This window comes from Allorhizobium ampelinum S4 (assembly GCF_000016285.1).
Classification (GTDB): domain Bacteria; phylum Pseudomonadota; class Alphaproteobacteria; order Rhizobiales; family Rhizobiaceae; genus Allorhizobium; species Allorhizobium ampelinum.
On record NC_011989.1, the window covers coordinates 3668213 to 3725883 of the forward strand.

At 56.9% G+C, this 57671-nt stretch carries 37 protein-coding genes (2 of these 37 running past the window's edge); 18 read left to right on the forward strand and 19 right to left on the reverse strand.

Features of this window, described 5'->3' with window-relative positions; genetic code table 11:
• Positions 1-82: the 3' end of a ferredoxin FdxA gene (fdxA, locus tag AVI_RS17210; protein WP_041697276.1), read on the forward strand. It extends 257 nt beyond the left edge of the window; only the last 82 of its 339 coding nucleotides appear in the window; its start codon lies off the left edge, out of view; its stop codon occupies positions 80-82.
• 733 nt (positions 83-815) lie between these two features.
• The gene (locus AVI_RS17215) at positions 816-1385 is read left to right on the forward strand and encodes a CarD family transcriptional regulator (protein ID WP_041697279.1); all 570 of its coding nucleotides are present in this window, start codon (positions 816-818) and stop codon (positions 1383-1385) included.
• A gap of 236 nt (positions 1386-1621) precedes the next feature.
• Here AVI_RS17215 and AVI_RS17220 read toward each other — a convergent pair whose 3' ends face one another.
• The 3 genes from AVI_RS17220 to AVI_RS17230 all read right to left on the reverse strand — a co-directional run bounded on the left by AVI_RS17220 (position 1622) and on the right by AVI_RS17230 (position 4621).
• Positions 1622-3349 (reverse strand): methyl-accepting chemotaxis protein, encoded by a 1728-nt coding sequence (locus tag AVI_RS17220; RefSeq protein ID WP_015917570.1) that lies wholly within the window; start codon positions 3347-3349, stop codon positions 1622-1624.
• Positions 3350-3509: 160 nt separating this feature from the next.
• A complete protein-coding gene (locus AVI_RS17225; RefSeq protein WP_041697281.1) occupies positions 3510-3716 on the reverse strand; it encodes a DUF1737 domain-containing protein in 207 nt (68 codons plus the stop codon).
• Between the two features lie 5 nt (positions 3717-3721).
• Positions 3722-4621 (reverse strand): HpcH/HpaI aldolase/citrate lyase family protein, encoded by a 900-nt coding sequence (locus AVI_RS17230; protein WP_015917572.1) that lies wholly within the window; start codon positions 4619-4621, stop codon positions 3722-3724.
• A gap of 114 nt (positions 4622-4735) precedes the next feature.
• On the opposite strand from AVI_RS17230, the gene AVI_RS17235 reads away from it, so the two are divergent.
• The 4 genes from AVI_RS17235 (at position 4736) to AVI_RS17250 (ending at position 8077) form a co-directional block, all read left to right on the forward strand.
• Positions 4736-4984: a hypothetical protein gene (locus AVI_RS17235; protein WP_041698289.1), complete on the forward strand. Its 249-nt coding sequence runs from the start codon at positions 4736-4738 to the stop codon at positions 4982-4984.
• A 128-nt stretch (positions 4985-5112) separates the two neighbouring features.
• On the forward strand, positions 5113-5718 hold the full coding sequence (gene leuD / locus AVI_RS17240; protein ID WP_015917574.1) for a 3-isopropylmalate dehydratase small subunit: 606 nt from the start codon (positions 5113-5115) through the stop codon (positions 5716-5718).
• A 305-nt stretch (positions 5719-6023) separates the two neighbouring features.
• On the forward strand, positions 6024-7136 hold the full coding sequence (leuB, locus tag AVI_RS17245; protein WP_015917575.1) for a 3-isopropylmalate dehydrogenase: 1113 nt from the start codon (positions 6024-6026) through the stop codon (positions 7134-7136).
• A gap of 134 nt (positions 7137-7270) precedes the next feature.
• Positions 7271-8077 (forward strand): phosphatase PAP2 family protein, encoded by an 807-nt coding sequence (locus AVI_RS17250; protein WP_015917576.1) that lies wholly within the window; start codon positions 7271-7273, stop codon positions 8075-8077.
• A gap of 68 nt (positions 8078-8145) precedes the next feature.
• Here AVI_RS17250 and AVI_RS17255 read toward each other — a convergent pair whose 3' ends face one another.
• The gene (locus AVI_RS17255) at positions 8146-10029 is read right to left on the reverse strand and encodes an MFS transporter (protein ID WP_015917577.1); all 1884 of its coding nucleotides are present in this window, start codon (positions 10027-10029) and stop codon (positions 8146-8148) included.
• Between the two features lie 498 nt (positions 10030-10527).
• Here AVI_RS17255 and AVI_RS17260 point away from each other — a divergent pair, with 498 nt between their 5' ends.
• The 3 genes from AVI_RS17260 (at position 10528) to AVI_RS17270 (ending at position 14583) form a co-directional block, all read left to right on the forward strand.
• Positions 10528-11562 (forward strand): aspartate-semialdehyde dehydrogenase, encoded by a 1035-nt coding sequence (locus tag AVI_RS17260; protein ID WP_015917578.1) that lies wholly within the window; start codon positions 10528-10530, stop codon positions 11560-11562.
• A gap of 128 nt (positions 11563-11690) precedes the next feature.
• Positions 11691-12509 (forward strand): lytic murein transglycosylase, encoded by an 819-nt coding sequence (locus AVI_RS17265; protein WP_041697284.1) that lies wholly within the window; start codon positions 11691-11693, stop codon positions 12507-12509.
• A gap of 217 nt (positions 12510-12726) precedes the next feature.
• Complete coding sequence (locus AVI_RS17270; protein ID WP_244427784.1) at positions 12727-14583, forward strand: di-heme-cytochrome C peroxidase; 1857 nt, start codon at positions 12727-12729, stop codon at positions 14581-14583.
• A gap of 113 nt (positions 14584-14696) precedes the next feature.
• Here AVI_RS17270 and AVI_RS17275 read toward each other — a convergent pair whose 3' ends face one another.
• Both AVI_RS17275 and pdxY read right to left on the reverse strand, forming a co-directional pair.
• Positions 14697-15338, reverse strand: a complete 642-nt coding sequence (locus tag AVI_RS17275; RefSeq protein WP_015917581.1) for a carbonic anhydrase — start codon at positions 15336-15338, stop codon at positions 14697-14699.
• A gap of 71 nt (positions 15339-15409) precedes the next feature.
• Positions 15410-16288, reverse strand: a complete 879-nt coding sequence (pdxY, locus tag AVI_RS17280) for a pyridoxal kinase PdxY (protein WP_015917582.1) — start codon at positions 16286-16288, stop codon at positions 15410-15412.
• Between the two features lie 237 nt (positions 16289-16525).
• Here pdxY and AVI_RS17285 point away from each other — a divergent pair, with 237 nt between their 5' ends.
• Together AVI_RS17285 and AVI_RS17290 are read left to right on the forward strand one after the other, a co-directional pair.
• Positions 16526-21331: an NAD-glutamate dehydrogenase gene (locus AVI_RS17285; RefSeq protein ID WP_015917583.1), complete on the forward strand. Its 4806-nt coding sequence runs from the start codon at positions 16526-16528 to the stop codon at positions 21329-21331.
• Positions 21332-21433: 102 nt separating this feature from the next.
• Positions 21434-22810 carry an MFS transporter gene (locus AVI_RS17290; protein WP_041697287.1) on the forward strand — a complete coding sequence of 459 codons (1377 nt, stop codon included), beginning with the start codon at positions 21434-21436 and terminating at the stop codon, positions 22808-22810.
• Positions 22811-22897: 87 nt separating this feature from the next.
• On the opposite strand, the gene AVI_RS17295 is transcribed toward AVI_RS17290, so the two are convergent.
• Entirely contained in the window at positions 22898-31399 is an 8502-nt protein-coding gene (locus tag AVI_RS17295) for a glycoside hydrolase family 94 protein (protein WP_015917585.1), read from the reverse strand.
• A gap of 598 nt (positions 31400-31997) precedes the next feature.
• Between AVI_RS17295 and AVI_RS17300 the strand changes: the two genes are divergently transcribed.
• A complete protein-coding gene (locus AVI_RS17300; protein ID WP_015917586.1) occupies positions 31998-33137 on the forward strand; it encodes a M20 aminoacylase family protein in 1140 nt (379 codons plus the stop codon).
• A gap of 113 nt (positions 33138-33250) precedes the next feature.
• Here the strand turns inward: AVI_RS17300 and AVI_RS17305 are convergent, their stop codons facing one another.
• Positions 33251-35002 (reverse strand): glucan ABC transporter ATP-binding protein/ permease, encoded by a 1752-nt coding sequence (locus tag AVI_RS17305; RefSeq protein ID WP_015917587.1) that lies wholly within the window; start codon positions 35000-35002, stop codon positions 33251-33253.
• Between the two features lie 275 nt (positions 35003-35277).
• Here AVI_RS17305 and AVI_RS17310 point away from each other — a divergent pair, with 275 nt between their 5' ends.
• Together AVI_RS17310 and pyc are read left to right on the forward strand one after the other, a co-directional pair.
• Positions 35278-36018 carry a helix-turn-helix transcriptional regulator gene (locus AVI_RS17310; RefSeq protein WP_015917588.1) on the forward strand — a complete coding sequence of 247 codons (741 nt, stop codon included), beginning with the start codon at positions 35278-35280 and terminating at the stop codon, positions 36016-36018.
• 106 nt (positions 36019-36124) lie between these two features.
• Complete coding sequence (pyc, locus tag AVI_RS17315; protein ID WP_015917589.1) at positions 36125-39586, forward strand: pyruvate carboxylase; 3462 nt, start codon at positions 36125-36127, stop codon at positions 39584-39586.
• Between the two features lie 181 nt (positions 39587-39767).
• Here pyc and AVI_RS17320 read toward each other — a convergent pair whose 3' ends face one another.
• Positions 39768-40211: a metallopeptidase family protein gene (locus tag AVI_RS17320; RefSeq protein WP_015917590.1), complete on the reverse strand. Its 444-nt coding sequence runs from the start codon at positions 40209-40211 to the stop codon at positions 39768-39770.
• Between the two features lie 323 nt (positions 40212-40534).
• Entirely contained in the window at positions 40535-42490 is a 1956-nt protein-coding gene (gene acs, locus AVI_RS17325) for an acetate--CoA ligase (RefSeq protein WP_015917591.1), read from the reverse strand.
• Positions 42491-42779: 289 nt separating this feature from the next.
• On the opposite strand from acs, the gene AVI_RS17330 reads away from it, so the two are divergent.
• Positions 42780-43475, forward strand: coding sequence for a DUF1013 domain-containing protein (locus AVI_RS17330; RefSeq protein WP_015917592.1), 696 nt, complete (start codon positions 42780-42782; stop codon positions 43473-43475).
• Positions 43476-43707: 232 nt separating this feature from the next.
• On the opposite strand, the gene AVI_RS17335 is transcribed toward AVI_RS17330, so the two are convergent.
• On the reverse strand, positions 43708-44367 hold the full coding sequence (locus AVI_RS17335; RefSeq protein WP_015917593.1) for a YggS family pyridoxal phosphate-dependent enzyme: 660 nt from the start codon (positions 44365-44367) through the stop codon (positions 43708-43710).
• Between the two features lie 200 nt (positions 44368-44567).
• On the opposite strand from AVI_RS17335, the gene leuS reads away from it, so the two are divergent.
• From leuS to holA, 3 genes are all read left to right on the forward strand, one after another.
• The gene (leuS, locus tag AVI_RS17340; protein ID WP_015917594.1) at positions 44568-47198 is read left to right on the forward strand and encodes a leucine--tRNA ligase; all 2631 of its coding nucleotides are present in this window, start codon (positions 44568-44570) and stop codon (positions 47196-47198) included.
• Positions 47188-47712 carry an LPS assembly lipoprotein LptE gene (lptE, locus tag AVI_RS17345; RefSeq protein WP_015917595.1) on the forward strand — a complete coding sequence of 175 codons (525 nt, stop codon included), beginning with the start codon at positions 47188-47190 and terminating at the stop codon, positions 47710-47712. The genes leuS and lptE overlap by 11 nt, the downstream gene beginning before the upstream one ends.
• 273 nt (positions 47713-47985) lie before the next feature.
• Complete coding sequence (gene holA / locus AVI_RS17350; protein WP_015917596.1) at positions 47986-49029, forward strand: DNA polymerase III subunit delta; 1044 nt, start codon at positions 47986-47988, stop codon at positions 49027-49029.
• A 98-nt stretch (positions 49030-49127) separates the two neighbouring features.
• Here the strand turns inward: holA and AVI_RS17355 are convergent, their stop codons facing one another.
• The 8 genes from AVI_RS17355 to hemE all read right to left on the reverse strand — a co-directional run.
• The gene (locus AVI_RS17355; RefSeq protein ID WP_015917597.1) at positions 49128-50006 is read right to left on the reverse strand and encodes a ParB/RepB/Spo0J family partition protein; all 879 of its coding nucleotides are present in this window, start codon (positions 50004-50006) and stop codon (positions 49128-49130) included.
• Positions 50007-50110: 104 nt separating this feature from the next.
• Entirely contained in the window at positions 50111-50905 is a 795-nt protein-coding gene (locus AVI_RS17360; protein ID WP_015917598.1) for a ParA family protein, read from the reverse strand.
• 18 nt (positions 50906-50923) lie between these two features.
• A complete protein-coding gene (rsmG, locus tag AVI_RS17365; protein WP_015917599.1) occupies positions 50924-51559 on the reverse strand; it encodes a 16S rRNA (guanine(527)-N(7))-methyltransferase RsmG in 636 nt (211 codons plus the stop codon).
• 4 nt (positions 51560-51563) lie between these two features.
• Complete coding sequence (gene mnmG / locus AVI_RS17370) at positions 51564-53429, reverse strand: tRNA uridine-5-carboxymethylaminomethyl(34) synthesis enzyme MnmG (protein WP_015917600.1); 1866 nt, start codon at positions 53427-53429, stop codon at positions 51564-51566.
• A gap of 34 nt (positions 53430-53463) precedes the next feature.
• A complete protein-coding gene (gene mnmE / locus AVI_RS17375) occupies positions 53464-54774 on the reverse strand; it encodes a tRNA uridine-5-carboxymethylaminomethyl(34) synthesis GTPase MnmE (protein WP_015917601.1) in 1311 nt (436 codons plus the stop codon).
• Positions 54775-54922: 148 nt separating this feature from the next.
• A complete protein-coding gene (rho, locus tag AVI_RS17380) occupies positions 54923-56188 on the reverse strand; it encodes a transcription termination factor Rho (RefSeq protein ID WP_015917602.1) in 1266 nt (421 codons plus the stop codon).
• Between the two features lie 195 nt (positions 56189-56383).
• Positions 56384-56923, reverse strand: a complete 540-nt coding sequence (gene hemJ / locus AVI_RS17385; protein ID WP_015917603.1) for a protoporphyrinogen oxidase HemJ — start codon at positions 56921-56923, stop codon at positions 56384-56386.
• Position 56924: 1 nt separating this feature from the next.
• Positions 56925-57671 carry the 3' portion of a uroporphyrinogen decarboxylase gene (gene hemE / locus AVI_RS17390; protein WP_015917604.1) on the reverse strand. It continues 294 nt past the right edge of the window, so the window shows 747 of its 1041 coding nt (coding positions 295-1041); its start codon lies beyond the right edge, outside the window — the gene reads right to left on this strand; the stop codon is at positions 56925-56927.

Sequence of the window (57671 nt, forward strand, 5' to 3'; positions counted from 1 at the left end):
TTTGCCCGAAGCCAAGGAAATGGATGGCGTCGAAGGCAAGTTCGAGCTTTATTTCTCGGAAAAGCCTGGCACAGGCGACTGATTGGCGAATTGCGACGCGGTCTCACCCGATACCGGATGTCGCCCCCTGGTGCCGCCGCCCCCTGGTGCCGCCCATTGGGCGGCAATGGACGATGAGCTGCAAATTGAAGATCGCCTCGTCCTATTCCTTTTCAAATGTCTCAAGCCCTTGCCGCATTTGAGATATTTGAAACGCCTTCCGCTTCACCTGTTTAAGACTTGGGATAAAACTGCATAGCAGCTTCTGTTTTTTATGACAGCAGCCATGCAATTGCGTGTCATTGTGAACGAATTGGCGAGACCTGGGCGGCGTCAACGCGCAAAAAGAATCGGTACCGCAGCTTGACGATTTTCTGAATTTCTAAAAAAATCAATAGGTTAAAAGATATTTTATTTTACCTTGGCGAGGCTGACCAATGACAGGTCAAACCGCACCCTTAAAGAAGAACAGTTTCCGCCGTCAAGCTGTCGCAAGGCAGCAAAATATTGATTTCCTCACTTTTTTATGTTAAGCCTATTGAACTGATCCACACGTGAGGGCATTTGTGTGCCCAAACCTACCGCGAAAGCCGAAAAATCCACGAAAGTTATGTTTGTGACATGTAAACCTCGCCGGTTCTGTCGCTGATGTGCTTTTATTCGTTTGATCGTAACTGGATCAGCATGGAGTCACCCGACGGTTCCCCCGTCTCATCCGGGTCTTTCGGCCTGGGGTCGGCTGTCGCCGATACAGTAACAGGGAGTTTTTAGAGCGAATGACGACCCAGCAGAAAAAATCCTCGACGCGTCAGGGCTTCAAGACAGGTGAGGCGATCGTTTATCCGGCCCATGGCGTCGGTACGATTACCGCCATTGAAGAGCAGGAAGTCGCGGGCATGAAGCTTGAGCTTTTTGTAATCGATTTCGATAAAGATAAAATGCGTTTGAAAGTGCCGGTCACCAAGGCTGTCACCATCGGAATGCGCAAGCTTTCGGAAACCGATTTTGTTGATCGGGCTTTGAAAGTCGTTCAGGGCAAGGCACGTGTCAAGCGGACCATGTGGTCACGCCGGGCACAGGAATATGATGCGAAAATCAATTCCGGCGACCTGATTTCCATTGCCGAAGTGGTGCGCGACCTTTTCCGTGCCGAACACCAGCCGGAACAGTCCTATTCCGAGCGTCAGCTCTATGAAGCCGCACTGGATCGCATGGCGCGTGAAATCGCCGCCGTCAACAAGATGTCTGAAACCGAAGCCGTCCGGCTGGTGGAAGTCAATCTTGCCAAAGGCCCGAAGCGCGGCAAGTCCGTGGAAGAAGACGAAACTCAGGAAGAAGCAGCGTAAGCTTGCTCACTCCAACATAAAAAAGCCCGGCATTGCCGGGTTTTTTTATGTCTTCTGCACATCCATGGATGCTTTGGCTTTGGTTTTTACAGCAGATTTTCCGAAAATCGATGTCCAGATCCCGATGCGATGCTTTAGCGTCTGCCAGGTTCATATTGAACCAGACAGACGCTAAACTCTCTTGTTTTTATTTGTCTTTTCGGGAAAACTAGGTTCCACTTTTCCTCTGGAAGACTCTAAAACAATGCTCCGGCAAACAACTGTTCGTCGTCTTCAAAAACCTCGGCCTGATCTACGACCATGTCAAAGCCAGCCTGCAAGGGCAGGAAACGCTGATGAATATCGCGCTCCTGCGCCATCGTGTAGATGGCGAAGATTTTCTGGCTGAGCGGCAGCGCAGCAGCGGGAATAGCCGATAGCGACGGCATATGCCCGCGGGCGCGGTCGGCGATTGCCAGGCAATCCAGCAGCAGGCCACCCAATTCGCCATCGAAATCAAGCTTGGTCACCGCCGCGCTGATCCGGCTGAACACCAGCTGACCTTCAGCCCCAAAGGCCTCAAGACCCTTTTCCATATCCGTCGCAACAACGCGGATCTTATCCAGCGCGAGGTTCAGCGGCTCATGAATATGGTTGATGTCGTCATTGTCGTCGCGGGTCAGCGACGCCGTCGCCTCTTCGACGCAGCGCATGTCCTCGACAATAGCATCGGCTGGGGTTTCCAGCTTGGCGGCAAAGGTGCGCAATTCTCCACTGACGACATTGACGGACCGGCCGGCATCACCAAGACGGGAGCAGCGAAGATTGGAATTCAGCGCCATATAGTGAATATCGGTCTTGATCGACCGGATCGTCTCAATGCCTTCCTGGAGCGCCTGAGCGGACTGGGTAACGGAACTGACGACAGCATCCGATTCATGGCTGCGGTCCTGTACGCGCGCCGAAAGCGCGCAGGCATGGCTGATATCGCTTTCCATCTTGCGCAGCAGGCTGCGGTCATTGTCACCGCCCGATTGATTCAATTCGTCACGCAGCGCCAGAACGCGGGCAGCATCACTGGTAAAGCTCGACATATTGGCGGCGATCGATGTGCATTTCTGCCGGAAATCATCCAGGGATTCCTGCAATTGCGCGTGGGCAAGATGCAGGACAGCCTGACGAAGCGCCTCTTTTTCAGCCGGGTCACGCAATCCGCCAGCCGCAAAAAATTCCTCCAGATAATCCAGGCTACTCTGGATATGCTCAATGCGCTGACGGGTAATGTCACCAATTTGCAAGGCCGAGAGCACGTTGGCGATCTTGCCCTGAATGGCGCGGGTGAGCCCTTTCACATCATTGGCAATGCCAGCCATCGTCTTGTGCTGGGTTGCCAACTGGTCGGAGCTTAGGGTCAGCGAGCTGACAATGGTGGGAATGGTGTTGCTGAAATCCGACAAGATGCCATCGGAAAACGCCCGTGCCGTGTCCAACTGGCCGCGCATACCCGCCAATTGCTCGGCAAACCGGTCGATTTCCTCGGCACCGGACTGGATACGCTCACGGATTTCATCGGCAAAGCCCGAAAATTCGGCAAGCCCCGCCCCGGTTATCTTCACGGTGATGGCGAATGTGCGCAGGTAGCGAATGGTCTCACGCATTTCCTCGACATGGGAATAGGTCGAGGCACATTGATCGGAGATCTGGCTGAAGGAGTCCTGGCGCGCCGATGCCCGTGCGGGCAGCAAGGCGAGATCGGAAACCGTCTTGCGAAGACCCTGGACGGTATCCGTCGTCGTCTTGCCATCCAAAACGCCGGTCAACTGGTCGAGGCTATCCACCAGACTGCCGAGATTATCCATCACCGATACCAGTACGGCGCCGCCATCGAGAAAGGACTTCTCGATCCGCGAATGGGCGGAGGCAAGCTTCACCTCAAAATCGGAGTGGGAATTGCCGGTCGAATGGGCCTTGAAAACTGGTCGCACGAATACACCTCACAAGAGCGATATTTCGGCACATTAGCTCCAATTCAAGAATGACAGGTAAATTCTGCAAAACATTCGTATCGAATTCGAGATAACGACAATCCTTCAAGGCAGCCTTCCAGCCGGATGCATTTTCGCACCCGGCCAGCGACTTAAAGGCTTATTGTTCACCCAGTTTCATGGACGGATCATAGATCTTGCCCTCGACGGTCTTCACCACCGCCTGGCCGCAAAAGGTCTGGTTGACGGCAGGGTTGAATGTCAGGCTGGGCGAGCCGTGCAGTTCCCAGCCCTTGTTAAGGGCATCGGTCACCCGGTGACAGAAGGTGGCGTCGTCGGGACCGGTGAGAAAACGATAGACTTTCATGGGGATCATCCTTTCTGGATTGAAGATGATGGTCGTGGTTCAAGAAGAGACAGCTTGGACAGAAGATGCTCGGCTTCGGCGACATGCAGCCGCTCGATCATCCGGCCATCCAGATTGATGACATTGAGATGCGCCGCCTCCGGCGCCGCAAAAGCCGCGACAATCTCCCGCGCCTCGGCGATGTCGGATTCAGATGGCCCGAAATACCGGTTGGCCGCATCGATCTGGGCCGGGTGGATCAGCATCTTTCCATCAAAGCCCATCGAACGGCCCTGGCTGCATTCGGCTGCAAAACCGTCAAGATCGCGAAAATCATTGGAAACTGCATCGATAACCTCAAGTCCGTAAGCACGGGCAGCCAAGACCACCTGCATCAGCCACGGAACCAGATATTGACGGCCAAGGCCCGGTGGCACCCGGGTTTCCTTGCGCAAGTCGTTCAGCCCGACCACAAGGCATTCCAGCCCCAGTGCCGCACCCGCACTGGCAAGCTCCGCCGCCGCCAGGACGGCCTTCGGTGTCTCGATCATCGCCCAGAGGGCAGGCCCCACCCCGGCTGCACTGCGAAGCCGGTGCAGGTCTTCCACCCGTTCAGCCTTGGGCAGCAACACCGCATCCGGCTTGATCGCCTCGACAAGGGCTAAATCCTCGGCAAACCAGAGAGTATCATTGCTATTGACGCGGATAATGGCTTCACGACCGTTCAAATCCGCGTGTTGCAAAAACCGCCGCAGGATGTCGCGTGCCTCGGCCTTGCTAGCATCTGCAACCGAATCCTCCAGATCGAAAATCATTCCATCGCAAGGCAGCGACAGGGATTTTTCCAATGCACGAAGGTTGATAGCGGGAACGCTGATCAACGAGCGACGAAAACGCGGCCTGCGATTGGGCGGATTGGTCTGCATGGCAGTTCGCCTTTCGGTTGTTTGACATTCATTGCGACAAGGGTTGCGACCTCAATAACTCTTGTAAAGCGTCAGGAGAAGCCCCACCTTCAAACCATTGAAAGGAACACTATGATGCAGAACCTTCGTGCTCTTGGATTGCTCGGCCTTGGGGTCATCGCCTTGACTGCGGCAGCTTTATTGACTTTCTCGCTGACGCTTGTGCTCGGTGCCGTTTTGACGGGAACGCTGGCATGGCGCGCTTTGACGCTCAAGCCGAAGCCGGTTGCCGTCCACGCCCGCAAACGCCAACCAGGTCAGTCCGAAGAGCAGCAGCCAGTGCGGATTTGGAATGACGGGCGCGGCACCATCATCGATATGTAATAGGTCGCCGTATACGCGTGAGACCATGCGTCGATGAAGCAAGTGGCTCCAAGATTCTCCTTCAAATCGACAGGCTTTTCGGTTATGCGAAGAGCCAATCTCATTCAGGTCCAGTGAAGGTAACGTCTATGGAAAAGTTCACGAAGCTCACCGGGGTCGCGGCACCGCTGCCGGTCGTCAATATCGATACGGATATGATCATTCCGAAGGATTACCTGAAGACGATCAAGCGCACTGGCCTTGGAACAGGCCTGTTTGCCGAAGCCCGCTATCATCAGGATGGCTCGATCAATCAGGATTTCGTGCTCAACAAACCAGCCTATCAAAACGCCAAGATCCTGGTCGCTGGCGATAATTTTGGCTGCGGCTCCTCGCGTGAACATGCGCCTTGGGCTTTGCTGGATTTCGGCATCCGTTGCGTGATCTCCACCAGCTTTGCCGATATTTTCTACAATAACTGTTTCAAGAACGGCATTCTGCCGATCGTCGTCAGCCAGGAAAACCTGGAAAAGCTGATGGACGACGCGCAGCGCGGCTCCAACGCTGTGGTGACCGTGGATCTGGAAACCCAGGAAATCACCGGCCCGGATGGTGGCAGCATCAGCTTCGAAATCGATGAATTCAAGCGCCATTGCATGTTGAACGGCCTCGATGACATCGGCCTCACCATGGAAAAATCCAGCGCGATTGCTTCGTTCGAGACGGCCAACGCCGCATCGCGCCCCTGGGCCTGATCCCTAAAGCGTGTTGCGGCTTATCAGCCTCAAGCAACACGCTTTAAGTTTTTGTTTTTACGCATGTCGTTACCGCAAAACCGCTGCACACTTTTGCGCGACATGCTCTAGCCCTGGTCCTTGGGCCTGATCTGAAGTAATTCGCCACAACCCGTGGCAGTCATCGCTAAGGCGGAACGCAGGTTCCGCCTTTTTCTTTGCCATGTCGCATGGCCAAACCGTACCGTTAGCAGCGCTGGCGTCCTTGAATTGCCCTTGATCGCCCGATAAAACCGCCGCACTCCTGTTTCAAACGAGGTCGGCTCATGACAGTTCGCACACTCTTCCTTCTTCCTGGCGATGGCATTGGGCCTGAAGCCATGAACGAAGTTCGCAAGATCGTTTCCTATATGAATTCCGCGCTGGGTGCCGGCTTCGAGACCGATGAAGGTCTGGTCGGCGGTTGCGCCTACGACGCTCATGGGGCAGCAATTTCCGAGGCTGACATGGCCAAGGCGATGGCAGCAGATGCCGTGCTGTTCGGTGCCGTCGGTGGCCCGAAATGGGATGCCGTCGAGTACGACGTTCGCCCGGAAGCCGGTCTTCTGCGGCTGCGCAAGGACCTCGAACTGTTCGCCAACCTGCGTCCGGCGATCTGCTATCCGGCGCTGGCTTCTGCTTCCTCGCTGAAGCCAGAGCTGGTCGAAGGCCTCGACATCCTGATCATCCGCGAACTGACCGGCGGCGTGTATTTCGGTGAGCCGAAGACCATTACCGACATCGGCAATGGCCAGAAGCGCGCCATCGACACCCAGGTCTACGACACCTATGAAATCGAGCGGATTTCTGCCGTGGCCTTCGAACTGGCCCGCACCCGCCGCAATGCGGTCTGCTCGATGGAAAAGCGCAATGTGATGAAATCAGGCGTGCTGTGGAACCAGGTGGTAACAGCGCTGCACAAGGCCAAGTTCTCCGACGTCAAGCTGGAGCATATGCTGGCCGATGCTGGCGGCATGCAGCTGGTACGCGCGCCAAAGCAATTCGACGTCATCGTCACCGACAACCTGTTCGGCGACATGCTGTCGGACGTGGCCGCCATGCTGACGGGGTCGCTCGGCATGCTGCCTTCCGCTTCGCTTGGCGCACCGGATGCCAAGACCGGCAAGCGCAAGGCCCTGTATGAGCCCGTCCATGGCTCAGCACCGGATATCGCTGGCCGCGGCATTGCAAACCCGATTGCAATGATCGCCTCGTTTGCCATGTGCCTTCGCTATTCCTTCGCCATGGTTGATGAAGCCGACAAGCTGGAAAAGGCCATTGCCAACGTGCTCGACAAGGGAATTCGCACCGGCGACATCATGGCGGACGGCTGCAAGCAGGTCGGCACTGTCGAAATGGGCGATGCAATCCTCGCCGAATTCCAGTCCCTGATGAACTGATCGACGGGATTGATAAGGATTTCCAGCGCAAGACACAGGCTTGCGCTGGAACAGGATTACAGTGTCACATAGTTGAAGACATCCGCCTGTATGTGCTGGTTCTCTGATAAGGGACGCAGCGCACGGGGGTCGCGATGACAATTCTTGCCAGGATCAAGAGCGGGCGGCGACGTGTGCCGGATTGCCGGACGCGCCTGTGTCTGTTGGCGGGGTCGAGTTTGGTTGTGTTGATGGCGCTGCTGTTCGATACCGCCATCGGCAATGCGGGCCGCCTGACCTGCCCGGTCTTTTACCGGATTGCCACCGTTCTGACCCGCATCGGCCAATCGGACTGGTGTCTTTTGGCGAGTTTTGTGATCGCCGTCCAGGCTGCGGCCAAATCGCGATTGGCCAATACGGTGGAGGAGCGCTTCCGGGCGCTGTTTATCGCCATGCTTGGCTGCTACGCCTTTGTGACCATCGCGGGTTCAGGTCTTGCGGCAAATCTGTTGAAACGCGCCCTCGGTCGCGCCCGGCCAGATCAATTCACCGATGCCGGCGCCTTCGACTTCCTGCCTTTTGCCAATTCAGCGCGCTTTGAAAGCTTTCCTTCCGGCCATGCCACCACCATCGGAGCGCTGATGATGATTGCCGCCCTGATCGCCCCCCGCTACCGGCTGGGTTTTGCCATCGCCGCCCTCTGGCTCGGCATGACAAGGGTGATGGTCGGTGCGCATTACCCGAGCGACGTGGTGGCCGGCCTGGGGTTCGGGGCCTGGTTCGCCTGGATCGCAGCGCTCGGCTTTGCCCGTCGCGGACTGGTTTTCCGCCTCTCCTCCGACGGCAGTCTCGTTCTGCGGCAAAGACTGATCCAGGATAGTGGCCAACGGTATGACATGCCGCAGAGGGCCCAGACACCCCAACAGGAACCGGACCCGTCCTTGTCTGCGGCTGCGGCGTGATTTTGCAGCAATAAGAAAGGCGCCCGGAAAGTGATTTCCGGGCGCCTTGACGTGTGACGGGAAGAGGATCAGCCGTCGATATCGTTGTTCTTGGTTTCCTTCAGGAAGATCATGCCGATGATGAAGGACATCCCGGCGATGATGATCGGATACCAGAGGCCGTAATAGATATCGCCCTTGGCTGCGCTCATCGCGAAGGCCGTTGCTGGCAGCAGGCCGCCGAACCAGCCATTGCCGATATGATAGGGAAGCGACATGCCCGTGTAGCGAATGCGGGTCGGGAACATCTCCACCAGCATCGCGGCAATCGGCCCGTAGACCATGGTGACATAGATCACCAGCACCGTCAGCACGGCAATCAGCGGCACCCATTTGACCTGGGCAGGGTCCGCCACCATCCTGAATGCACCGCCATTGGCAACGGTATAGACCGCCATTTCAGGCGCAGCGGCAGCTGTTGCCTCTTCCGGGGTCAGCAACTTGTCGGTGACGAGCTTTGCCGTGGGCACCATGGTCTTGGCACCAGTACGGACAGTGTCGGCACTCAGACCCAGTTCCGCATTGGCGGCGATAAAGCCATCAAGCTTGCTATCGGGGACCTGAACCGGCGCCCGAACCAGCGGATAACCATTCTGTTGCAGGGCGACATTGATCTTTTTCTGCAGGGCGGCATCCAGAGCCTTGGCGTTGGCGCCAGCCTTGACGGCGTCATAGCTTTCGATCTGACTATCGCCAAGCTTTACCGTCGCAGCCGAGCCAGCCGGGCCGGGCACCACTTCATACGGCACCGAATTCTTGGTCAGAAGCGCCGTGGCTATATCGCAAGAGGTGGTGAATTTTGCCGTGCCGGTCGGATTGAACTGGAAGTTACAATCCTTGGGATCGGCAGTCACCGTTGCCTTCAACGTATCCTGCGCCTGTGCCAGAGCCGGATTGCCAGCCCAGGTCATCGCCTTGAACAGCGGGAAATAGGTCACCATAGCCAGAAGCAGCCCCGCCATGATGATCGGCTTGCGACCGATCTTGTCGGAAAGCCAGCCGAAGACCACGAAGAACAGCGTGCCGAACGCCAGCGCGATGGCCACCATGATATTGGCGGCCTGTGGATCGACCTTCAGAACATTCTGCAAGAAGAACAGCGCATAAAACTGGCCGCAATACCAGACCACTGCCTGGCCTGCGACAGCACCGAACAGGGCAAGAATAGCAATCTTGGCATTCTTCCACTGGCCGAAAGCTTCAGAAATTGGCGCTTTCGACTGGGTGCCCTCTTCCTTCATTTTCTTGAAGGCGGGCGATTCGTTCATCTGCATGCGAATCCAGACGGAAATCCCCAGTAGAATGACCGATAAAAGGAAAGGAAGACGCCAGCCCCAGGCAGCAAAGGCTTCCTTGCCCATGGCTGTCTGGATACCGAGAATGATCAGCAGCGACAGGAACAGGCCCAGCGTTGCCGTGGTCTGGATCCAGGACGTATAGAAACCGCGACGGCCATGCGGCGCATGTTCGGCCACATAGGTCGCAGCGCCGCCGTATTCACCGCCCAGCGCCAGGCCCTGCAACATGCGCAATATGATCAGGATAATCGGAGCAGCGATGCCGATGGTCGCTGACCCTGGTAGAATACCGACCAGAAAGGTCGAGGCGCCCATGATCAGGATGGTGACCAGAAACGTATATTTTCGCCCGACCAGATCGCCCAGCCGTCCGAACACCAGCGCGCCGAAAGGCCGCACCAGAAAGCCGGCGGCAAACGCCAGCAGCGTGAAAATATTGCGGGTGGTTTCAGGATATTGGGAAAAGAAGGTCGCGCCGATATAAATCGCCAGCGAACCGTAGAGATAAAAATCATACCACTCGAAAACCGTGCCGAGCGAAGAGGCGAAGATGACCTTTCGCTCCTCCTTGGTCATGCTGCGCGGCGCGGCGTGCAGGCTTGCGGCATTTGCCATTGCTGTTCCTCCAGAACGAGTTCTCCGATGACCGCGCACCTTCCTCCAAGGCTCAATTCGCGGCTCCGAATTACCAACAGACTGACAGAATTCAGGGAAAATCGAGAGGCATGCTTTGGGCTTATGACTTTCGTCTAATGTTATAGCCGGTTCGTCGGCATGCAAATGGACAATCCGTTCCGGAATTTGCACGCATGTGACCCCTATTTACAGCGTGAATTTCTTGACACCGGCACAAAACCCGGTAAAGGCAAGGACGAAAGGATCATGGAATGCGCGCACTCGGCTTTTACAGTGCTGATCATCTGGAACCGGCAGGATCTGCCCGGGCGATGATGGCGTTTGCCATGTCCTCAACCACCAAGGCCAAAACGACGACCAAAACCGTCTGACGTCTCTGGCCTCCGCTCTCTCCCCGGCACGGCCGGGGACAAGGAAGACGCGGTCACGCGCCTTCCCCCTCAAAAAACCGAGGAGAGACAGAAAGAGAGCAGGAAAATGGGTTTCAAAGTTGCAGTCGTAGGCGCCACCGGCAATGTCGGTCGCGAAATTCTCAACATTCTCGTCGAACGCGGTTTTCCGGTCAGCGAAGTCGTGGCTTTGGCCTCGTCCCGTTCGCAAGGCACGGAAGTGTCTTATGGCGACAAGGTTCTGAAGGTCCAAAATCTGGAAAATTATAATTTTTCCGATACCGATCTTTGCCTGATGTCGGCGGGCGGCACGATTTCACAGAAGTGGTCGCCGAAGATCGGTGCCCAGGGCTGCGTGGTCATCGATAATTCCTCGGCCTGGCGCTACGATTCGGATGTGCCGCTGATCGTGCCGGAAGTAAACCCGGATGCCATCACCGCCTTCAAGAACCGCAACATCATCGCCAATCCCAATTGCTCGACGGCCCAGCTGGTTGTGGCCTTGAAGCCGCTGCATGATTTCGCCACCATCAAGCGCGTCGTCATTTCCACCTATCAGTCGGTATCCGGCGCCGGCAAGGAAGGCATGGATGAGCTGTTCACCCAGACCCGCGCCGTCTTCGTCGCCGATCCGGTCGAATCCAAGAAGTTCACCAAGCGGATCGCCTTCAACGTCATCCCCCATATCGATAGTTTTATGGAAGATGGCTATACCAAGGAAGAGTGGAAGGTCCTGGCCGAAACCAAGAAGATGCTCGATCCGAAGATCCGCGTGACCTGCACAGCCGTGCGCGTTCCCGTGTTTATCGGTCATTCGGAATCGGTCAATATCGAGTTCGAGCGGGAAATTTCTCCCGACCAGGCCCGCGATATCCTGCGTGAAGCACCCGGTTGCCTGGTGATCGACAAGCACGAGAACGGCGGCTACATCACCCCCGTCGAATGCGCTGGCGAAGATGCCACCTATATTTCCCGCATCCGCGAGGACGCCACGGTTGAAAACGGCCTGAATATCTGGGTCGTTTCCGACAATCTGCGCAAGGGCGCGGCTCTCAATGCCGTTCAGATCGCGGAATTGCTGGTCAATCGCGGTTTGATCAAGCCAAAGGCCCTGGCAGCCTGAAGACGGGATTTCGGCAACGGCTGGACGCAATCGCGCTCAGCCGTTTTGCCTTGCCCGACTTGAATGCAGATAAGCCGGATGCAGCCGAAAGGCGGCTGCCCCCCTTCCCTTTTCCAGACGAGGTATCGATGCGAACCAGGACGTTTTTTGCCATAGCTTTCACGGCTCTCGCCACACTGGCGACAGCACAGGCTGCAAATGCCGCCCAATGCGGCAATACGTCCGCCGGTTTCGAGCAATGGGTGGAAGGCTTCAAGCGGGAAGCCGTGGGCCGTGGCATCAGCCAATCGGTTCTCGACCGCTCTTTTGCCAATGTTCGTTACAATGTCCCGACCATCCGGGCCGATCGCGGCCAGAAGAGCTTCAAGCTCTCCTTCGATGAATTCATGAAAAAGCGCGGTGGGCAAACCATCATCAGCCGCGGCAAGTCGATGAAAAGAGCAAATGCCCCGCTTTTCGCCAGCATCGAGCGGCGTTTCGGCGTACCGGCTGGCCCTATCATCGCCATCTGGGGCATGGAAACCGGGTTTGGCAGCTACATGGGCAATGAACACACGCTGTCCGCTGTCTCGACCCTCACCTACGATTGTCGCCGCAGCGATTATTTCCGTGAGCAGCTTTACGCCGCCTTGAAACTGGTGGCCGATGGCGATCTGGACGTAAACTCCCGTGGTGCCGCCCATGGCGAAATCGGCCAGACGCAGTTCCTGCCGAAAAATGTCACGCTCTATGGCGTCGATGGCGACGGTGACCGCCATATCGACCTCATCCATTCCCGCGCCGACGCCCTGTCGTCCACGGCCAATTTCCTGAAGGGTCATGGCTGGCAGCCCGGCCTTGGTTATCAGCCGGGCGAGCCGAATTTCTCCGCCATCGGCGGCTGGAATGCGGCCACGGTCTACCAGCAGGCGATTGCCTATATCGGCAAGCAGATCGACGCTCCCTGAGACCTACAGCACCGTAGAGAAAACCGGCATGGTTTTCGCTTCGTTTCTATAGATGAGAACAATCCATGAATGAAGGGCGGCGCATTGGAAAATGCACCGCCTTTTTGTTTGGAAGTGTACTCATTTGACATTACCTTATTGGTTGTAATTTCAGTTATTACGTGCATTAATGCCCTCTAAATTTCAAATTTAGGTTGATATGATCGAGGGGGGCTTCGTGAAAAATATCAAAGTCGCAGCATCGTTAGTCGCAACACTCTGTCTTGTCGCTGGCTCGGCCAGCGCCCAGAGCCTTGTCTATACGGATCAGGGCAGCAATTGGTCCGCGATGGACCGAGCGATCTATTACACCCAGGACCAGGGATCGCGCCTGATGCCGCTTTCCTGGATGCAGGCACTCACCTTACCGGATGGCACACCGTTTCTCGCCGACAATCTGACGCGATATGGCTATCTGACAATGGATGGCCCGAACAACGGGCTTCCGGTTGGTTTTACCGTGACGGGCCCGGATTCCCGCAAGGAGGTGGGCATGACTTGCGCCGCCTGCCACACGCGGGAAATTGCCGTTTCCAACATCCGATACCGCATTGATGGCGGCCCGGCGCTCTCCGATTTCCATAGCTTCCTGCTGGATCTGGATGCATCCACCCAGAAACTCGTCGTCGATCCCGCCGCCTTTGATCGGTTTGCCAAGACGGTTCTGGGAACGGACTATCAAGATCCCAGCAGCCGTGCACAATTGCAGGTGGACTTTACGCTTTGGACGCAACGCTACCATGCTATCGTCAGCAAGGGCGTTCCCCATGACAGTTGGGGTGTCGGTCGACTGGATGCAGTGGGGATGATCTTCAACCGGCTCACGGGCCTTGATCTCGGCCCACCGCCATCACGGTTGATCGTAGCCAATATCCAGCCCGCCGATGCGCCGGTCCGGTATCCCTTCCTGTGGAATGCCGCCATCCAGGACCGGACCCAATGGCCGGGCTTTGCCGCCAATGGCAGCGATATTCTGGGCTTGGCGCGCAATGTGGGTGAAGTCTATGGGGTGTTCGGTGTTTTCGAACCCACCAAGGAAAAGTGGTCACTACTCGGCTATGATTATTTGAAGGGTAACTCCCTCAACTTTGAAGGGCTCAGCACCTTGGAGGATCTGATCAAGCAGATGGGGCCGCCCAAATACCCCTTTCCCGTCGATGCGACGCTTGCCAGCAAAGGCGAAACACTTTTCAACACTTGGCGCGGCACCAATGGAAGCGGCAACAGTTGTTTCGATTGTCATGGACAGAAGCCCGGCACGCCCTCGCTTGGTAATGCCACCTGGGCCACGCCCCTGGTGGATGTCGGAACTGACAGCCGTGAATATAATGTCATGAACTGGACAGCATCACCCGGTGTAATGACGGGCGCCCGCATTCCCTTCGCCAACGACAAACTTGCCGCAACCTCACCGTCCATTGATATTCTGACCGTTGCGGTCGAAGGCAGTATTCTACAGCATTATGCCGAGAGCATTTTTGATCTGCGCGACCTGAAATTTCCGTTATTGCAGAGCGCCATCGACGATGCCTTCGAGTCGAAGCTGCCAGAGCTCAACCTTTCCTCGGATCTCAAGGAATTGCAGAATGCCTTCCCGCGCTCGCAGGGCAAGACATTGGCGGGGCTCCAGGCAAAAATCTCGACCGCAAGGAAAAATGCTGCGCTCAAAGCGACCGGAAGTACAACTGGCCAGGCACCGGACTCGTCGAATTCTCCGACCACCGAATTCAAATACGAGTCCCGGGTTCTCTACGGCATCTGGGCCACGGCTCCCTATCTGCACAATGGTTCGGTTCCAACCCTTGCGGATCTGTTGAAATCGACCGACCAGAGACCGCAGAAATTCGCTGTCGGCGCCGATTACGATCCGAAGCTGGTCGGTATCGCCGCCACCCAGACCGGATTGAATACGGTCACTCAGACGACGGATTGCAGCCAGCGAAATTCCGGCAATAGCCGCTGCGGCCATGAGTTCGGCACCGACCTTTCCGACAACGACAAGGTCGCACTGCTCGAATATCTCAAGACGCTGTAATAGATTACGCCACAGCAAACAAACAACGGGACCGGTTTATCCGGTCCCGCTGCATAGAAGAGGCTCTCAGGCCTTCAATACATTGACGATAGGCGAAGCTTTTCCGACCAAAATTACGGGTCCAACCGCAGAAAATCACGGCTTTCGGGGTCCATCACCCATAATTCTCCATTGGAGATATCGAACCAGGCACCATGGATGGCCAGTTTGCCGTCCTCTTCCAAAGCCCGGACATTGGGAAAGGTACGCAGGTTTTCAATGGAGTTGCGGATCGAAATCCGCTCCATGGCCGTCTGGCGCTCGGCATCGGTCATGACAGAGGCATTCTGGATCTGCTCGGCAGCGGGCTTGATCAGGTTCATCCATTTTCCAATGAAATCACCAGGAGACAGCGGCTCGGAATCCGGGTCCAATGCAGCGCGGATACCACCGCAGCGCCCATGGCCCATGACGATGATGTTCTCGACCTTCAATGCCTGAACGGCAAATTCGAGTGCCGCAGAGGTCGAGTGATACTGGCCGTCCGGCTCATAGGGCGGCACCATATTGGCGACATTACGCACCACGAATAACTCACCTGGACCACAGTCGAAGATGGTTTCCGGAGCTGATCGGGAATCGCAACAGGCGACAATCATGGTTTTGGGGTTCTGGCCCTGCTCGGCCAAGGCCCTATACCGGTCCCGCTCGTCGCTATAGCGGCCGTTCATGAAGTTGCTGTAACCGGCGAGAAGGGAAGCTGGAAAATCTGTCATGGCTTTGGATTATCGCGATGCAGCACGGTTGACAAGCAAGGAAAACCACCAGTGCCCGCCACCTTTACACGTCATGAGCGAACCGGTCGGCTGGCCGGATGCAGCAGCCTGCGAATCTGTACCAGCGCCATCGGCGTGATCAGGCTCGATTGGTCCTGTTCCAGGGTCAGTTCGTCACTCTGGCGCTTCAGTGAGCGGGCCAGCACTTCATAGACACTGGCTGTCGCCAGTTGCAGGGCCTTCTCCTCGCTATGCTGCTGGAGAAGCCTGGCCAAAAGCAGCGCCGAAAATAGATCGCCCAACCCGTTCGGCACCCCGTCCATCGCCCGGTGTTCGGCCAGCAGCGCATTGCGGTTCGACAGGAGCAGGTTGCCAATACTGCCCGCCATCATCGGCACCGCTGAGGTAACGGCCATCAGCGACGGCCCGAGCGACAGGGCCGCATCGATGATCGCGGCATTGGTGTCCAGCTCTGCACCGGCCATCCAGGCCAGTTCATAGCGGTTGGGCGTGGCGATATCGGCCAGCGGGATCAAGTGATCGCGGATCGCAACCGCCGTTGCCTCCGGCACGTAGAGGCCCTGCAGATCGCCGATGACAGGATCGCAGAGATAAACGAGATCGGGATTATGCTGCTTCAACGCCTGAACCAGCCGGGCCACAGCCAATGGCTGGCGTGCGCTGCCGAAATAGCCCGTCATCACAGCCTTAACCTCGGAAAGCCAGGGTGCCCGGATCAGGTCATCGATGGCCGCATCGAAAACATCGTCGGGAAAGCTCATGCGGGTGGAAGGGCCGTGGCCCGGATGCCAGGGCAAAACCACAGTTGGCATCGACCAGACCGGGAAGCCAAGACTTTCAAGCGCGAAGACGGCGGCGCGATTGCCGACCGATCCGCGAATGACATGGCTGGAAATGGCGATGACGGCACCGGCTGGGCTTTCGGACATGGACGGATGAAACCTCGTGAACGTGTGATCCTACTCGACGCTTTTGAGGCTGTTTTGTCAAATTTTGATGGCTAGCGGCGAAAATTCGACCGCTTTTTGGGATTTTGTCTCCAAAAAAATGAAAAAAACAAAAATTCGGCTTGTGGAACCCACATTTGCGCTCACAGATATGATTCTGAAATCACTGGTAGTGCATAGTGACGAAGATACCGCAGCAAAATGCCTTGGAGGAAAGTCGTGGTTGCAGCAAAACGGGTAAAACGGGACCAGCTCTTTGAGCTTGCCAGATCCACAGCCGGAGAAAACCAGCCCGGCCTCATCGATCCGGGCGCCCTTTTCGGACGCGCCAGCGATGACGATCTCCAGCATTACGATGCCGCGATGCTTCGAGCTGCGGCCCTTCGCGCCAGCCAGGACCTGCAAGACTGGCAGGGCAAGGGAGCACAAGTGCGCATTTCCCCCGTCGAAGGCATCGCCGCCGATGGCGCAAGCCTCAGCGTGCTGTCCATCGTCGATCGCAACAAGCCGTTTCTCTATGATTCGGTCATGGGCGAGGTCACAAGCCAGTTTCGTGATATTCATCTCACCATCCATCCGATTCTGGTCAAGGCGGAGGGCCGCTGGACACTCGCCGACACCCAGACCGAGACCAGCGACCGCGTGAGCTATATCCAACTGCATCTGGCGCCCTTGAACGAGGATCAAGCCAAGGGCCTTGCGGAACGGCTACAATCCGTCGTTGCCCAGGTCGGCACCGTTGCCAGTGACTGGCAGCCGATGATCTCGCTGCTCGACAGCGTCATGGCCGAATTGACCGAGCAGTCCAATGTCAAGCGCAAGACAGAACGATCCGAAGCCATCGCCTTTCTGGAATGGCTGCGCGACGACAATTTCACCTTCCTCGGCATGCGCGAATATCTTTATTCCGGTGATGGCGCGAACGCCAAGCTGGAGCGCGACAAGGGCCGTGGACTAGGCATACTCTCCAATCCCGATGTTCTGGTGCTGCGCCAGGGCCGCAATGCAGTGACGACAACACCGGAAATCCTGGCCTTCCTTCAGGGGCCGGATGACCTGATCGTCACCAAGGCCAATGTCAAATCCGTGGTGCATCGCCGCGCCTATATGGATTACATCGGCATCAAGCGCTTCGATGCTGCGGGCAAGGTTGTCGGGGAGTTGCGGGTCGTCGGCCTATTCACGGCCACCGCCTATACCCATTCCGTCAATCACATTCCCTTGCTGCGCGCCAAGGTCGAAAAGGTTACCGACCAGTTCAATTTCGACCCTTTGAGCCACTCCGGACGGATATTGCAGAACACGCTGGAATCCTACCCACGCGACGACCTGTTCCAGATCGATACCGAAACGCTTTCGCGCTTCTGCGAGCAGATCATGGATCTGAGCGAACGGCCAAGGGTGCGTGTGCTGCAACGGATCGACCATTTCGACCGGTTCGTCTCACTGCTGGTCTTCGTGCCGCGTGAGGAATATAATTCACTGGTGCGCGAGAAGATCGGCGACTATTTCACCAAGGTCTACGATGGCCGCCTCTCGGCATATTATCCGGCTTTCCCGGAAGGTGGCGTGGCGCGAGTGCATTTCATCATCGGCCGTTCGGAAGGCAAGACACCGCGCATCGCCCAGAACAAACTGGAAGAGGCAGTCAAGGCCATTACCGCCCGATGGGATGACCGCTTCGCCAGCCTTGCTCCGCCGAAATCGCCGCAACTGGTCGTCAGCCGCGCTTTCGAGGATGCGTTTTCACCGGAAGAGACTGTCGCCGATCTCAGCCATATCCAGACCTGCCTGTCCGGCGCGAAAGCCTCTATCGCCTTCCACAATCGCCAGACGGCGGAAGGCCAGACGCTTTATCTCAAGGTGTTCCACGCCGGTCATCACCTGCCACTGTCGCGGCGCGTGCCGCTGCTTGAAAATCTCGGCTTCAGCGTCGTCAGCGAACGAACCTTTGACATCACGGTCAAAGGCAGTGGCGAAACCGCTGGCAAGACCGGAGATCAGCTGGTCGTTCTGCATGACATGGAACTGGCGGTTCGCGCTGGCCAGGATTTCGACATTGCCCGGCATGGCGCCCGCGTCGAGGCCACGTTCCTTGCCGTCTTCAACGGCGTGGTCGACAACGATGCCTTCAACCGGTTGGTGTTGAGCACTGGGCTGAGTGTCGGCGAAGTGGCTGTTCTGCGCGCCTATGCGGCCTATCTGCGCCAGGCGGGCCTGGTCTATTCCCTCACCTATATTGCCGAAACACTGAACAAATATCCTGAGATCACCGCCGATCTCTTCACCCTGTTCCACCAGTCTTTCGATCCGAAGCTTTCTGAAAAATCGCGTCCGCGCAAACTGGCGGAACTGCGTGACGGCATCGAGACGGCACTCGCCTCCGTGCCGAGCCTGGATGAGGACCGTATCCTGCGGCGTTACCAGAACGCAGTGGATTCGACCCTGCGCACCAATTATTTCCAGAAAAGCCTCTCTTCGCAGAAAAACAGCAGCAGCAATGTCAAGCCAATGCTGGCTTTCAAATTCGATCCACAGCAACTGGACGGCCTGCCGCAACCGCGCCCGTTCCGGGAAATGTTTGTCTATGGGGTGGAGGTCGAGGGCGTGCATCTGCGCTTCGGCAAGGTTGCCCGTGGCGGCTTGCGTTGGTCGGACCGCGCCCAGGACTATCGCACCGAAGTGCTCGGTCTCGTCAAGGCGCAGCAGGTGAAGAATGCGGTGATCGTGCCTGTCGGCGCCAAGGGCGGCTTCTTTCCCAGGCAATTGCCAAGCCCCGCCAACCGGGAAGACTACCTGCGGATGGGCCGGGAAGCCTATATGACCTATATCCGCACGCTGCTGTCGATCACCGATAATATCAAGGATGGCGCGGTCGTCGCTCCCGCCGATACGGTGCGGCTGGATGGAGACGATCCCTATTTCGTCGTCGCCGCCGATAAAGGCACGGCAACCTTTTCCGATACGGCCAACGGTCTGGCCCGCGAGGCCGGCTTCTGGCTGGACGACGCTTTCGCGTCCGGCGGTTCCGCCGGTTATGACCACAAGAAAATGGGCATCACCGCTCGCGGTGCCTGGGAAGCTGCCAAGCGACATTTCCGCGAAATGGGTGTCGATATCCAAAAGACACCCTTCACGGTCGCAGGCGTTGGTGACATGTCGGGCGACGTGTTCGGCAATGGCATGCTGCTGTCACGCAAGATCCGGCTGATCGGCGCCTTCGACCACCGGGATATTTTCATCGACCCCGATCCGGACATGGAAAAATCCTTCCAGGAACGCAAGCGGATGTTCGGCCTCGCCCGCTCCAGCTGGCAGGATTACGATAAGACGCTGCTATCCAAAGGCGGGATGATCATTTCACGGACGGAAAAGTCCGTCACTCTGACCCCGCAAGCCGCCGAGGCAATTGGCCTTGCCAAGAAAGTAGCGACACCGTTTGAAATCATGACCGCGATCCTGAAGGCGCCGGTCGATCTGTTGTGGTTCGGCGGTATCGGCACCTATATCAAGGCGCTTTCGGAAACCCATGCCGAGGTCGGCGATCGTGCGAACGACCCGATCCGCATTACGGCGGACGAGGTCGGCGCCAAGGTGATCGGCGAAGGTGCCAATCTCGGCGTCACCCAGAAGGGCCGCATCGCCTTTTCGCTGAAGGGCGGACGCTGCAATTCCGACGCCATCGACAATTCGGCGGGCGTCAATTCCTCCGACGTCGAGGTCAATATCAAGATTGCCCTGTCAACGGCGGTATCAAGCGGCCGCCTCGATCTCCCGGCCCGCAACAAACTGCTCGCCTCGATGACCGAGGAGGTCGGCGAGCTGGTGCTGCGCAACAACTACCTCCAATCCCTGGCGATTTCGCTGGTGGCACGCCAGGGCAGCGGTAATCGTGATGAGCTATCGCGACTGATGACCGTATTAGAGGCTTCTGGCAGGCTGAACCGCAAGGTGGAAACCCTGCCGGATGATGCGGCGCTGGCCGAGCGCTATGCAGGCGGTCAATCCCTGACCCGCCCGGAAATCGGCGTGCTTCTGTCCTATGCCAAGATCTCGCTGTTCGATGATCTGGTCGAAACCAGCCTGCCGGACGATCCCTATTGCGCCAGCATTCTCAGCAATTACTTCCCGAAGAAAATGCGCAAGCCTTACGCCGATGACATTGCCACGCATCGGCTGCATCGCGAAATCATTGCGACTGTGCTCGCCAACCACATCATCAACCGTGGCGGCCCAGGCTTCATGGCGTGGATGAGCGACGCGACTGGCGGTACGGCCGAGGATATTGCCAGAGCCGCTCTTCTGACCCGCGATGGGCTGGATCTGCGGGCCTATTGGGACCGGATCGACGCGCTGGACGGCGAAATTTCCGGCGAAGCGCAGAACGATCTCTACCAGCGGGTCGCCACGGTCTACCGCGTCTTCACCAAACTGGCGATTGATACACGGTTGGCCGCCGGTGACCTGTCGGATGTGGTGCGCAAGTTGAAAAGCGCGATCAAATCCTTCAAGGGCTTCAGCCGCTCGGTCACCCCAGCCGATTTCTCGGCGCAGATCGGTGCCGAGGCCAGCGCCATGACCGCTGCGGGCGTGCCGGAGGATCTGGCCGAGGACCTCGCCGAATTGTGGAGCCTGACGGTCACCCCGGAAGTGATTTCCGTCGCACTTCGGGCCGATGCCAGCCTGCAAAAGGCAACGGAAGGCTATTACAAGGTCAGCGAAATCTTCCGGATTGGCAGGCTGCTGTCCTCGGTCGAAAAAATTCCGACCAGCGACCATTACGACAGCCTGGCCCGGCTGCGCAGCCTGGATCTGGTGCTGAAAGCACGACGCAATATTGTCGTCCAGGCGCTGACCCAGCACGGGGACAGCCGCGATCCGGTTGCCGCCTGGCGGTCTGCGGATGCACTGCGGATCAACAGGTTGGGCAGCGAGTTGATCGCGCTCACGGAAGGCGATCCGAGCTTGTCGCGCCTCACCGTTGCCGCCAGCCTGCTGACGGACATCGCCCAAGGCGCTGCGTGAAAGGCTCGTTGCTTTAATGAGGCCGGTTTCCAGCCCCATTGAAGCTGTCATGAGATAATGCCAGTGTCGCCGCCGAGATCATCGGCTGCGACAGGCACGACAATGCAATCAGATGCACAGACAAGGCAGACCAGCAGATCCGGGATATGGGGCTGGATGCTGTTCGACTGGGCCGCCCAGCCCTTCTTCACCGTGGTCACAACCTTTATTTTCGGCCCCTATTTCGTCTCCCGCTTCACCAGCGATCCCGTCAGCGCGCAAGCCGCCTGGAGCAATGCCGCCACCGTCGCCTCCGTGGTCATCGCCCTGCTCTCCCCTGTGCTGGGTGCCATTGCCGACCGTAGCGGCTCGCGCAAACCGTGGATCGCCTTCTTTGCTGTCATCAAGATCACCTGTCTGCTGCTGCTCTGGCAAGCCGTCCCCGGCTCACCGGTGATTTTTCCGCTGGTGCTGTTCAGCCTTGCCTCGATAGCTGCCGAATTCTCTATCGTCTTCAACGATTCGATGATGCCAAGGCTGGTGAGCGCCAAGGATGTCGGCCGGATTTCCAATATGGCCTGGGGGCTCGGCTACTTGGGCGGGATGATCGTGCTGATTGCCGTCGTGCTGTTTGTTGCGGCCAATCCCGACACGGGCAAGACCATTTTAGGCAGCACGCCGCTGTTCGGGCTTGATCCGGCCACTGGTGAGGATGCCCGCGTCACCGGGCCGGTCTCGGCGCTCTGGTATCTGCTGTTCATCCTGCCGATGTTCTTCTTCACGCCCGATCAACAGAAGGGCGATCCGTTTGGCAAGGCGGTGAAAGCCGGGCTTGCCGACCTCAAGGCGACGCTGCGCGAGGTGCGGCACCGGGCGGGTATCCTCAGGTTTTTGATTGCCCGGATGATCTACCAGGACGGCGTCAACGGCTTGCTGATCCTCGGCGGGGTGTTTGCCGCTGGCATGTTCGGCTGGTCAACCATGGAAATCGGTATTTACGGCATTATTCTCAATGTCGTCGCCATTTTCGGCTGCGCCCTTGCAAGTCGGCTGGATGCGGCGCTTGGCTCGAAAACCATGGTGGTCATCAGCCTGATCCTGCTTTTGACGGCCACCTTCGGCATTATTTCCACTGGCCCCAGCTTCACCGCCTTCGGCCTGATACCGCTTTCGCCTGATAGTACCGGCAGCCTGTTCGGCACGGCGGCGGAGAAAGTCTATATTCTCTACGGCATCCTGATCGGCCTTGCCTTCGGCCCGGTTCAGGCCTCGTCCCGCTCCTATCTCGCCCGCAGCATCGCCCCTGAGGAAGCAGGCCGTTATTTCGGCATCTATGCGCTGTCAGGCCGCGCCACAAGCTTTATGGCCACCTTGTCGTTTTCGCTGATCACCACCGCCACCGGTTCGTCGCGGGCGGGCATGGCGAGCTTGATTATCTTTCTCGGCGTTGGGCTGGTGCTGCTGCTGGCAACGCCCTACCCGGCAGCTAAGAGGAGCTGAAAAATCCAGCATCAAATCTGAATGCAGCATAAAAAAACCGGCTGAGATCACTCTCAGCCGGTTTTCTTGTGTCAAATAATGAAGGTTTTACAAGCTAATGGCGAAAGCCCCGTCCTTTTCAGTCACCGCTGCGCCATTGGCCGTGACGTCGTAACCAGAACCATCAGCCTTGCGGCTAGCGGTGATGGCCACGGCCTTGCCGCCAATGCTGACCTCTGCCTCGTAGGAGGAAAGGCTGGATGGCAAGGCAGGCTTCAGGCTGATGCCCTCACCCTGGCGGTGGATGCCGAGGAAGCCTTCCAGCGCGAAGCGGTAGAGCCAGCCAGCAGAGCCGGTATACCAGGTCCAGCCGCCGCGCCCTTCATAGCCGGGGCCGCCATAGACATCGGCTGCCACGACATAGGGCTCGACCCGGTAACGATCGGCTTCATCCGTGGTCTCGGCATGATGAACCGGGTTCAGCATCGAGAACACTTTCCAGGCCTCATCGTTGCGGCCAAGCTTGGACAGAGCCAGACCCGTCCAGATTGCCGCATGCGTATATTGGCCGCCGTTTTCGCGCACGCCTGGCGGATAGGACTTGATGTAGCCCGGGTCCAGACGGCTCTTTTCGAACGGCGGAGTGAAGAGGCGAACGATCCCAACTTCGTCATCGATCAGCCGTCCGACCACAGAGTTCATGGCCTGCTGCTGACGCTCCGGCTCGGCAAAGCCAGACAGAACCGACCAGGACTGGGCGATAGCATCAATGCGGCATTCGTCCGACTGGTCAGAGCCCAATGGATCGCCATCATCGAAATAGCCACGGCGGTAGTGATCGCCATCCCAACCGGCTTTTTCCAGCGCAGCCTTCAGGCTCTTCAGGTATTTCGCCCAGGCCTTGACGCGGGCGCTGTCCTTGCGCTCCTCGGCAAAGGGCGTGAACACCGTCAACGCATTGGCAAGGAACCAGCCGAGCCAGACGCTTTCGCCGCGTCCGGCAACGCCGACCCGGTTCATGCCGTCGTTCCAGTCACCGCCAAGGATCAGCGGCAGACCGTTGGTGCCGGTGCGGGTGATGGCGAGATCAAGCGCCCGCGCCGCATGTTCGTAGAGCGGTGCCTTTTCAGCGGAAATTTCCGGCTTGAAGAAGGCGTCGTGGCGACCAAGGGCCAGCGTCGGACCATCGAGGAAGCTAACGTCTGTATCCAGGATCGCCTTGTCGCCGGTGGCCGTGACATAGGAATGGACGGCATAGGCCAGCCAGACCACGTCATCGGAGATCGTGCTGCGAATGCCGGCACCGTTCTGCGGCAACCACCAATGCTGCACGTCACCTTCTTTGAACTGCCGTGAAGCAGCGTTGAGGATCTGGTCACGAGCAAGCTCTGGCCGGTAGAGCAGGAAGGCCAGGCTATCCTGCAACTGGTCGCGGAAACCATAGGCGCCCGATGCCTGATAGAAACCGGCGCGTGCCTTGATGCGGCAGGCCAGCGTCTGATAGGGCAGCCAGTGATTGACCATATGGTCGAAAGCCTTATCGCCAGTCTTCACCTTGATATGGCCGGTGAAATCACCCCAGAAGGATTTAGCCTCGGTCAGTGCGCCGTCAAAGCCCTTGGCTTTGGCAGCCGCAATGACGCTTCGCGCCTGCTCGATGCTTTCGGCATCGCCCAGCAGGAAAGTGACGGATGCTTCTTCGCCCGGCTGCAAGGTGATGTCGAAGGCCAGTGCCGCACAGGGATCGCCTTCCGGATCGATGGAGCCGGACAGCGGCGAGCCCTTGGCCACGGCCTGTGGCATCTTGATATCGCCATGCCGACCGATGAATTCGCGGCGGCTGGAGGCAAAGCCCGACGCCGTTTCCACGGCGGTCAGGAAGGCGAAGCGACCCGAATAGTCGATGCTATAGGGGTTGGTCGCCATCAGCGACCCGGTTTCCGCATCATGGGACGGCAGCACGAATGCCGCCGTCTTCTGCGGATTGTTGCCGAGAATCCATTCGACATAACCGTAGCTGCGCAGACGACGAGCGCTATCGCCGGTATTGCGGATCGTAAGCCGGGTAAAGCGGACCGGCTCGACCTGATCGACTGTGACCGTCAGTTCGACGGCAAGTCCAGCAGCCTCGGTCGAGAACACCGAGTAACCAAGGCCATGACGGGTCTCATAGACGACATCCTGCCGGTTGCTGGCGGCAGAGATCGGGCTGACCACCTCACCGCTGTCGAGATCGGCCACATAGAAGGCCTCGCCGGTACGGTTGGTGACAGCATCGTTCGACCATGGTGTCAGCTGATAGTCGCGCGAATTGCGGCTCCAGGTGAAGCCCGAGCCTTCGGCTGCGATATGGAAGCCGAAATTGTCGTTGGAGATCACGTTGATCCACGGCTGCGGCGTCGATTGGCCAGGGCCAAGCCGCACCACATATTCGGCACCATCGGCAGCAAAACCACCATAGCCGTTCCAGAACTCCAGATCGCTACCATCAATGATTGGAGCAACAAGATCAGCACGGCCAGCCATGACCGGCACTGGCGGATACCAGTCGGCGTCAATGGCGTCCACACCGCGCGGTGCTGCAAACAGCTCGGCGGCATGCGTCACCTGATCGGTGATCTTGCCATTGCGGGCATGGAGCACGACGCGGGCGGCGGCGAGCACGGCATTCCAGCCGCTGTCGTCCATCAGGTCGCGCCGCACCGCAAACACGTGTTGCTGGCCACCTTCGGCCTGCTTGGTGCGCATGCCCTCAGCCAACTGTTCCAGAGCATGCTGCATATCCTGCGCATAGGATGCGGCCCGCTCGTTGAGGATCACGACATCGGTCACCACGCCGTGGCGTTGCAGATAATCCTGGGCGCTCAAAGCTTCGCGGACCACTTCGGTGTCCATCTCGTCGTTGATGCGCACCGCGAAGATCGGATAATCGCCGGAGATCGAGTTTGGCCACAGCGCCGATTGCGAGGCGAGACCGGCGCGCACGGTTTCCGGATCGGCCCGCAGATGCATGTCGGGATAGACCAGATAGCGACCAAGCTGCTGGAAGGCGGCAGCCTGCTGCGAGGTGATGCCGATATGGCGCATCTCGACCTGGGTGCGGGTCCAGGCATGCAGCATTTCGTGGTTGAACGCATCGGGATGACGATAACGCTCAATGGCCACATCCACTTCCTGACGGCTTGGTGCGGCAATGGTCCAATAGACCACGCTAACCTTCTTACCAGCGGGAACGCGCAGCACGCGACGGAAGCTGGCGATTGGATCAAGTGTAAACCCGTCCGAACCCGATAGAACCGCGTCTGGATCAAAGGCCGCAGCCTCGGCCAGCGTGCGGCCACGACCGATGAACTTGTAGCGGTCGGTCTCGAATTCAGTATTGCGGCCCGGTCCCGATGTGTCGGAGACCAGATGCGCCACGCAGATATCCGGATCGCTCGGCGAACGCTTGTTGCGCTCAATGCGGATCACGTCACCCTTGCGGCCAAGCTCGGTTTTCACGAACATCCGCGAGAACACCGGATGCGCGTTGTCGTTGTCGTCGCTCGACAGAACCGGCTCCATATAGGAGGTCACTTCGATGAAGCGGTCCTCGGTGCCGGTGTTGAGCAAGGTGACACGACGGCCTTCGGCGTCATGTTCGGTGGCAACCACGCATTCGACAGTCGAGGTGATATCGCCGACGGTCTTGGTGAACTCCGCCTTGTCGTCGCTGAACACCACACGGGTCTTTTCCTCGGCGGCCCGGCGCGGCGCAGCGGTCGTTGACCACCATTCGCCCGACGCCGTATCGCGCAGGAAGATGAAGGTGCCGTTGCGATCTTCGGTCGGATCGGCCTTCCAGCGGGAAACGGAGAGGCCATTCCAGCGGGAGAAGCCAGAGCCGGTGGCCGTCAGCATCACCGAATAATGGCCGTTCGACAGCAATACCAGTTCGCGGTCCTTCGAAAGCGGATCGGTAATGGTGCGGATTTCCGGACGCAGCAGGTCGGCCTGGCCCTTACCGGGGGTCTGCGGCTCGTATTTGGCGCTCATCACAGGAATTTCGCGCGGTGCCTTTTCCTGCAACAGCAGTTCGGCTGCCTCGATCACCGGATCGGCGTGGAAGAGTTCACGCAACAAGCCGTTGAAGGTGACGTTGGCAATCGCCGCAATCGACATGCCGTGATGGTGGGCATAGTAATTGTAGACGACCGCGCAGGTCTTGCCCTTCGGCACCCGGGTCGGGGTGAAATCGACAGCGTCATGGAAACCATAGGCGCCAAGCGCGCCAAGCGCCCGGAGCTTTTTCAGGTTTTCAGCCGCTGCCTTCGGATCATACTGGCTGGCGAGAATCGACGCATAGGGCGCGATAACCGCGTTCTGGCCAAGGCCGCGCTTCAGGCCGAGAGTAGGCACGCCGAAATTGGTATATTGATAGGCGAGCGCATGGTCGCGGGCGTTGAAGGCCGCTTCCGAAATACCCCAGGGGATATTGAGGCGCTTGCCATGGTTCATCTGTTCCTTGACGATCAGGTTGTTCGTCTGGTTCAGAATACCGCCCTGCCGTTCCTGCATGACCAGCGGTGGCATCAGATATTCGAACATCGAACCGGACCAGGAGACCAGCGCGGCACGTGAGCCAATCGGCACGACCTGACGTCCCAGCTTGTACCAATGTTCGGTGGGCAGATCGCCCTTGGCAATGGCAAACAGCGAGGTCAGACGAGCTTCGGAGGCCAGAAGGTCGTAGCAGGCCTCGTCCAGTTCCATGGTTTCGACGCGATACCCGATGGAAAGCAGACGCCGTTCCTTGCGGAACAGGAAGGCGAAATCCATGGAAAACGCGAGGTCGCGGCTGCGGTCACGCAGGCTGGCCAAACGCTGGCGCAGCGGCTCGATATTGGACAGGTCGAAGGCGCTATCGGCGATATGGGATTCGCAGACCGCCACCAGTGCCTCACTCCAACGCAACAGGTCCGTGCTCTTGTCAGAGCGCAGCTCGTGGTGAAGATTGGCCGCCAGCTTCTGGATGTCACGCGCCAGAACCGCGAGGTTGATCACCCGGATCGAGGCGAATTCATGCTCGCGCTTGACCGAGGCCAGCGCATTGTTGAAGCCGATGATCCGCTCATAGAGGCGAGTGCGCAACGGGCGCACGGTCTTGCGGTCGTCAGGCAGTTCCTTCAGCGCTTCCATCAGGATGCCACCGACATCGCCGATGCCATCAAGGCTGCCCTGGAGATGGGCAGACGGGGCTTCAGCCCAATGGCGGCAGGCAGACGAAATCGCAATCAGATGGCCGGCAAGATTGCCGCTATCGACCGCCGAGATATAACGGTTGCCGAGCGATTTCAGCGTATCGGTATGATACCAGTTGTAAAGATGGCCCCGGAACTTGTCCATCTTCTCGACAGTGCCGATGGTCTGTTCCAGCTTTTCGATGGTCTGCTCGAAACCGAGCCAGCCGAAGTGACGGGCCGAGACAATCGACAACAGATAGACGCCGATATTGGTCGGCGAGGTACGCCGTGCCACCACTGGCTCCGGCGTTTCCTGGAAATTGTCCGGCGGCAGGAAATGTTCGCCAGCATTGGCGAAGGTCTCATAATAGCGCCAGGTGCGGCGCGCGATGCGGCGCAGTTCGATGACGGTTTCTTCCGGCACCAGCAACCGGTCTTCCGTCTCGGCGGACTGGCTGACATACCAGGCAACCAGCGGCGACAGCACCCACATCAGCGTGAAGGGCAGGCCGATCAACGCGCCGTAGCCAGCTTCATAGGCCGAAAGGCCGAAGGCGACGAGGGCGAGCGTCGGTGCATAACGCATCGTGCGGTAATAAGTCGGAATACTGCCTTGCGCCACCGACTGAATGCTGGCGGCAGTGCGCCATTCCAGCAGCAGCTTGCGGCTGACCAGCAGGCGATACATCGAGCGAACGATAGCATCGGCCATCATGCAGGCCATATCGGCGATGAAGACGATACGAAGTGCCACTTGCGCATTGGCACCGCGCAAATCGGCCCAGAGCGACTGGAAGTGTGCGCTTGGCACAATATCCGTCTGGCGTGGTACCAGCGCGTTGATCAGCGAAATGGTCGGCGCAACGAACAGCGAGAAGATCAGCAGCAATTGCCAGATCAGCGTATCGATCGGGCTCATGGCGAACCAGCCGATCACGGACGCGGCGAACCAGGCAATCGGGGTCAGCGACCGGCGCAGGTTGTCGACCATTTTCCAACGGCCAAGCGAGGTAATACCGCGCTTCGGATCGAGGATATAGGGCAGCAACTGCCAGTCGCCCCGCGCCCAGCGATGCTGGCGGGAAATTTCCACTTCGTAGCGGGTCGGAAAATCCTCGACCAGTTCGACATCGGTCACCAGCGCACAGCGGGCGAACGAGCCTTCGAGCAGGTCGTGGCTGAGGACGGTATTCTCGTCGATCTGGCCCTTGATGGCACGCTCGAAAGCATCGACATGGTAAAGGCCCTTACCGGTGAAGCTGCCTTCACCGGTAATGTCCTGATAGACATCAGAAACGGTAAAGACGTAAGGATCGAGACCGCGATTGATCGAAAACACCCGCTGGAACACCGAGGCGTCCTTGCCTGTGGTCAGCGAGGGGGTGACACGCGGCTGAAGAATCCCATACCCGCTGACCACACGACCGGTTTCCGGGTCATGCACAGGCCGATTGATCGGATGATACATCTTGCCGACCATCTTGGTCACGGCATCGCGCATCAGCCGGGTGTCGGCGTCCAGCGTCATCACATATTGCACGCCATCCGGCACCGTATTGGCGCCCGGCAGGTAGGATGTATCCTTGTCGCCGCGCAACAGCAGGTTCAACTCATGCAGCTTGCCCCGCTTGCGCTCCCAACCCATCCAGCAATCTTCCTGGGGATTGAACAGACGGCGGCGGTGCAGGAAATAGAAACGGGTCTTGCCGTCTTCGTTGTAGCGGGCGTTTAGCACAGCCATTTCCCGCTTGGCATATTCCAGCACTTCGAGATCGGCTTCGGTCTCTTCGACCTTGGCATCCGGCCAGTCGCTGAGCAGCGAAAAATACACTTCGCCACGCGGATTGGTGAGGTAATGGACTTCCAGATTGCGGACCAATTCATCGACATGGTCGCGCTTGGAGATCATGCAGGGAACGGCAACCAGCGTGCGGGCATCGTCCGGAATGCCCTCCTTGAACTCGTAACCGACCAGACGGGCGGGCTTCAGGACAAAGGTGGACAGCGTGTTGAACAGGCCGGTTGCACCTTCGGATGCCGGCAAAGCAAACAGCACGACAAGAATGGCGATCAGCGGCACCGAAAGGCCAGCATAAGACAGGTACCAGGCAACAAGCGCCAGCGCCAATGCCGTCAGCGCCAGGACAGGCAGGGCAATGGCCAGCCAGTGCAACCGTTTGAAGCTGCGGGTAACAGCAATATGCGCCGGCACGCGATAACCGACCGCGCGTTCCAGCGCTTCCTTCTGCGCCCCCACGAGAACGCTGCCGACATTGGACGGCGCATCGGAGAGATCACCGGTCGAGGCGGCGGCCTTCGACAGATCGATGGCGATCTGGGCTATTTCCAGCTCGCTTTTGTCGGAACGGCGGGCCAGCTTTTCAATCGTGTTGCGGTAGCTGTTGCGCGAACCGAAATCCAGCGCTTCGTAATCGCTGTGGCTGCGCAGAATCTTGTCAACATGGCTGACCTCTTCGACCCAGACCGACCATTCGGTATCGTCGATGGTGCGCAGCCCCTTGATGATACTGCCCATGCTGACATTGCCGGACGAAAGCCGGTTATGCTCGGCGGCCATCGCCTCTTCGGTGGTGCGGCCATTGGCCTCCAACCGCTGCTCCAGCCAGCTGACGGCAACGGCGGATGTCTGCGAACCGTTGCGCAAGCGATAGAGAAACTGGGTGGCGAATGTATTGTCGTCGGCGAGTGATTCCAGCTGCTTCAAATATTCGCGGCAGGCGGCTTCGTCGTTCAGCCGGACGATTTCGTCAGCGGCCTCATTGGCCTTGCGCCGCATCTGCCGGGATTTTTCCACCCGGGTCGAAATGCGCCGCAGGTTTTCCACCAGCACGAAGCGCACCATGGACGGCAGCGCCCACAATTCGCCGATTTCAAGCGAATGCTCGGACTGATAGCCTTCCGCCAGCGCCGTCATGCTTTCGCGCGTCACCGTGGAATGGGTATGAGCTACATAGAGCCAGGCCAGCGCCATGACGCGGGGAATAATCCGGTCGCCGACCTTGACCGTCGGCAATTGCCGATAGAATTTCTTGGGAAAGTCGCGGCGGACTTCCTGGATCGCTTCTTCGATAATGTAGTGATTGTCCAGCAGCCATTCGGCAGCAGGCGTAATCGTCGCTCCCGCCTCGACATCGGCGGCGGTGGTGCGATAAACGCGCAGGATTTCCCGCTCGTTTTCCTTATGCCGGGCGAAGAAATCGAAATCGAAGAAACCCGGAAGCGTGCTCATCACCGAAGTGGCGAGAGCCTTGGATTTCTCCTGCAACTCATCGATTGTCAGATAGGTGGCCCGGATCGAATCGTTGTGATCGATATTGCGGGTTTCTGTATCGCGTGGCGCTGTGGATGGCGTCATAGATGGGGACATGTTTTCGAATCTGTTACCAGCAAGAGTGAAATCTGCCGCATTGGGAGGATGCAGCACTTACATATGCGCAACGGGGCCTAGGGAAAGGCCCGCGGCTGCGGGAAAATCAATACGTCCATGACAGGCGCCTTTAAAAAAGGCTTGGTCAGGCGTTATACCAAGTCTCGAAGATGCTGACGCATCCTCGCCTTGAAGGCATTGCAAATATCTCAAATGCATCAATCGCTTGAGATATTTGCAAACGGAATACGAAGAGTCATCTTCAATGACTCCACGTATTAATCCGTCAATCCGGCAAGACGGGTGGAGATGCTCTAAACAGAGTTTCACGACGATAACCACTTCCTTTGCTTGGGCTCATCCATCTGCCGGTCCTTTGCAAATGATGTCTTCCCGGCAATTTTGTCGGCACGACTGTTCATCCTAGCCTTCCACCCTGCAATGCGCAGTTTGAACCGAAGCTGAACGGGTGTTAGGGTCTTCCTCTATAAATCCACGTAGGACTAATCCAAGACCCTCCGCCCGAGGTGGACTTTTCGAATCGGAAACAGACCATCCACATTTTAGGTTAACTATGTCTCTCTTTTTCTCCAATGCCATGAAAGATGTCGTCGAGATCAGGCGCTACCTCCATCAGCACCCGGAACTGGGGCTTTCGGAGTTTCACACCTCCGATTATGTCGCGGGAAAACTGGAAGCCATGGGCTATGAGGTGACCAGGGGCCTGGCCCGCACCGGCATTGTCGCCACCTTGCGCAATGGGACCAGTCAGCGTTCCCTAGGGCTACGCGCGGATTTCGATGCCCTGCCGATCACTGAGGAAACCGGCCTCGACTATGCCAGCCTCACTCCCGGCCTGATGCATGCCTGCGGCCACGACGGTCACACGGCCATGTTGCTCGGTGCTGCCGGTATTCTGGCCGAACGCCGCAATTTCGATGGCATCGTGCATCTGATTTTCCAGCCAGCGGAAGAAAACTTCGGCGGCGCGCGGTTGATGATCGAAGACGGATTGTTCGAGCGCTTCCCCTGCGATGCGGTGTTTGGCCTGCATAACGACCCCGGCATTGCATTTGGTCATTTCGCGTTCCGGGAAGGGCCGATCATGGCCTCGGTGGATGAATGCAAGATCACCGTGATCGGCCGGGGCGGCCACGGTGCCGAACCGCAAAGCACCAGCGATCCGATCGTTGCAGGCGCCAGCATTATCATGGCGCTGCAAACCATCGCGTCGCGCAATATCCACCCGCTCGATCCCGTCGTCGTCACCGTCGGGGCCTTTCATGCCGGTGCCGCCAGCAATGTGATACCGGAGCGGGCGGACATGGTGCTGACCATCCGCAGCTTCGACGATCATGTGCGCGATGAATTGGAAAGCCGCATTCGCTCGATTGCCGAGGGGCAGGCGGCAAGCTACGGCATGACCGTGGAGATCGACTATGAGCGGGGCTATCCGGCCACCGTCAATCACAAGGCGGAAACCGATTACGTGCGCGATCTTGCCAGACGCTTTGCCGGCGAAGGCAAGGTTTTCGATATGCCGCGTCCGACCATGGGCGGCGAGGATTTCGCCTATATGCTCCAGGAAAAGCCCGGCACATACTTCTTCCTCGGCACCAAACGCACCGAAAACGACCCGCCACTCCATCATCCGCGCTATGATTTTAATGACGATATCATCCCGACCGGCACGGCATTCTGGGTGGAACTGGTGGAAAGCCGCCTGAAGCTGGAATAGGGTATTCCAAGGATATTCAGAAACGCTCTGTTCAAGGCGATAATGCAGACAAACAAAAGGCGCGGCTCCCTGCGGAACCGCGCCTTTCTTCAACAGATAGAATAATTGATTTATCAGGCCTTCACCGCGACCTTGTCGTCATCGTTCAACAGGCCGCTGGTGTGCAACAAGGCTGCAAAACGGCCACCCTTGGCGCTCAATTCGTCATAGCCACCCATTTCGACAATACGGCCATGGTCCAGGAACAGCACCTGGTCGGCTTCACGCACAGTCGATAGCCTGTGGGCAATGATAAAGGTCGTGCGGTTCTGGCGCAGCCGGTCGATAGCGGATTTTACCCGCTCTTCGGTCTCCACGTCGAGCGCACTGGTTGCCTCGTCCAGCACAAGGATCGGCGCATCCTTCAGGATGGCACGGGCAATGGCGATACGCTGCCGTTCACCGCCTGACAGACGGTTGCCACGCTCACCGACATCGGTATCGAAGCCAGACAGACGGCTTTCGATGAAGTCGGTGGCCGCAGCAGCCTCAGCCGCCTTGACGATATCCTCGTCCGTCGCATTTTCGCGCCCGATGCGGATGTTATCGGCAATCGACCGGTTGAGAATGCCAGCATCCTGAAACACAGTCGCAATCGAGTTGCGCAGCGACTGGCGGGTAATGGTGGAAATATCGGCGCCATCGATCAGGATCTGCCCCTGCTGCGGCTCATGCACCCGTTGCAGCAGGTTGATCAACGTCGTCTTGCCGGCACCGGTCGGCCCGACGATGGCAATCGTCTGCCCAGCCTTGACCGTAAAGGAAACGTCCTTGACGCCCTGGGTCGTATTGGCAAAATCGAAGGAGACATGGCGGAATTCGACATCGCCGCGCACGCTCTGCAAGTCGCGATTGCCGACCGGCTCATCACGATCCTGCACGGAATCCTCCAGCACGTAGAAATCTTCAAGCTTGGCGCGCGCCTCGAAGATCTGCGTCGAAAACTGGCGCATCTGGTCGAGACGGGCGATCAGCAGATTGGCAAAGCCGATGAAGGCGATAACGTCGCCGACCCGCAACTCGCCGCTCTGCACCAGCATAGTGCCGATAATCAGGATGATCAGCATCGAAGCGGTAGAGGCGATGCGATTGAGGCCGCTGGCAATCGCCCACCAGTCCAGCACCGGATACTGGGCGTCGAGCAGCTTGCTGGTAAAGGTCTTCAGCGCCGAGGTTTCGGCCTGGATACGGTTATAGCTATGCACCACCGAGACGTTGCTGATCGTGTCGCTAACATGGGAAAACACCGTGTGGTAGTGGCTCTCGACGGAGGCCTGACCATCCTTGGTCTTGTCCATCACCATCTTGCCGATCGCCACATAGATCAGACCAAGCACGATCAGCACCAGGGTCAGGCGTACATCCATGGAAAAGGCGGTCGGCACCAGCAACACGAGCGCCACTGCCGTGGCCAAATGGGTTCTCATGAATTCCAGCCAGAGGCCGAACAGCGTCTCGCTGGCGCGCAGCAGCGTATGCAACGCATTGGACGTGCCGCGCTGGTGGTGCCAGGACAGCGGCATGGAAATGATCCGGCCAAAGGCTTCGGTCAGCAGGCTGGCCCGACGGCCATGCGCCAGCCGATCGGCTTCGCGGGCGACAAGCACGAAAGCAATGGTGTTGAATATGCCAAAGCCGCCCCAGAGGAACAGAATATCCTTGACTGGCTTGCCACTGGAAATTGCGTCAATGATCCAACCAAACAGGATCGGCTCGGCAATGGTGATCACCGCCAATATGATATTGGCTGCCACCACGATGCTGACCTTCAGACGGTAAGCGGCAAGATATTGCAAGGCTCGCCAGTAAATTTGTAACAGGGACATGGCGTCAGTTTCTCCTGATCGGCTTCGAATTGGCCGGTTGAGGCATCGTATCACGATATTTTAAGGAGACGAACCTGAACGCTGCCTATACAGACCCGCAGATGTTGTGCAAAGTCCGGTTTTGGAATTCTCTTTTTCACCATGCTTGCTATGGGTAAAATTTCAGGTAGCCGAATTAACAAACACATAAGCTTAACGTGTATTTTAAGAAATAGTGTTTGATAATAATTAGAGAATGTTAATGTTCAGTCTGGTGCTGGACCTAGGGGGTGCGTGTGAGTGTCAATCATCTCATACAGTTTTTGGCTGTATCTCAGGGATGCCGAAGTCGCGAGGAGCTGATCCTAGAATTGGAGAAACTCCTCGAATTTTATAAATTCGATTATTACGGCCTCGTGCGCAGTCCCAAACCTGACCAAAACCCCATGTCGCTGGTGCTTGCAGGACGCTGGCCGGAAAAATGGCCGCAGGTCTATATCACGAAAAAATTCGTGCTGATCGACCCTGCCATTCGCTATCTGGCGCAAGCGCAACGGCCGTTCCGTTGGAGCGAAACGCTGACGGCATTCAGCCAGGACCCACATTTCAAACGCATGCAGCGGATGATGATGGATGCCCAGCGCTTTGGTCTCGAGGAAGGCTATATCTTCCCCATCCACGGGCGGGGCGGATTGCTGGCCAACATGACCATTGGCGGACGACCGGTGGAACTGACCCCGATTGAGATCATGCTGTTCGACACGGTGGCGAAATGCGCCTTCTGGCGGCTGGCGGAAATCAATGGCGAAGACGAACTGCTGTCGATGGTGCAAAAAGTCGATGTGCGCCTGACCCGACGCGAGCTTGAAATTCTCAATTATCTCGGGGAGGGCATGACCTCGAACGAGATGAGCAAGTTGCTCGAGATTTCGAACCACACCGTCGATTGGTACGTCAACGAATTGCAGGATAAGTTGAACGCCAAAAACCGGCAACATATGGTAGCAATCGCTTATCGACTCGGCCTGATCAGCTGATATTTTCATCGTTCTGCTGACTTGCCTAAATTGCGCGATGTCTTGCAAACCGCTATGGATTCTCTTCGCAGGCGCACAATGAGCGCCTGATGAAGAGGAGGCCCATTTGTCTATTTCCAAGATCCTAGTTGCCAATCGCTCCGAAATCGCCATCCGCGTGTTTCGGGCTGCCAATGAACTCGGCATAAAAACGGTCGCCATCTGGGCTGAGGAGGACAAGCTCTCCCTGCATCGCTTCAAGGCGGACGAAAGCTATCAGGTCGGTCGCGGCCCGCATCTGAAGCGGGATCTCGGCCCGATCGAAAGCTATCTTTCCATTGAGGAAATCATCCGCGTCGCCAAACTGTCAGGCGCGGACGCCATCCATCCGGGCTATGGCCTCCTGTCCGAAAGTCCTGAATTTGTCGATGCCTGTAACGATGCAGGTCTGATTTTCATCGGCCCGCGATCCGACACGATGCGGCAATTGGGCAACAAGGTCGCCGCCCGCAATCTGGCGGTCGAAGTCGGCGTTCCCGTGGTGCCAGCCACCGAACCGCTGCCTGATGACATGGACACCGTGGCCAAAATGGCGGGCGAGATCGGCTATCCGCTGATGCTCAAGGCGTCCTGGGGCGGTGGCGGGCGCGGCATGCGGGTGATCCGCTCCGAAAGCGATCTGGCGCGCGAAGTCACGGAAGCCAAGCGCGAGGCAAAGGCCGCCTTTGGCAAGGATGAAGTCTATCTGGAAAAGCTGGTGGAAAATGCCCGCCATGTCGAAAGCCAGATCCTCGGCGATACCCATGGCAATGCCGTGCATCTGTTCGAACGCGATTGCTCGGTGCAGCGCCGCAACCAGAAAGTCGTGGAACGGGCACCCGCCCCCTATCTTTCCGAGGAGCAGCGCCAGGAACTTGCCGCCTATTCGCTCAAAATTGCCAGAGCCACCGGCTATATCGGTGCCGGCACCGTCGAATATCTGATGGATGCCGATACCGGAAAATTCTATTTCATCGAGGTCAACCCGCGCATCCAGGTCGAGCATACCGTCACCGAAGTGGTGACCGGTATCGACATCGTCAAGGCGCAGATCCATATCCTCGAAGGCTTTGCGATCGGCACGCCGGAATCGGGCGTTCCCCGCCAAGAAGACATCCGCCTGCATGGCCATGCCCTGCAATGCCGGGTCACGACCGAGGACCCGGAGCATAATTTCATTCCCGATTACGGTCGCATCACCGCCTATCGTTCGGCAGCGGGTTTCGGCATCCGGCTCGATGGCGGCACCGCCTATACCGGGGCGATCATCACTCGTTTCTATGATCCGCTGTTGGTGAAAGTGACAGCTGCTGGCGCTTCACCACAGGAAGCGATTAGCCGGATGGATCGGGCGCTGCGCGAATTCCGTATCCGCGGTGTCGCCACCAATCTCACCTTCCTGGAAGCGATCATCGGACACCCGAAATTTCGCAATAATACCTATACGACACGCTTTATCGATACCACGCCGGAACTGTTCGCCCAGGTCAAGCGCCAGGACCGGGCAACCAAGCTGCTGACCTATCTGGCCGACGTCACCGTCAACGGCCACCCGGAAACCAAGGGCCGTCCCAAGCCCTCGGACAAGGCGGCAAAGCCAGTCATTCCCTATATCGATGCCGGTATCACCGATGGCACCAAGCAGAAGCTTGATGCGCTGGGGCCAAAGGGCTTTGCCGAGTGGATGCGCAACGAACCGCGTGTGCTGCTGACCGACACGACCATGCGCGACGGCCATCAATCGCTGCTGGCCACCCGGATGCGCACAAATGACATTGCCCGGATCGCCAGCGTCTACGCCCGCGCCCTGCCCAATCTACTCTCGCTGGAATGCTGGGGCGGCGCGACCTTTGACGTGTCCATGCGGTTCCTGACGGAAGATCCGTGGGAGAGGCTGGCACTGATCCGCGAAGGCGCACCCAACCTGCTGCTGCAAATGCTGCTACGCGGCGCAAACGGTGTCGGCTATACCAATTACCCCGACAATGTCGTCAAATATTTTGTCCGCCAAGCGGCAAAGGGCGGCATCGACCTGTTCCGGGTGTTCGATTGCCTGAACTGGGTCGATAATATGCGCGTCTCCATGGATGCCGTGCAGGAAGAAAACAAGCTGTGCGAGGCCGCAATCTGCTATACCGGCGATCTCCTGAACAGCGCCCGACCGAAATACGACCTGAAATATTATACGGCTCTCGCCGCCGAACTGGAAAAAGCAGGCGCCCATATCATTGCCGTCAAGGACATGGCCGGGTTGCTCAAACCCGCTGCCGCGAAAGTCTTGTTCAAGGCGCTGCGTGAGGCGACCAGCCTGCCGATCCATTTCCACACCCATGACACATCGGGTATTTCAGCCGCCACTGTGCTGGCAGCCATTGATGCCGGTGTCGATGCCGTGGATGCCGCTATGGATGCGCTGTCGGGCAATACGTCCCAGCCCTGCCTCGGCTCAATCGTCGAGGCTCTAGCCGGAACCGAGCGCGACCCAGGGCTCGATCCGGAATGGATCCGTCGCATTTCCTTCTATTGGGAAGCGGTCCGCGGCCAATATGCGGCCTTCGAAAGCGACCTCAAAGGCCCGGCCTCCGAAGTCTATCTGCATGAAATGCCAGGCGGCCAGTTCACCAACCTGAAGGAACAGGCCCGTTCGCTGGGGCTGGAAACCCGCTGGCACGAGGTGGCGCAGACCTATGCCGACGTCAACCAGATGTTCGGCGACATCGTCAAAGTCACGCCCTCATCCAAGGTGGTAGGCGATATGGCGCTGATGATGGTGGCACAAGATCTGACGGTGGACGATGTCGAGAATCCGGATAAGGACATTGCCTTCCCCGATTCGGTCGTCTCGATGCTAAAGGGTGATCTCGGCCAACCACCCGGCGGCTGGCCGCAGAGCCTGCAAAAGAAGGCATTGAAGGGCGAAAAGCCGTATACGGCTGTGCCGGGCTCACTTTTACCGCCCGCCGATCTTGATGCCGAACGCAAGACCATCGAGGACAAGCTGGAGCGCAGTGTCAGTGATTTCGAATTCGCGTCCTACCTGATGTATCCGAAGGTGTTCACCGATTTCGCCCTGGCCTCCGATACCTATGGCCCGGTCTCGGTCCTGCCGACCCATTCCTATTTCTACGGCATGGGCGATGGCGAGGAATTGTTTGCCGAAATCGAAAAAGGCAAGACACTTGTCATCGTCAATCAGGCAGCCAGTGCTCCCGATGCCCAGGGCCTGGTGACGATGTTTTTCGAGCTGAACGGTCAGCCACGCCGTATCAAGGTGCCGGACCGCAGCCATGGAGCCTCCGGGGCCGCCGCCCGCCGCAAGGCGGAGGCCGCCAATGCCGCACATATCGGCGCACCGATGCCTGGTGTCATCTCGCGGGTCTTCGTCGCGGCCGGACAGGCCGTGAAAGCCGGAGACGTGCTGCTGTCCATCGAAGCCATGAAGATGGAAACCGCGCTGCATGCCGAACGCGATGGCAAGATTGCCGAAGTGCTGGTGAAAGCCGGTGACCAGATCGACGCCAAGGACCTGCTGATCGGCCTTGAGGCATAACAAACTACTGCATAATTCCTTAAATCAGAATCGATTTAAGGAGAAAATTATGTAGCAGATTCAAAGTATTACAGCGTCCTTTGTGCGTTTTATAAAACGCACGGCGCTGTAGAGAGGTGGCGCGCCCATCAGGATGCGCCGCCCTTATCTTGGAAACTTTTTCTTCGAAATTTTGCAGACGTTACGACCGGTCGGCCATTCCATCATCAACACTTTCCTCGATCCGTTCCATATCATCATCGGAGAGGCCGAAATGATGACCGATCTCATGGATCAGCACATGGGTGACGATATCGCCCAGCGTTTCTTCATTCTCAGCCCAATAATCGAGAATGGGGCGGCGATAGAGGGTGATTTTATTGGGGACCTCGCCGGTTTCCATGCTGAAACGCTCGGAAATGCCGCGTCCTTCGAACAGACCCAACAGATCAAAAGGCGTTTCGAGGGCCATGTCTTCAAACACGTCGTCGGTGGGAAAATCGGCAATCTCGATGATCAGGTTTCCGGTCAGGTCCCGAAATTCCTTCGGTAAATTGCCGAAAGCTTCGATCGCCAGCGACTCGAATGTGCTGATGGTCGGCGCGTGTTTTTCGCGCCAGTCGTCGGATTGGTCTACCCGGGCCATGGGAACTCCTACTACAGCGCCGCGCAGGACTGACATCGCGCACCCGCCATAACACTCGAATGGACTGTGGAGGCCTGTCACCGACCGGCTCGAAGGTCAGGTAAGGGTCGTTCCGCAGTAAGATCCCCCATATAGTCTGTTTAATTGCACTTTACGAGTGCCATTCAAAACCCGGCCAGTTCCGCTTGAAAATGCTGGTAATATGAACTGCCATTGAAGCCGACAGTTCATTTTCTTATTCGTTCACAGAGAGAATGCGTGAGCGACTTGGTGAAGGGGGCGGAGAGACCCCGACCCCTTTGCAAAGACTGAGAGAAATAGTCTCAGGCGGATGCTTTGTTCTGCCGGTTGGCAATCAGGTCGTCGACAACGCCAGGATCGGCGAGCGTCGATGTATCGCCCAGCGCGCCAAAATCGTCCTCGGCGATCTTGCGCAGGATGCGGCGCATGATCTTGCCGGAGCGGGTTTTCGGCAGGCCGGGAGCGAACTGAACCTTGTCGGGAGAGGCAATCGGGCCGATTTCGGAACGGACATGCTTGATCAGCGTCTGACGTAGTTCCTCATTGCCCTCATGGCCCGCCATCAGCGTCACATAGCAATAAATACCCTGACCCTTGATGCCGTGCGGATAACCGACCACGGCGGCTTCCGAGACCAGATGATGCGAGACCAGCGCCGATTCCACTTCGGCAGTTCCCAGACGGTGGCCGGACACATTCAGCACGTCATCGACACGACCGGTGATCCAGTAATAACCGTCCTCGTCGCGTCGGCAGCCATCTCCAGTGAAATACTTACCCTTATAGGTGGAGAAATAGGTCTGGACGAAGCGATTGTGGTCGCCGTAAATCGTCCGGGCCTGGCCCGGCCAGCTGTCGATCAGGCAGAGATTGCCATCGGCAGCGCCTTCCAGCACCTTGCCTTCATTGTCCACCAGTTCCGGCTTGACGCCAAAGAACGGCCGGGTCGCGGAACCGGGCTTGAGATCCGTGGCGCCGGGCAGGGGGCTGATCAGAATACCGCCCGTCTCGGTCTGCCACCAGGTATCGACAATGGGGCAGCGCTGATCACCGACCACGTTATAATACCACTCCCAGGCTTCCGGATTGATCGGCTCACCGACCGAGCCCAGCAATCGCAGGCTTGAGCGCGAGGAACGCTTGACGAAATCGTCTCCGGCCCCCATCAGCGACCGGATGGCGGTGGGCGCGGTATAGAAAATATTGACCTTGTGCTTGTCGATGATTTCCCAGAACCGTCCCTGGTCGGGGAAATTGGGCACGCCTTCGAACATCACCGTCGTCGCGCAATTGGCCAGCGGCCCGTAGACGATATAGGAATGGCCGGTCACCCAACCCACGTCTGCCGAGCACCAGAATATCTCGCCGTCCTTGTAGTCGAACACATATTCGTGGGTCATCGCCGCATAGACGAGATAGCCACCGGTCGTGTGCAGCACGCCCTTTGGCTTGCCGGTGGAGCCGGAGGTGTAGAGAATGAACAGCGGATCTTCCGCCTTCATCTTCACCGGCGGGCAATCCGGCTTCACCTTGGCGATTTCCTGATGGTACCAGAGATCGCGCCCCGGAGCCCAGCCGACCTTGCCGCCCGTACGGCGCACCACCAACACCTTGTTGACGATGACATATTGTTTCGCCGCAATGTCGATGGCGACATCGGTGTTTTCCTTGAGCGCCACCGGCTTGCCGCCGCGCACCCCTTCATCACAGGTGATCACGAAGGTCGATTCGCAATCGACGATCCGGCCAGCCAGGGCTTCAGGCGAAAAACCGCCAAACACCACCGAATGCACAGCACCAATACGCGAACACGCCAGCATGGCGTAGGTCGCTTCCGGCACCATGGGCATATAGATGGTGACGCGGTCGCCTTTCTTGACGCCATGCGCTTTCAGCACATTGGCAAGCCGGCAGACATTGTCATAAAGCTGGTTGTAGGTAATCCGCTTGTCGATATAGGGATTGTCCCCTTCCCAGATGATCGCGGTGCGCTCACCATGGGTTTTCAGATGGCGGTCGATGCAATTGTAGGAGACATTGGTCAGCCCGTCCTCGAACCATTTGATCGGCACCTTGCCCTTGAAACTGGTATTCTTGGCCTTGGTATAGGGCTTGAACCAATCGATCCGCTTGCCGTGCTTGGACCAGAATTTCTCCGGCTCCTCAATGCTTTCCTCGTACCATTTCAGGTATTTGTCGTTATCGATCAAAGCCTGGGCCTTCGCGGCCTTTAAAACGGGATAGGTCTTCGCAGACATGAAATCCTCCTGATGTGACGCAGCCATGACAGGCTGCGGAGAGCTCCTCACCTCTCTCAACATGCGACCTGGCATGATGCGGTGCAGTGGCTCTGCATCATGATATAGGTGTCATACTGCCAATTCTTATCAGGTCGCCACATGGCGGCAATTAGACAAAGGTCATTTGTCTTTCAAAGAATTGCATTTCTGCGTCAACCGGCGTATATAGCCGGTGATTTCCCGGAAATTCTGGTTGTATCCACGGCTCGCGCCCGACGGCGCGTACCTACAGAAGGATTGTAATTGCATGGCCCAGACACTGCTTATGCCAAAGGCAACGGCCGTATGGCTCGTAGACAATACGGCGCTGTCATTCGAGCAGATCGCCCAGTTCTGCAAGCTGCACCCGCTTGAGGTAAAAGCCATTGCCGATGGCGAAGCCGCGCAAGGCATCAAGGGTCTTGATCCCATTGCCACCGGCCAGCTTTCCCGCGACGAGATCGCGCGCGGCGAAAAAGACATTGCCCACAAGCTGAAGATTTCCGAGCCGAAGGTGCGCGTGCCTGATTCGAAGCGCCGTGGCCCCCGCTATACGCCGGTCTCCAAGCGTCAGGACCGCCCGAACGCCATTCTCTGGCTGGTGCGCAATCATCCTGAGCTGAAGGATGCGCAGATTTCCCGGCTGGTCGGCACCACCAAGAGCACGATCGAGCAGATCCGCGACCGCAGCCACTGGAACTCGGCCAATCTCGCCCCAATGGACCCGGTGACGCTTGGCCTGTGCAGCCAGATCGATCTGGACATGGAAGTGGAAAAGGCCTCGAAGGGCCGGCCTCTGCCGACGGCTGCCGAGCTGGGTGCCACCCTGCAATCAGCTTCGCAGACCGAACATCTCGATTTCTACGCCCAGGAAGAGGAAAAGGAAATCGACGCCAATGCCGTGTTCAAGAAGCTGCAATCGCTGAAATCGACTACTCCCGAAGAAGAAGACGATCAGTATTGATCCTCAGCTTTCATTGTGGAAAATTCAAACCCCGGTGGCTCCGCCCCGGGGTTTTATTCTGCGGGTTTTATTGGTGAAATCACCAGCCCTTACAGTCTGTTCAAGAATTGCTGCTGGCCTGGCGAAAATGGTGATTTCGAGAACCGGAACGGAGCGTACTTAAGGTACGTGAGTACCGGAAGCGGAGAAATTGCCATTTGCAGACGGCCAGCGGCGATTATTGAACGGGCTGTCAGCGATGGCCGAAAATCGCCGATCCAACCCGCACGCTGGTCGCGCCGAAAGCAATTGCAGTTTCGTAATCGCCGGACATGCCCATCGACAAGCGCGAAACGCCGCATTCCCCGGCAAGTTTTGCCAGAAGAGCGAAATGCGGACCAGGATTTTCCTCCGCAGGCGGAATGCACATCAAGCCCTCGATCTCCAGACCGAGTTCAGAGCGACAAAGATCAACAAAAGCCTTGGTTTCCTGCGGGGCAATACCCGCCTTTTGCGGCTCCAAGCCGGTATTGACCTGCACATAAAGCCGCAGCTGCCGGCCCTGCTTGGCCATTTCCTCGGCCAGCGCGCGGGCGATTTTTTCCCGGTCCACCGTCTCAATCACATCGAACAGCGCCACGGCTTCCGCTGCCTTGTTGGATTGCAACGGTCCGATCAAATGCAGCTCGATCTCAGGTGTTTCGGCTTTCAGCTCCGGCCATTTTCCCTGCGATTCCTGCACCCGGTTTTCACCAAACACCCGCTGGCCATGCAGGATGACCGGACGGATCGCCTCCGCATCGAAGGTTTTGGAAACGGCGACCAGCGTCACCGCCTCCGGGGTCCGATCGGCTTCTTGGGCCGCAGCAGCGATCCGGGTCCGTACCTCATCCAGTCGTTCTTCAATGGTCATTGCAAGCCATCCGTATTTTGAAATTCCGCCTGTTTTCGCGGCACTGGCCGCGAAAGGCAAGAGCCTTGCAAGCGCATTATAGGCACCGCAGCAAGGAATGCGTTCCAGGATGGCCCGATTCCGGCGCAAAACCTTGACGCTAGAGCTGTTTCATGGTGAAGGTCCACCCAAATTTTCAAGCAATTCGGACGTAGCATCCCATGAGTACAGAACGTTACAATCCGCGCGATGCGGAACCTCGTTGGCAGGAAAAATGGTCTGAGGCGAAAATCTTCGAGACCGATAACAACGATCCTCGCGAAAAATACTACGTACTCGAGATGTTCCCCTACCCGTCTGGCCGCATTCATATCGGCCACGTGCGCAATTATGCCATGGGCGATGTCGTGGCCCGCTACAAACGCGCCCGCGGCTATAATGTCCTGCATCCAATGGGTTGGGACGCTTTCGGGATGCCGGCCGAAAACGCTGCCATGCAGAACAAGGTTCATCCCAAGGACTGGACCTATCAGAACATCGCCTCCATGCGCGCCCAGCTGAAATCCATGGGCCTGTCGCTGGACTGGTCGCGTGAATTCGCCACCTGCGATGTCGAATATTACCAACGCCAGCAATATCTCTTCCTCGACATGATGGAAAAGGGCCTGGTCTATCGCAAGCAGTCCAAGGTCAACTGGGACCCGGTCGATCAAACGGTTCTGGCCAATGAACAGGTGATTGATGGCCGCGGCTGGCGCTCCGGCGCTTTGGTCGAGCAGCGCGAACTGACCCAATGGTTCTTCAAGATCACCGATTTCGCCCAGGATCTGCTGGATGCGCTGGATACGCTGGATCATTGGCCGGAAAAAGTTCGGCTGATGCAAAAGAACTGGATCGGTCGCTCAGAAGGTCTGGCCATTCGCTGGGAGATCGCCGCTGGCACCGGCCCGCAGGGCTTTACCGACGTGCAGGTCTATACGACCCGCCCTGACACGCTGTTCGGTGCAAGCTTCCTGGCAATCGCCGCCGATCACCCACTGGCCAAGGCACTGTCGGAAACATCCAGCGACATTGCTGCCTTCTGCGACGAATGCCGCAGGGCAGGGACCTCGCTGGCTGCGCTGGAAACCGCCGAGAAAAAGGGCTTGGACACTGGCATCAAGGTCAAGCATCCGCTTGATCCCGCTTGGGAATTGCCGGTCTACATCGCCAATTTCGTGCTGATGGACTATGGCACGGGCGCGATCTTCGCCTGCCCGTCCGGAGACCAGAGAGATCTGGATTTCGCCCGGAAATACGGTTTGCCGGTCGTGCCGGTCGTCATGCCGAGAGATGGTGACGCCGCAAGCTTTACCGTCGGCGATACCGCCTATGACGGTGACGGCGTGATGATCAATTCCCGCTTTCTGGACGGTTTGACGACACAGGAAGCCTTTGATGTCGTCGCAGGCAAACTCACCGCTGCACAGCTCGGTAATGAACCTGTCGCAGAGCGCCGGGTAAACTTCCGCCTGCGCGACTGGGGCGTGTCACGCCAGCGCTATTGGGGCTGCCCGATCCCGGTTATTCACTGTGATGACTGCGGTGTTGTTCCGGTTCCGAAACAGGATCTGCCGGTCAAGCTGCCGGATGACGTCACCTTCGACGTACCCGGCAACCCGCTGGACCGCCACCCAACCTGGCGCAACGTTTCGTGCCCGTGCTGTGGCAAGGCAGCCCGGCGTGAAACCGATACGATGGACACATTTGTCGATTCCAGCTGGTATTACACCCGTTTCACGGCACCATGGGAAGATAAGCCGACCGACCCGGCTGTGGCCAATCATTGGCTGCCAGTCGATCAATATATCGGCGGCATCGAGCACGCGATCCTTCACCTGCTCTATTCCCGCTTCTTCACCCGCGCCATGCGCGAGACCGGCCATGTGGCCGTCAGCGAGCCATTCAAGGGTCTGTTTACCCAAGGCATGGTCGTACACGAGACCTACCGTCTTGGCAGTGGCGCCAATGGCCAATGGGTGGCGCCTGCGGATATCCGTGTCGAGGATGTCGATGGCGCACGCCGCGCCTTCCTTCTGTCCTCCGGCGAGGAAGTGACGATCGGCTCCGTTGAAAAAATGTCGAAGTCGAAAAAGAACGTCATCGACCCCGATGATATTCTGGGCTCCTACGGCGCCGATACCGCCCGCTTTTTCGTTTTGTCGGACTCGCCACCGGACCGCGACGTGATCTGGTCGGAAGCCGGTATCGAAGGCTCGCATCGCTTCGTCCAGCGGCTTTGGCGGCTGGTTTCCGAGGCTGCCGACGTGCTGAGAACGTCTGCATCGACTCCGGCTAAGGATGGTGCGGGCAGGGCAGTTTCTCAAGCTGCCCACAAGACCTTGCAGGCTGTCGGTGCCGATCTGGACAAACTGGCCTTCAACAAGGCTGTGGCGCGGATCTACGAGTTGCTCAACACTCTGGCAGCGCCGCTGACGCAGGTGGCATCCGGAAACGCAGATACCAGCTTCGTCGCTGCGGTGCGCAACGCCACGGAAATACTGATCCAGATCATTGCTCCAATGATGCCGCATCTGGCAGAAGAATGCTGGGCGGTGTTGGGCCATTCCGGAATGGTGTCGCAAGCAGACTGGCCGGTTTTCCACGCTGAATTGGTGGCTGAAAACGAAGTGGTCATGCCGGTGCAAATCAACGGCAAGAAGAAGGCCGAATTGACAATCGGTCGCGATGCGGATCAGAATGCCGTCAGCCAAGCGGTGCTCGATCTGGATGCCGTCAAAGCCGCTCTTCAAGGGCAAACGCCTAAGAAGATCATTGTGGTTCCGCAGAGGATTGTGAACATTGTCGTCTGATTCACGCGTAAATCTATCCCGTCGCGCGGTTCTTGCCGCGTCCGTTGGTCTGCTTGGCGCCCTCGCGGGTTGTCAGGTCAGGCCGCTCTATGGGGAGGCTCTTGGCACCCGTAAGCTGATGGCCTCCATTGGCTTCTCTCCAGCAACGGACAGGGTGGGGCAGGAGGTTCGCAACCGATTGATCTTCCTCGCCGCTGGCGGGCAGGGCGAGCCGGCGCATCCTGAATATCTCGTCACCCTGGTCGTTCATACCGACACGACGGAAGTCCTGATCAACGAAAGTACCGACCGTGCGACAGCCGGTCGCGTGACAGTCAGCGCAGACTATACATTGAAGAAGGCAAGTGACCTTTCGGTTATGCGTATTGCCCATCGCCAGTCCGTCGCGCTGGTTGATTTTCCGACCCAGGAGTTTGCCAAGCTTCGCGCTGTAAGAGATGCTGAAAATCGCGCTGCGCGGGAATTGGCAGAGTTGATCTCTGCAGATTTGGCTAGCCTGCTGGTTCGTAAATAATAAACGCGGGTTTTGCCAACATGGAGAGCCCGGTATCCTTCGATAGGATGTGCATGAAATCGCAATGGCACAGCGCTATGGTTTGCTTGGGATCACATTGAACCAGACAATCATAGACATCCTTCAATCCGCTTGTCTCTTTGGAAAACCGATTCTACTTTCACTGACAAACTCCAGGGCATCATGCGTTTAATCAAACGCATGATGCCCTATCACTTTAAATTTGCTGCACTGCCTGTCTGATACACGGTCAAGCGGAGAGACTTGAAGCCCATGGTTGAAGTCAAGTCACACGAATTCGATGGCTTTCTGCAAAAATCAGTCCGCCACTACAAGATGTTTCTGGTCTATGGCCCGGATGTTGGCCTTGTGGCGGAGCGCGCGGCAGCCCTTGCCAAATCGACTGGCGTTGCGCTTGACGATCCCTTCTCGGTCATTCGGCTGGATAGCGGCGACCTGCAGAGCGATCCGGGAAAACTATTGGATGAAATGAACGCCCTCGGCCTATTCGGCGGTGATAGGCTTGTCTGGATCCGTGGTATCGCCAATGAAAAGAGTGTGGTCGATGGGCTGCAAATTCTTGCGAAGGATCCGCCAGACTCCAGTTGTCTCATCTTGGAGGCTGGGGATCTCAAAAAGGGATCAGCGACCCGGAAAATAGCCGAGCCAGCCCGCAATATCGCAGTTATTCCCTGCTATCAGGACGATGCACGCGCCATCAATGCCTTGATTGACGCGGAATTCAGCGCCGCAGTAAAGAGACTGACGCCTGCGGCTCGTTCACTGCTCAGTGAAAGTCTAGGCGGTGACCGCCGCGCATCTCGCAATGAGATATCCAAGCTGCTGCTCTATTGTCTGCATGACGATCTCGTCGATGAAACCCATGTCGAGCAGATTATTGGCGATGCCAGCGCCGTTTCGACGGACGAAGCGGTAGATGCCGTGCTTGCTGGCAATTCCGACGCCCTCTTGCATGCCGTCCAGAAAATTGCCACCTCCAAAACACCGATGTTCCTCGTTCTTCAGGGGTGCCTTCGACAGTTTCAATTGCTGGACATTATGCGAAGTGAGATGGATGAAAAACGCCAACAGGCTGGCCAAGTCATGCAAACGCTTGGCCGTCAGGTACATTTCAAGCGAAAGCCACTGTTTGAAAAATCTTTAAAGAATTGGCCGTCCGACGCCCTTTCAGTCGAGATGCGCCGATTACAGGCAGCTATTCTCGCCAGCAGACGTCAGCCATCTTTAGAAGACAGCCTGTCGCTTCAAACCCTTCTGGCTATTACCCTGCAATCGGCAAGGAGAAGCCGCCAGTAACTTTTCCTGCTTGCCATTTCACGCTCGGGAAATGGCAAAGAATATTGTCTTCTGCTTTATTTGGAAGATAAACGGCAACTCAAAAGTCCAGTCAGAGGCTAGCGCGCCTCAAGCAACCGGCAAATTTCTTCAAGCTGCTCCAGGGTTTTGTAATTGATTCGAAGCTGGCCACCGCCACCTTTGTGATTGATCGATACATCCAACCCCAAACGATCCGACAGGCTTCTCTCCAATGCGACTGTATCAGAATCCTTTGCAGGCGCCACGTGCGGCTTTGGCTGGCCTTGGCCCTTGATGTCGTTTTGCGCCAGACGCTCAGCATCTCGGACCGACATGCCCTTGGACACGATCTGACGGGCCAAGCTATTTGGGTCCGATGTCGAGACCAAAGCACGCGCATGACCGGCAGACAGAGAACCGTCTGCAAGCATATCGCGCACTGGATCAGGAAGCTTCAAAAGCCGCAGGCTGTTGGCCACATGGCTGCGGCTCTTGCCGATAATCTCCCCGAGATCATTCTGGGTATATCCATGTTCTGCAATCAGTTGTTCATATCCCATCGCCTCTTCGAGCGGATTGAGATCGGCACGTTGAACGTTTTCGACAATTGCCAATTCCAGAGCGGTGCGATCATCCACATCCCGAACAATGACGGGTATTTCCACCAATCCGGCGAGCTGGGCTGCCCGCCACCGACGTTCGCCAGCAATGATCTCGTAACGGCCCGTTGCAATCGTTCGCACCACGACTGGCTGCACAATGCCGTGCTGGCGAATGGAGCCGGCAAGTTCCTGAAGAACCGTTTCGTCAAAGTAACGACGAGGATTGCGTGGATTACGGGACACAAATTCAATCGGCACCATCCGGTCGGCGGAGACCACAGCTCTGCTTTCATCGACAGGAACAGGTTGATCCATTTCGCCAATCAAAGCGGCTAAACCACGACCAAGACGCCGTTTCGAAATATCGTCATTCATCACGAACCTCTTCGTTCACTCTTCACGCTGGAATAGGCTTCCACTCGCCGCGTCTACACCATTCAAATCGCCAAAACCACATCCATAGGCGCGGGATAGACGATCTAAGCCGCGCGACGTTGCCGCTCCCTTTGGATAACTTCTGACGCCAGTTGCAGATAAGCCTGGCTGCCTGCGCATTTCAGGTCATAAAGAATAGCCGGCTTGCCATAAGACGGTGCTTCCGAGACCCTGACATTGCGTGGAATGAGCGTGTGATAGACCTTTTCACCCAGATGGCTACGGACGTCTGTCACCACCTGCTGAGCGAGATTATTCCGGGAGTCGAACATCGTCAGAACAATGCCTTGGATATCCAAGGTGGGATTAACGTTGCGCCTGACCTGACCAATCGTTTCAAGCAATTGGCTAAGACCTTCCAATGCGAAAAACTCACATTGCAGCGGCACCAGAATAGAATGCGCCGCAGCCATGGCGTTCATTGTCAGCAAATTAAAAGAGGGAGGGCAATCGACCAGAACATAGGAATAGGCCAATCCATCTTGAGACTGTAAGGCAGCTTTCAAGCGAAATACGCGATCCGCTTTCTGGGCGATTTCCATCTCAAGGCCTAGCAAATCGAGGGTGGAGGGTACAATCGACAGATTAGGCACCGCAGTATCGATAACCGTTTCGGAAACGCTATGGCTTCCAATCAATAAATCATAGGAGGACAATTTGCGGTCACGGCGGTCAATTCCCAAACCCGTGCTTGCATTGCCTTGAGGATCGAGATCGACAATCAATACTCTTTCGCCAATCGCAGCCAATGCGGTTGCAAGATTAATGGCGGTCGTCGTCTTGCCGACACCGCCTTTTTGATTGGCAATCGTTATGATCCGGTTCTTCTCGTAGGGCATGAGGTCACCTGACTGATCTTACTTTGATCGTGCAAGCCCGCTCACTTCCAGGATGACAGAGTCGGCTTCAAGCACGCTAGGATGTATTATCAGATCAAACGTCCATCGGTCACGCGCATTGTTAACTTCAGACTGGTAATCCCGACCTTTATGCAGGAGAAAATTAAGATTTTTGTTTTTTTCGGCCCAAGGAGAGGCATAAGAGAAAAGCAGATCGAGATCCGCAAGCGCTCGTGCCGAAATTGTATCGCAATCCGACAGACTTTTATGTGCCTCTTCGATTCGCACGGGATGAACCCTGCCTCGGGCGCCGGTTTCCATCAGAGCCGTGCGGAGGAAAGCTGCTTTTTTGTTATTGCTCTCGACCAAATCAACCCAGCCGTCGCTCTTTTCCGACAATAAAATCGCAGTAATGACGCCCGGAAATCCGCCACCACTTCCCAAGTCGATCCAGTGCTGTGGGTTCGGACGAAGCTTAAACAGCTGCGCGCTATCAATGACATGTCGATGCCAGATCTGATCTTTCGTTGAATTGGCAACAAGGTTGATGACCTTGGACCACTTGCCAAACAGATCGACGAAATGATCCAGTTTTTCGTATGTTTCACGTGAAACACGTAGACCGGTAAGCCGCTGAAAGAGACTCGCGGACATTGCATCAACCGACATGTCGCAACATACCCTTGTTTAAGAAAGCGATAAGCAGAGAAATGGCCGCGGGGGTCATGCCCTCGACCTTCGCCGCCTGAGAGAGATTCTCAGGACGGGTCTTTTCCAGTTTCTGCTTTAGCTCGTTGGATAGGCCCGATAGGGAAGCATAATCGAAATCCTTTGGAATCAGTCTATCTTCATCTCGTTTGGTTGCGGCAATATCGGCATTTTGTCGATCCATATAAACAGCATAGGTCGCGTGAATTTCAACAGCCTCCGCGACCTTACTATCCAAAGCATCAAGTTCAGGCCAGAGCCGGGAGAGATCGGCAATCGAAATATCGGGATAGGCCAACAGCTCAAGAGCAGTGCGCCGGCGCCCGTCCTGATTAACAGGGATGCCAACGGCAGCGGCTTCATTGGGTGTTAGTTTCCTCGTCTCAAGCATATTGATGGTGTCATCAATCTGATGCCTGTAGTCTTTAAACCGTTTTTCTTGGTCTGAAGCGATACATCCGAGCGCGATACCAATAGGCGTCAAACGCATATCGGCATTATCTGCCCGAAGCGACAAACGAAACTCCGCACGTGAGGTGAACATCCTATAGGGTTCAGTCACGCCATGGCTGATCAAATCATCAATCATCACGCCAATATACGATTGAGCCCGGCTGAAATGAACCACGTCCTGGCCGCCTGCCGTGCGTGCGGCATTCAATCCTGCCACCAGGCCTTGTGCCGCAGCTTCTTCGTAACCAGTGGTTCCATTGATCTGCCCAGCGAGATAAAGACCACTCAGGCGTTTCAACTCGAGGCTTGCCGACAATTCCCGCGGGTCTATGTGGTCATATTCGATTGCATAAGCGCTCTGGAGAATAGTCACATTTTCCAAGCCAGGCAGTGTTCTCATGAACTCTTTCTGCACGGACTCCGGCAAAGACGTCGATATTCCATTCGGATAAACCGTATGGTCATCCAGACCCTCAGGCTCAAGAAAAACCTGATGGCCATCCCTATCTCCAAACCGGCTGATCTTATCCTCAATCGAAGGACAGTAGCGTGGGCCGACACCTTCGATCTGCCCAGAATACATGGCAGAGAGATGAATATTATCTCGAATGATTGTGTGGGTTGCGGCAGTGGTTCGAGTGATTCCACATTCGATCTGACGATTGGTAATCCGATCGGTCATGAACGAGAACGGGACTGGTTGCTCATCAGCCGCCTGCATTTCGAGCTGTGCCCAGTCAATAGTTCGACCATCCAACCTGGCCGGAGTTCCGGTTTTCAACCGACCCAGCCTTAGGCCCAACCGCCCCAATGTCGCGCTCAAACCGAGCGAAGGGGCTTCGCCAACACGTCCGGCCGGAATTTTTGTCTGTCCAATATGGATGAGACCGCGCAAAAAAGTACCGGAGGTCAATATCACTGACGCGCTGGGCAGGCTTTGCCCGTCTGCCAAAATAACCCCTTTAACCGTGCCATTTTCGACGTTAAGATCGAACACATCCCCTTCGATGATCTCGAGCTGCGGATGATTGAAGAGAACATTTTGTACGGCTTGGCGGTAAAGTTTTCGGTCGGCTTGAGTTCTCGGCCCTCGTACCGCCGGTCCTTTCTTACGGTTAAGCAACCGGAACTGAATTCCAGCGGCATCGGCACATCTGCCCATGAGTCCGCCGAGCGCATCAATTTCCCGGACAAGGTGCCCTTTGCCCAAACCGCCAATGGCCGGATTGCAAGACATAACACCGATCGTATCGCGTCGATGCGTCACTAGGCATGTTCGCGCACCAAGGCGCGCACTCGCATAGGCAGCTTCACTGCCCGCATGCCCACCGCCAATCACAATCACATCAAATCGCCGCGGCATCATTTTCATCTCGACCACCAGTGTTTCACGTGAATCATTTTCCGACACAAAATTCCGAAAAGATTTTGCCCAAAAGCGTTTCGGTATCGATACGCCCAACCAGGCGACCCAGCGAGTCACTGGCCAAACGCAGGAAATCCGCCCTGATTTCCAAGCTCAGTCGCCCATCCAAAGCCTGATCAATGAAAGAAACTGCATTTCGCAGGCATTCAATATGTCGCAAGCGACTTGGGATGACTGATTCATTCTGACTAAACCGTTTCCGAATCGAATCAAGAATTACGCTTCGGACCCTATCCACATCATCTGCAACGTAAGTCGAAATGACGAGATCTCGTCCAATCTCATCACTTGCCGACACAAGATCAAGTTTTGTGCCTATGGTGATAAACGGAACCGAAACAATATTAATTGTGTGGCCTGGAGATGAAACGTCATCAAGCAACAGAACGAGATCAGCTTCTTCAACCTTGCGCAATGCTCGCCGTATGCCTTCCTGTTCGATGACCTCTTCGGTCTCTCGAATACCGGCGGTGTCATACAGGCGAACAACATATCCTTCAAGGTCTATATCACATTGCAGAATGTCCCGTGTCGTCCCGGCATAATGAGTAACGATCGCTACATCCCGACCGGCAAGCGCATTGATGAGGCTCGACTTGCCAGCGTTAGGAGGCCCAGCAATCACAACATTGAAACCGTCACGAATGATCTCACCTCGCCGGTCATCGACAATAGCCGCTGAAATCTGCGTGCGGAGGTCTGTAACGGTATCCCAAACCTGGTCTGACACCGAGCCGGGAATATCGCCTTCATCAGCAAAATCCAACTCAGCCTCAATCATCGCGCGGCCATAGATCAATTTCTCACGCCAGCTCTCATAGATACCGGTCGCGTGACCGCTGGCTTGGGCTAGAGCTTGACGCCGCTGCATTTCTGTTTCCGCTGCCAGCAGATCGGCTAGGCCTTCAATTTCAACCAAATCCAGCTTGCCGTTTTCAAAAGCCCGTCTCGAAAACTCTCCAGGTTCTGCAAGCCGGCAACCGGAGAACGAGGCCAGTGTCGAAAGCAAAACACTTACCACGGCACGACTTCCATGCACGTGCAGTTCCCCGCAATCCTCACCAGTGAACGAGGAGGGGCCGGAAAAGAAAAGCACCAGTCCGCGGTCAATCACCAGTCCATCACGGTGCCGAATCGATCGTAACGTGGCCTGGCGTGGCGCAGGAACCATCCCACAGAGTTCTGTTAGAACGGCTTGGACATCAGGACCCGATAACCGAATGACGGCTACACCACTCGGAAGCGATCCGGTGGAGAGGGCAAAAATAGTATCGCCTGCCATTGCTTGAACTCACTCCTTGAACGCGCAACCTGCCTGGTGCTTGGACACGCCAAAACCTTCATAATCAACAGTGTGCCTCAAATGCAAAACCCCCGACCTTGCGGTCGGAGGTTGAAACTATGAATCCGGCTTAAGAAAGCGAGAGCGATCAGGTATTCATCGATTCGAAGAAATCGCCATTGGTCTTCGTCTGTTTCAATTTGTCGATCAGGAATTCGATAGCGTCGGTTGTTCCCATTGGAGCAAGAATCCGGCGAAGAACAAAGATCTTCTGCAGATCCTGACGCGGCACCAGCAGGTCTTCTTTGCGCGTTCCGGATTTCAGAATATCCATGGACGGGAAGATACGCTTGTCGGCAACCTTGCGGTCAAGCACAATTTCGGAATTGCCGGTACCTTTGAACTCTTCAAAGATCACTTCGTCCATACGGCTGCCGGTATCGATCAATGCCGTTGCAATAATCGTCAGCGAACCACCTTCTTCGATATTACGCGCTGCGCCAAAGAAGCGCTTGGGGCGTTGCAGCGCATTGGCATCCACACCACCCGTCAGGACCTTGCCAGAAGACGGAACGACAGTGTTATAGGCGCGGCCAAGGCGGGTAATGGAATCGAGCAGGATGACAACGTCACGACCGTGCTCAACCAACCGTTTGGCCTTCTCAATGACCATTTCCGCGACCTGAACGTGGCGCACGGCCGGTTCGTCAAAGGTCGATGAAACGACTTCGCCCCGCACGGAGCGCTGCATATCCGTCACTTCTTCAGGACGTTCATCGATCAGAAGAACGATCAGATAGCATTCCGGATGGTTAGCGGTAATGGAATGAGCGATATTCTGGAGCAGGACGGTTTTACCAGTCCGCGGCGGCGCGACGATCAAACCGCGCTGGCCTTTGCCAAGCGGCGCAACCAGATCGATGACCCGGGACGAAAGGTCCTTGGAAGTTGGAATCTCCAGTTCCATCTTGAACCGCTCATTCGGGTAGAGCGGCGTCAGGTTATCGAAGTGGACCTTATGGCGGATCTTTTCCGGATCCTCGAAATTGATCGTATTGACTTTCAGCAGCGCGAAATAGCGCTCGCCTTCCTTGGGTCCGCGGATCGGTCCTTCGACGGTATCGCCGGTCTTCAGCGAAAACCGACGGATCTGCGACGGCGAAATGTAGATGTCGTCCGGACCCGGCAAATAGTTGGCATTGGCCGAACGCATGAACCCGAAACCATCCTGCAGGACTTCGACAACGCCTTCACCAATGATTTCGACATCCTGGCTGGCCAGCATTTTCAAAATGGCAAACATCAATTCCTGTTTGCGCATCGTGCTGGCATTTTCGACCTCAAGCGATTCCGCAAAGGCCAGCAGATCGGTTGGCGATTTGCTCTTGAGTTCTTGTAGCTTCATTTCAGCCATGAAGGGGACCATAATTTAAAACTGTTGGGGAAGGCGTGCGGGGGATAAATTCGGTTCTGCCAGCGAAACCGGCGAATACGAGAAATGCATGCCATGAAGAGGGGTAGCGGGAAAATAGCGATTCATAGGGCGCGCCGCAAGAGGCGGCAGAAATTTCATTCACATTTCGGTCAACTTGTCAGTGAGAACCTTGCTTTAGAAGGGTTTTACAATGACCAGAATGACAATCACAATCATCAGGACTGTCGGGATTTCATTGAAAGCCCGCCAAAATCGCGGGGTTTTCAGATAATTGCCTTTGGCAAAGGATTTCGTGGCCATGCCGAGATATTCGTTAGCGAGGGTGAGACAAACAACCGCAGCTAGTTTTGCGTGCAGCCATCCGCCTTGGAATCCAAAAACCGACCAGGCGAGATAAAGACCCAGAATCCAGGACAGGGCCATGGCAGGACGCATGATCACATTCATCAGGCGACGCTCCATAACCGCAAATGTCTCGGCTTGGAGCGATCCCTTCGGGGCATCGAAATGGTAGATCAGCAGCCGCGGCATATAGAGCAGACCCGCCATCCAGGAGATGATCGCGATGACATGCAAGGCCTTTATCCAGAGATAGGATTGATCGGGACCAGCCCAAAACAAGGCAATCACGATCAGGCAAAAAATGGCAAGGGCCACCAGGGCCCGCAGGCGTGCGGTCTTCCCAGCTGTTTCTCCGCTTTGCCTGCCACTCATCTCATTGCACCTTTTGCCTGACATGCTGCACCAGCTCTCGCACCGTTTCCGGATCGGCTTGTGGGGTAATCCCATGGCCCAGATTGAAGATCAGCGGACCGGTCCCGAGCCGATCCAGGATCCGGTCTATGCCATCACGCATCGCCTGACCACCGGCAACCGCCAGCATCGGATCGAGATTACCCTGAACAGGTCCGTCTTTTTGCAACTCGGCGGCAAAAGACAAAGGCACACTCCAATCCAGCCCAATTGCATCAGCTCCGGTCCGGCGACGGTAATCCTTCAGGAGTGTTCCAGCCCCTTTCGCAAAACTGATGATTTTCGCGTCGGGACGGCTGAGACGCAGTTTGTCGATGATCCGTTTGACCGGCTTGACACAAAAATCTGCAAATTCCTCTTCGCCCAGAACCCCAGCCCAGGAATCAAAGATTTGCACCGCATCTGCACCAGCATCGATCTGGGCCTGCAAATATTCGGCAGAAAGATCAGCGAGGTGATCTAGAAGCCGCAGGAAAGCCTGGCGATGACGATAGGCAAACAGCCGGGCCGGGGCCTGGTCGGGTGTGCCATGCCCGGCGATCATATAGGTTGCCACAGTCCAGGGGGCACCACAAAATCCAAGCAGAGTGGTTTCATCCGGCAATGTCTGGCGCAATCGCGACACTGTTTCGATCACCGGGTTCAGATGCGGGAAAACCGATTGTTCGGGTAAAGCCAGAATCTCATCTGCGGTGATCGGCGTCATTTC

Bases quoted from the DNA above. Each gene is read 5' to 3' on its own strand.
- AVI_RS17355 (WP_015917597.1), bottom strand. From the start codon at position 50,006: ATGAATGACGATATTTCGAAACGGCGTCTTGGTCGTGGTTTAGCCGCT.
- AVI_RS17360 (WP_015917598.1), bottom strand. From the start codon at position 50,905: ATGCCCTACGAGAAGAACCGGATCATAACGATTGCCAATCAAAAAGGC.
- rho (WP_015917602.1), bottom strand. From the start codon at position 56,188: ATGGCTGAAATGAAGCTACAAGAACTCAAGAGCAAATCGCCAACCGAT.
- AVI_RS17260 (WP_015917578.1), top strand. From the start codon at position 10,528: ATGGGTTTCAAAGTTGCAGTCGTAGGCGCCACCGGCAATGTCGGTCGC.
- AVI_RS17290 (WP_041697287.1), top strand. From the start codon at position 21,434: ATGCAATCAGATGCACAGACAAGGCAGACCAGCAGATCCGGGATATGG.
- AVI_RS17215 (WP_041697279.1), top strand. From the start codon at position 816: ATGACGACCCAGCAGAAAAAATCCTCGACGCGTCAGGGCTTCAAGACA.
- holA (WP_015917596.1), top strand. From the start codon at position 47,986: ATGGTTGAAGTCAAGTCACACGAATTCGATGGCTTTCTGCAAAAATCA.
- leuB (WP_015917575.1), top strand. From the start codon at position 6,024: ATGACAGTTCGCACACTCTTCCTTCTTCCTGGCGATGGCATTGGGCCT.
- pdxY (WP_015917582.1), bottom strand. From the start codon at position 16,288: ATGTCCGAAAGCCCAGCCGGTGCCGTCATCGCCATTTCCAGCCATGTC.
- AVI_RS17250 (WP_015917576.1), top strand. From the start codon at position 7,271: ATGACAATTCTTGCCAGGATCAAGAGCGGGCGGCGACGTGTGCCGGAT.
- mnmG (WP_015917600.1), bottom strand. From the start codon at position 53,429: ATGCCGCGGCGATTTGATGTGATTGTGATTGGCGGTGGGCATGCGGGC.
- AVI_RS17235 (WP_041698289.1), top strand. From the start codon at position 4,736: ATGCAGAACCTTCGTGCTCTTGGATTGCTCGGCCTTGGGGTCATCGCC.
- AVI_RS17305 (WP_015917587.1), bottom strand. From the start codon at position 35,002: ATGTCCCTGTTACAAATTTACTGGCGAGCCTTGCAATATCTTGCCGCT.
- AVI_RS17255 (WP_015917577.1), bottom strand. From the start codon at position 10,029: ATGGCAAATGCCGCAAGCCTGCACGCCGCGCCGCGCAGCATGACCAAG.
- AVI_RS17295 (WP_015917585.1), bottom strand. From the start codon at position 31,399: ATGTCCCCATCTATGACGCCATCCACAGCGCCACGCGATACAGAAACC.
- AVI_RS17320 (WP_015917590.1), bottom strand. From the start codon at position 40,211: ATGGCCCGGGTAGACCAATCCGACGACTGGCGCGAAAAACACGCGCCG.
- AVI_RS17265 (WP_041697284.1), top strand. From the start codon at position 11,691: ATGCGAACCAGGACGTTTTTTGCCATAGCTTTCACGGCTCTCGCCACA.
- acs (WP_015917591.1), bottom strand. From the start codon at position 42,490: ATGTCTGCGAAGACCTATCCCGTTTTAAAGGCCGCGAAGGCCCAGGCT.
- hemJ (WP_015917603.1), bottom strand. From the start codon at position 56,923: ATGAGTGGCAGGCAAAGCGGAGAAACAGCTGGGAAGACCGCACGCCTG.
- AVI_RS17230 (WP_015917572.1), bottom strand. From the start codon at position 4,621: ATGCAGACCAATCCGCCCAATCGCAGGCCGCGTTTTCGTCGCTCGTTG.
- AVI_RS17300 (WP_015917586.1), top strand. From the start codon at position 31,998: ATGAAAGATGTCGTCGAGATCAGGCGCTACCTCCATCAGCACCCGGAA.
- AVI_RS17225 (WP_041697281.1), bottom strand. From the start codon at position 3,716: ATGAAAGTCTATCGTTTTCTCACCGGTCCCGACGACGCCACCTTCTGT.
- AVI_RS17335 (WP_015917593.1), bottom strand. From the start codon at position 44,367: ATGACCATTGAAGAACGACTGGATGAGGTACGGACCCGGATCGCTGCT.
- AVI_RS17275 (WP_015917581.1), bottom strand. From the start codon at position 15,338: ATGACAGATTTTCCAGCTTCCCTTCTCGCCGGTTACAGCAACTTCATG.
- leuS (WP_015917594.1), top strand. From the start codon at position 44,568: ATGAGTACAGAACGTTACAATCCGCGCGATGCGGAACCTCGTTGGCAG.
- rsmG (WP_015917599.1), bottom strand. From the start codon at position 51,559: ATGTCCGCGAGTCTCTTTCAGCGGCTTACCGGTCTACGTGTTTCACGT.
- mnmE (WP_015917601.1), bottom strand. From the start codon at position 54,774: ATGGCAGGCGATACTATTTTTGCCCTCTCCACCGGATCGCTTCCGAGT.
- leuD (WP_015917574.1), top strand. From the start codon at position 5,113: ATGGAAAAGTTCACGAAGCTCACCGGGGTCGCGGCACCGCTGCCGGTC.
- AVI_RS17330 (WP_015917592.1), top strand. From the start codon at position 42,780: ATGGCCCAGACACTGCTTATGCCAAAGGCAACGGCCGTATGGCTCGTA.